Raw genomic sequence first — 55,982 nt, forward strand, 5'->3', positions numbered from 1 at the left:
ACCGAGCGGCCGACGAAGGTCTGGATCTCGCTGTGCTCGCCGCGGTGAGCCATGCCCAGCTCCATCACGCCGGCGATCTCCTGGCCGAAGCGCACGCAGCGGGTGCAGTGGATGCAGCGGCTCATCTCTTCCATCGAGACCAGCGGGCCGACGTTCTTGTGGAAGACGACGCGCTTCTCTTCGGAGTAGCGGCTCTTGCCGCTGCCGTAGCCGACGGCCAGATCCTGCAGCTGGCATTCGCCACCCTGGTCGCAGATCGGGCAGTCCAGCGGGTGATTGATCAGCAGGAATTCCATGACGCCCTGCTGGGCCTTGACCGCCTTGTCGCTCTTGGTGCGGACGATCATGCCCTGCGTCACCGGCGTGGCGCAGGCCGGCATCGGCTTGGGCGCCTTCTCCACGTCCACCAGGCACATGCGGCAGTTGGCGGCGATGGAGAGCTTCTTGTGATAGCAGAAGTGCGGAATGTAGGCACCGGCCTTTTCGGCCGCATGCATCACCATGCTGCCCTCCAGGACCTCTACCTTCTGACCGTCGAGTTCGATTTCAACCATGTTTTGTTTTCCGATCAGGCCGCGGCTTTGCTGTTGGCCGAGGCTTCCTCGATCATCTTGACGAACTCCGGCTTGAAGTTCTTGATCATGGCGCGCACCGGCATCGCGGCGGCGTCGCCGAGCGCACAGATCGTGCGGCCCTGGATGTTGTCGGCCACGGAGTTCAGCAGGTCCAGGTCCGAGGCGCGGCCCTTGCCGTGGTAGATGCGCTCGATCACGCGGTGCATCCAGCCCGTGCCTTCGCGGCAAGGCGTGCACTGACCGCAGCTCTCGTGGGCGTAGAAGTAGGCCAGGCGCAGCAGGCTCTCGACCATGCAGCGCGAGTCGTTCATCACGATCACCGCACCCGAGCCCAGCATCGAACCGGCCTTGGCGATGGAGTCATAGTCCATCGTGCAGTTCATCATCGTCTCGGCCGTCAGCACCGGGGCGGACGAGCCACCCGGGATCACGGCCTTCAGCGTGCGGCCTTCGCTCGCGCCCTTCACGCCGCCGGCGAGTTCCAGCAGCTTGCTGAACGGCGTGCCCAGCGGGATCTCGTAGTTGCCCGGACGCTCGACGTCACCCGACACCGAGAAGATCTTCGTGCCGCCGTTGTTGGGCTTGCCGATCTCCAGGTAGGGCTGCGCGCCGTTGCGGATGATCCAGGGCACCGCGGCGAAGGTCTCGGTGTTGTTGATCGTCGTGGGCTTGCCGTAGACGCCGAAGCTGGCCGGGAACGGCGGCTTGAAGCGCGGCTGGCCCTTCTTGCCTTCCAGCGATTCCAGCAGCGCGGTTTCCTCGCCGCAGATGTAGGCGCCGAAGCCATGGTGCGCATGCAGCTGGAAGCTGAAGCCGCTGCCCATGATCTTGTCGCCGAGGAAGCCGGCGGCGCGGGCTTCTTCCAGGGCCGCTTCGAAGCGCTCGTAGACCTCGAAGATCTCGCCGTGGATGTAGTTGTAGCCCACCTGGATGCCCATCGCGAAGGCGGCAATGGCCATGCCTTCGATGACGATGTGCGGGTTGTACATCAGGATGTCGCGGTCCTTGCAGGTACCCGGCTCGCCTTCGTCCGAGTTGCAGACGAGGTACTTCGCACCGGGGAACTGGCGGGGCATGAAGCTCCACTTCAGACCCGTGGGGAAGCCGGCGCCGCCACGGCCGCGCAGGCCCGAGGCCTTGACCTCGGCGATCACTTGGTCGGACGTCAGCGGCGTGCCGTCGGCCGTACCCTCGCCCGTCAGGATCTTGCGCAGGGCGGCATAGCCCCCACGTGCGACGTAGTCCTTCAGGCTCCAGTTGTCACCGTTCAGGCCGTCATAGATCTGCGCGCCGATGTGGCGGTCGTGGAAGCAGGTCTCGACGCCCTTGGCTTGGAATTTGGAAAGATCGAGCATGCCGTCCTCAGTTGGTCTTGGCATTGGCCCGCAGCACATCGACGAGTTCGTCGAGGCGCTGATGGCTCATGAAGCTGCACATCTGGCGGTCGTTCACCAGCATCACCGGCGCGTCGGCGCAGGCGCCCAGGCACTCGCTCTGCTGCACCGTGAAGACGCCGTCGGCCGTCGTGCCGCCCATCTCCACGCCGAGCTTCGTGCACAGGTGCTCCAGCGCCTTCTGGCCGTCGCGCAGCTGGCAGGGCAGGTTCGTGCAGACGTTCAGCTTGAACTGGCCGAGCGGCTTCTGGTTGTACATGTTGTAGAAGGTCGTGACCTCGTACACCGCGATGGCCGGCATGCCCAGGTAGGCAGCGATGGCGTCCTCGCTGGCACGCGAGACGTAGCCCTGCTCATGCTGCACGATGGCCAGGCAGGCCATCACCGCCGACTGCTTCTGCTCGGCCGGGTACTTCGCCACTTCACGGGCGAAGCGCGCGGCCGTGGCCTCGCTCAAAACGTATTGTTCGCTCATCGGTCAATCTCACCGAAAACAATGTCCATCGTGCCGATCACGGCCACGGCGTCGGCAATCATGTGGCCCTTGGCCATCTCGTCGAGCGCCGCCAGATGCGGGAAGCCCGGCGCGCGGATCTTCAGACGATACGGCTTGTTGGCGCCGTCGCTGACGATGTAGATGCCGAACTCGCCCTTCGGGTGCTCGACGCCCGCATAGGCCTCGCCGGCCGGGACTCGGAAACCTTCGGTGAAGAGCTTGAAGTGGTGGATCAGCTCTTCCATGTTGGTCTTCATGCCCACGCGGTGCGGGGGAGCGACCTTGTGGTTGTCGGTGATGACCGGACCCGGATTGGCGCGCAGCCACTTCACGCACTGTTCGACGATGCGGCAGCTCTGGCGCATCTCTTCGACGCGGACCACGTAGCGGTCGTAGGTGTCGCCGTTGGTGCCGAGCGGGATGTCGAAGTCCATGTTGGCATAGACGTCGTAGGGCTGCTTCTTGCGCAGGTCCCAGGCGATGCCCGAGCCGCGCAGCATCGGGCCCGAGAAGCCCAGGTTCAGCGCGCGCTCCGGCGAGACGACGCCGATGCCGACCGTGCGCTGCTTCCAGATACGGTTGTCGGTCAGCAGCGTCTCGTAGTCGTCGACGTTCTTCGGGAAGCGCTTGCAGAAGTCTTCGATGAAGTCCAGCAGCGAGCCGCTGCGGTTCTCGTTGAGCTTGGCGATCGCCTTGGCGTTGCGGATCTTGCTGGCCTGGTACTGCGGCATCGTGTCCGGCAGGTCGCGGTAGACGCCGCCCGGACGGAAGTAGGCCGCGTGCATCCGGGCGCCGGAGACCGCTTCGTACATGTCGAAGATGTCTTCACGCTCGCGGAAGCAGTAGATCAGGATGTTCATCGCGCCGCAGTCCAGACCGTGCGCGCCCAGCCACAGCAGGTGGTTCAGGATGCGGGTCAGCTCGGCGAACATCACGCGGATGTACTGCGCGCGCATCGGCACGTCCACGCCCAGCATCTTCTCGATGGCCAGGCAGTAGGCGTGCTCGTTGGCCATCATCGACACGTAGTCGAGACGGTCCATGTAAGGCAGCGACTGGATGAAGGTCTTGCTCTCGGCCAGCTTCTCGGTGGCGCGATGCAGCAGGCCGATGTGCGGGTCGGCGCGCTGGATGATTTCGCCGTCGAGTTCCAGCACGAGACGCAGCACGCCGTGGGCGGCCGGGTGCTGGGGACCGAAGTTCAGCGTGTAGTTCTTGATTTCTGCCATGACTTACAGGCCACCGTAGTTGTCTTCGCGAATCACTCGCGGCGTGATCTCGCGCGGCTCGATCGTCACCGGCTGGTAGATCACGCGCTTGGCATCGGCGTCGTAGCGCATCTCGACGGTGCCCGAGGTCGGGAAGTCCTTGCGCATCGGGTGGCCGATGAAGCCGTAGTCCGTCAGGATGCGGCGCAGGTCTTCGTGGCCGTCGAAGATGATGCCGTACAGGTCGAAGGCCTCGCGCTCGAACCAGTTGGCCGAGTTCCACAGCGCGTTGACCGAAGCGACCACCGGCAGTTCGTCGTCCGGCGCGAACACCTTCAGGCGCACGCGCTGGTTCCTGCTGACCGACAGCAGGTGCGAGACGGCCGCGAAGCGCGGGCCTTCATAGCCGCCCATGCCGTAGTCGGAGTAGTCCACGCCGCAGAGGTCGATCAATTGCTCGAAGCGCAGGTCGGCGTGGTCGCGCAGCGTCTGGGCGGCGGCGTAGTAGCTGCCGGGCTTGACGGTGACGGTGATCTCGCCGAACTCGTTCTTGATGCTCTGAATCTGCTCGCCGAGGGCGCTTTCGATCGCGCCCTTCAGGGTGTCGAGGGAGGTGCTCATCTTGTGTCGGGTCCTCGCTCAGCGCGCGATGGTGTTTTCGCGGCGGATCTTGGCCTGCAGCTGCAGGATGCCGTACAGCAGCGCCTCGGCGGTCGGCGGACAGCCCGGCACATAAACGTCGACCGGAACGATGCGGTCGCAGCCGCGCACGACCGAGTAGCTGTAGTGGTAGTAGCCGCCGCCGTTGGCGCACGAGCCCATCGACAGCACCCAGCGCGGCTCGGCCATCTGGTCATAGACCTTGCGCAGCGCCGGCGCCATCTTGTTGCACAGCGTGCCGGCCACGATCATCAGGTCCGACTGGCGCGGGCTCGGGCGGAACAGCATGCCGAAGCGGTCGATGTCATAACGCGCAGCGCCCGCGTGCATCATCTCGACGGCACAGCAGGCAAGACCGAAGGTCATCGGCCAGAGGGAACCGGTCTTCGACCAGTTGATCAGCTTGTCGACCGAGGTGGTGACAAAGCCTTCTTTCATGACGCCTTCAATACCCATTGCAAGCTTTCTTTCGGTTCAAGCCGGCAGCAGCGTGCGCCGGCTGACAAGAGGCTGTGAGCCCCTCCTCATTCCCAATCCAGGGCGCCCTTCTTCCACATGTAGACGAAGCCCAGCACGAGGATCGTGAGGAAGCTCATCATCGACCAGAAGCCGACCTGACCGATTTCCTTGAGCACGACAGCCCACGGAAACAGGAAGGCGATCTCCAGATCGAACAGGATGAAGAGGATGGCGATCAGGTAGTAGCGGACGTCGAACTTCATCCGCGCGTCTTCGAAGGCTTCGAAGCCGCATTCGTACGGGGAGTTCTTGGCTTTGTCGGGCCTGTTCGGGCCCAGCAGGAAGCCGAGGACCTGGGGCGCAATGCCGACACCGGCGCCGACCAGGATGAAGAGGATGACGGGGAGGTACTGATCCAAGTTCATAAGGTGACGCTGCTCGTTTTCGCCGCCCGCGGGCTCCAGCCCGCTCGCGGCAATGATTTTTCGATCCAACAAAAGCAAAGGGCGCGCCGTTCGCGATCTCTGATCGCGCACGGACCGCGCCCGCCTTGTCTCCCTGCCTCGGAGGTTTTTATTCCACCGATGGGCCAGGGCGCTCCGGCCAACATATTCGGATTTAACAAACCCGAGGATGCTACCCGTAAATCCTTGGTGCGGTCGGCGAGACTCGAACTCGCACAGCTTTCGCCACTACCCCCTCAAGATAGCGTGTCTACCAATTTCACCACGACCGCACGTCGTTTTCTTTGTTCTGACTCGCTTGAGGATTGCTCGTCTGAACAGCCTCAGATTCTATACCGATTTTTCGATGCCCCGAGGAAACGAGCATCAAAAGCAACGGCCTGCGCACATGGGCAAGCCGTCGATGCGGCGCCTCAGTTCGAAGCGGCCGCCGAGGCCGGAGCCACCACCGCCGGCGCAGCGCCCGGAATGGCTGCGGCGCCCGATGCCGGCACGGCCGGAGCGACGATCGGCGCCGTACGCTGGATCGGGCCGCTGTCGGCCGGGGCGAGACCGCCGCGATGGTTGGACAGATAGGCCAGGCCCAGCGTGCAGCAGAAGAAGATCGTCGCGGCCACAGCGGTGCTGCGCGACAGGAAGTTGGCGCTGCCGGTGGCGCCGAACAGGCTGCCCGAAGCGCCGCTGCCGAAGGACGCGCCCATGTCAGCGCCCTTGCCGTGTTGCACCAGCACCAGGCCAATGATCGCCAGCGCGCTGAGCAGCTGCAAAACCAGAATCAGATTCGACACAAATTGCATTTGGGAAAACTCCAGAGAAACTGTTCTATATCTTTTAAATAATTTACCCGGCGGCTCGGCAAATGGCGCCGAAATCCGTCGCTTTCAAGCTCGCGCCGCCGATCAGGCCACCATCGATATCCGGTTGGGCCAGCAGCGCGGCAGCGTTGTCGGCCTTCATGCTGCCGCCGTAGAGCAGGCGCATCGCGTCGGACTTCTGCGTTGCCGCATGCAACTGCGTCCGCAGCACCGCATGCACAGCCTGCGCCTGCTCCGGCGTGGCCGTGAGGCCCGTGCCGATGGCCCAGACCGGCTCATACGCGAGCACGATCTCACCGATGCAATGCGTCAGCGTATGGATCACCGCGGCGAGTTGGCGCTTGACGACCTGCTCGGTCTGCCCCGCCTCGCGCTCGGCCAAGGTCTCGCCGACGCAGACGATCGGCGTGATGCCGTGCGCCAGCGCCGCTTTGGCCTTGTCGGCAACGAGCTGGTCGCTTTCCTGGTGGTACGCGCGCCGCTCCGAATGGCCGACGATCGCATAGCGGCAACCCAGGTCGGCCAGCATCGCCGACGAAACCTCGCCGGTATAGGCGCCCTGCTCGTGGGCCGAGCAATCCTGCGCGCCGAAGCCGACGGCCGTGCCGGTCAGCGCCAGCGCGGTTTCGGTGATGTACGGGAACGGCACGCAGACGGCGACGTCCGCCGTCCACGGACCGGCTTCCCGCAGGCCGGCGAGCAGCACCGCGTTGGCGGCACGGCTGCCGTTCATCTTCCAATTGCCGACGACCAGTTTCTTGCGCATCGTTATTACTCGCTTCGCATTCACCAGGACAGCACGATCTTGCCGACGTGCTCACCCGACTCCATCAGCGCATGCGCCTCGGCCGCCTGCGCGGCCTTCAGCTCGCGATAGATTACCGGCGCGATGCGACGGGACTCCAGCAGCGGCCAGACGCGCTGCTTCAACGCCTGCGCGATTGCCGTCTTGAACGCCAGCGGCCGCGGCCGCAAGGTCGAGCCGACGATCGTCAGCCGCTTGCGCAGCAGCAGGCCCGCGTCGAACTTCGCCTCGATGCCGCCCTGCACGGCGATGACCGCCGAGCGGCCGTCCTCGGCCAGCGCCTGGACATTGCGCTCGACATAACCGCCGGCCACCATGTCCAGGATCACGTCGACGCCGCGCCCGCCGGTGGCGGTCTTGACCTCGGCAACGAAGTCCTGTTCCTTGTAGTTGATCGCCACATCGGCGCCCAGCTTCAGGCAGGCTTCGGCCTTGGCCGCATTGCCGACGGTGACGATCACCTGGCTCGCGTCGAAGGCCTTCGCAAGCTGGATCGCCGTGACGCCAATGCCGCTCGTGCCACCATGGATCAGGATCGACTCGCCCGGTTGCAGGCGGGCGCGGTCGAACACGTTGGACCAGACGGTGAAGAAGGTCTCCGGCAGGCTCGCCGCCTCGACCATCGACCAGCCATTGGGCACTGGCAGGCACTGGCCGATCGGCGCCACGCAGAGTTCCGCGTAGCCACCGCCCGCCACCAGTGCGCAGACCGCATCGCCCACTTTCAGCCCGGCCGCACCCAGCTCCGCCGGATCGCCGGCGACGATGCGTCCAGCCACTTCCAGGCCGGGCAGATCGCTGGCGCCCTTCGGCGGCGGGTAGTGCCCCTTGCGCTGCAGCACGTCCGGCCGATTGATGCCGTAGGCCTCAACCGCGATCAGGCACTCGCCCGCCCCGGCGACGGGGTCAGGCCTTGCCTCGAGCTGCAGCACCTCCGGCTTGCCGGGCTGGGTGATGGCGATGGCTTTCATCGTCGCGGGCGGATCAGTTCGCCTCGTCAGCCGGCGCGGCAGGAGCCGGGGCCGGAGCGGCGTCGCGATCGATCAGCGCCTTCATCGACAGCTTGATGCGGCCCTTCTCGTCCGTTTCCAGCACCTTGACCTTGACGATCTGGCCTTCGGACAGGTAGTCCGTGACCTTCTCGACGCGCTGGTGGGCGATCTGGCTGATATGCAGCAGGCCGTCCTTGCCGGGCAGCAGGTTGACCAGGGCACCGAAGTCCAGGATCTTGGTGATCGGGCCTTCGTAGACCTTGCCGATTTCCACTTCAGCGGTGATCTCTTCGATGCGCTTCTTGGCGTGGGCCGCCTTGTCGGCGTCCGTCGAAGCGATCGTGATCGTGCCGTCTTCACCGATGTCGATCGTCGTGCCGGTCTCTTCGGTCAGCGCGCGGATGGTGGCGCCACCCTTGCCGATCACATCACGGATCTTCTCCGGATTGATCTTCATCGTGTACAGGCGCGGAGCGAACTGCGAGACCTCGGTGTTGGCCGTGCCCATCGCCTCGACCATCTTGCCGAGGATGTGCAGACGGGCTTCCTTGGCCTGAGCCAGCGCGACCTGCATGATTTCCTTGGTGATGCCCTGGATCTTGATGTCCATCTGCAGGGCGGTGATGCCGTTGGTCGTGCCGGCCACCTTGAAGTCCATGTCGCCGAGGTGGTCCTCGTCACCGAGGATGTCGGTCAGCACGGCGAAGCGGTTGGCGTCCTTGATCAGGCCCATCGCGATACCGGCCACGTGGGCCTTCATCGGCACGCCGGCATCCATCAGCGCCAGGCAGCCGCCGCAGACGGAAGCCATCGACGAGGAACCGTTCGACTCGGTGATTTCCGAGACCACGCGCATCGTGTACGGGAAATCTTCCTTGTTCGGCAGCATCGCGGCCAGCGCGCGCTTGGCCAGGCGGCCGTGGCCGATTTCGCGGCGCTTCGGCGAACCCACGCGACCCGTTTCGCCGGTGGCGAACGGAGGCATGTTGTAGTGCAGCATGAAGCGGTCTTCGAACTCGCCAGCCAGCGCATCGATGCGCTGCGCGTCGCGGTCGGTGCCCAGCGTGGCGACGGCCAGTGCCTGCGTTTCGCCGCGGGTGAACAGCGACGAACCGTGGGTGCGCGGCAGCACGCTGTTGCGGATCTCGATCGCGCGGACGGTGCGGGTGTCGCGGCCGTCGATGCGCGGTTCGCCAGCCAGGATCTGGCCGCGCACGATGCGGGCTTCGATCTCGAACAGCAGGCCTTCCACTTCAACCTTGTCGAAGGCAACACCTTCGTCGCTCAGCGCGGCGAACACGTTGGAAGCGGCCATGCGGCAAGCCTGCGTGCGGGCTTGCTTGGAACGGATCTGGTAAGCCTCGCGCAGCGGGCCTTCGGCCAGTGCGTTGATCTTGGCGATGAAGGCCTCGTCCTTGGCGGGCGCCTTCCAGTCCCAGACCGGCTTGCCGCCGTCGCGGACCAGTTCGTGGATCGCGTTGATCGCGATCTTGCCCTGGTCGTGGCCGTAGACGACCGCGCCCAGCATGATTTCCTCGGACAGCGCATCGGCTTCCGACTCGACCATCAGCACGGCAGCTTCGGTACCGGCGACGACCAGGTCCATCTTCGAATTGGCCAGCTCGGTCTTGCCGGGGTTCAGCACGTACTCGCCGTTGACATAGCCGACGCGGGCGGCACCGATCGGGCCGGCGAACGGGATGCCGGAGACGGCCAGCGCGGCCGACGAGGCGATCATCGCGGCGATGTCGGCCTGCACTTCGGGGTTCAGCGACAGGACGTGGATGACGACCTGCACTTCGTTGAAGAAGCCTTCGGGGAACAGCGGACGGATCGGGCGGTCGATCAGGCGGCTGGTCAGCGTTTCGAGTTCGCTCGGGCGACCTTCACGCTTGAAGAAGCTGCCAGGGATCTTGCCGGCGGCGTAGGTCTTCTCGATGTAGTCGACGGTCAGCGGGAAGAAGTCCTGGCCGGCCTTGGCTTCGGACTTGGCGACCACGGTGGCCAGCACCACGGTGCCTTCGATATCGACGACGACGGCGCCGCTGGATTGGCGGGCGATCTCGCCCGTTTCCATCACGACCTGATGCGGACCCCATTGGAAGGTCTTGGTGATCTTGTTGAACATGCTCATTGCGTGTCTCCTTGCTTGCGTTAAGGAGGAGTAGTCTGGGTTTGACGCAATGCCATTCCACCGGCTCTGCAGGGCGCAGAACCCGTGGAATGACACAGCAGCGTCACGTCAGCCCAACTCCGGTTTTGATGATTGCGAAAAGACAAAAAGCCTGTACTGGCAGACGTTCCAGACAGGCTCCTTGTCATCGCGGGCGAATTACTTGCGCAGGCCCAGCTTCTGGATCAGCGCGACGTAACGGTCGGCGTCCTTGCGCTTCAGGTAGGCCAGCAGGCTCTTGCGCGCGTTGACCATCTTCAGCAGACCGCGACGGCCGTGGTGGTCCTTGGCGTGGGTCTTGAAGTGCGGGGTCAGCGTGTTGATGCGCGCGGTCAGCAGAGCGACCTGGACTTCCGGCGAACCGGTGTCATTGGCGGCGCGGGCGTTGGCTTGAACGATTTCAGCCTTGTTGATCGACATGATGTGTTCCATTTCTGGTGCGGAAGAGCCGCTGGAACACGCAGTTATCACTGCGACGATCACAGACGGTTTCCAGGTTTGACTTGCGGTTGGGAGTGAAACCGACCCCCACCGTGCTTACTTCGTTCTACTTTGAAAAGCAGAACCGGCGGATTATAGACCGAGAAACGAACGCAGCCGAGCCACCCCGTCCACGAGCCGCTGCGGGTCGCGCGACGCGAAGCACCAACGCAGCCAGCCTTCCCCCTCGTCGCCGAAGGCAGCACCCGGCGCCAAACCCAGCCCGGCCTCGGTCACCAGTCGCTTCGCCAGCGTCAGCGAATCGTCGCCCTGCCCCTCCAGCCGGAAGAAGGCATACATGCCGCCCAGCGGGCTGGCAACGCTGACGCCGGGCAGCGCCTGCAGCAGCGGCAGCAGTGTGTTGCGGCAGGTCTTCATCCGCGCGGCCAGTTCCGGTACGAAGTCATTCGCCATGCCCGCCGCCACCATGCCGCCGCGCTGCACGAATACCGGCGCGCAGGAGGTGTTGAACTCGATCAGCTTGGCCACGCCGTCCAGCAGCGCCGGCGGCAGCACCATCCAGCCCAGGCGCCAGCCGGTCATCAGGAAGCTCTTCGAGAAGCTGTGGATCACGACCACGCGATCCTCGGGCGCCGCCAGGTCCAGGAAGCTCGGCGCGGCCTTCGCGCCGTAGGCGTAGTACAGCCGTTCGTAGACCTCGTCGGCAACGATCCAGGTTCCGGTCTTGCGGCAGTGGTCCAGCAGCACCTGCTGCTCGGCGCGGGTGAGCGTCCAGCCGGTCGGGTTGTTCGGCGCATTGACGAGCAGTACCTTCGTCGCCGGCGTGATCGCATCGAGCAGCGCCTGCAGGTCCAACCCCCACGCGCCCGCCTGCGGCGTCAGCGAGACCCGCTTGACCCGCGCACCCATGATCGCCGCCTGCGCCACCAGGTTCGGCCACAAAGGCACCACGGCCACGACCTCGTCGCCCGGCGACACCAGCGCCTGCGTCGCGATCATCAGTGCGCTGACGCCCGACGAAGTCACGGCGATCCGCTCGACGCCGACCGGCCGGTGCAGTGCGCTCGTATAGCCGGCCAGCGCCTCGCGCAGTTCGAGCAGGCCCAGGTTGTGCGCGTAGAAGGTTTCGCCGCGCCGCAGCGATTCGGCCGCCGCCTCGCGCACCGGCTCCGGCGTCACTTCATCGCTTTCGCCGAACCAGAAGGCCAGCACGTCGTCGCGGCCGATGCCGGCATTGGCGACCAGTCGAATCTTGGAAGTCGGCAGTTCGGAGATCAGGTCGCGCATGCTGGCTTTGCCCGTGGTCAGTTCGTCGTTGCTCCATTCTGCACGGGCCGCCGCATGCGGCAGGTGCTGGGCGGCTCGGTCGGCGGGATGTAGCGCAAGGTGCGGAAGCCGTAGCCGGAGCCTTCATTGTCGAAGCGCGCGCCGTCCGTGCCGGCGCGCTTCATCATCGTCACATACAGCGGCTGGATGAACTGGTGGTCGGCTGCACGCATCGTGCCCTGGTGCGGGATGCCCTTCGCGCGGCCATCGAAGGCCATGCCTTCCATCGCGCGCGCCACCGCCGTGGCCTCGGTCGAACCCGCCTTCTCGATCGCCTGCGTCAGCACCTCCACCATCGCCTGCATGCGTGCATGCAGGTAGTCGTCCTCGGGTCGCGGGAAGCGACGGCGGAAGGCCTGATAGAAGGCATCGGAGCTGGGCGTACCGACGTTGGGATGCCACTCGGCAACAGCCAGCACGCGGTCGATGCCGGCATCGCCGAGTGCCGCGGGCACGCCCAGCGCATTGCCGTAGAAGGTGTAGAACTTCGCGTCCAGGCCGATGTCGCGCGCGGCCTTGATCAGCAAGGTCAGGTCGTTGCCCCAGTTGCCGGTCAGCACCGCCTGCGCCCCGCTGGCCTTGATCTTGGCGACATAGGGCAGGAAGTCCTTCACGCGGCCGATCGGGTGCAGGTCTTCGCCGACGATGCGGATGTCCGGCCGCTTGGCCGCGATCATCTCGCGGCCGCGCCGGAGCACCTGCTGGCCGAAGCTGTAGTCCTGCCCGATCAGGTAGAGCCGCTTCACCGAGGCGTCGTCGCGGAGCTGGTCGGTCAGTGCGTCAAGGCGCATGTCCGCGTGCGCATCGAAGCGGAAGTGCCAGAAGCTGCAGCGCTCGTTCGTCAGCGCAGGCTCGACGGCGGCGTAGTTCAGCAGCAGCGCGCGATGCTGCGGATCCCGTTCGTTGTGCCGATCCAGCGCGTCGATCAGAGCAGCCGCTGTGGCGGAACTGTTGCCCTGCAGGATGAAGTGCGCATCACGCTCGATGGCAGAGCGCATCAGCGCCAGCGCCTCCTCGGTGCTGCCCTTGTTGTCCAGCCGCAGCACCTGCAGCGGCCGATTCCCGCCGGGCAGCTTCACGCCGCCCCGTGCGTTGACCCGCTCGGTGGCCCAGACGAGGTTGCGGAACACCGCCTCGCCGGCATTGCCGAAGGGGCCGGACAGCCCCTCGACCAGTGCAAGCGTGATCGGCTCACCCGCCTGCGCCGCAGCGCCGCACGAGAGCGCCGCCAAAACGAAAAGCCGCGTCAGATAGTGGCGTCCGTTGCGCTTCCAAGAGGCTTCGAACTGAATTTTTCGCGGCCCTTGAAAGGCTTGCAGGCAGGCCAAGATTCGGAGCCATGGGGGCTGCGCCCTGGCAAACCACTCAGCAGCGAACCGTATCAACACTTCGATATTTCCTGGAGTCAGACATGTTTGTTTTCCCCGTTGCCCGCACCCGCTACAACCCCGAACTGTCGCGCCGCATCGAGCGCCTGTTCGACGTCAACGACAAGGCCGTCACGCTGCGCAGCCCGGCGCTGGACGTCAGCGAGACCGACGCCGCCTACACCCTGCAGCTCGACCTGCCGGGCATCGCCAAGGAAGCCGTCAAGGTCCGCATCGAAGGCCGCAAGGTCAGCATCGATGCCGAGCAGGCTGCGGCCGCCGCCACGCCCGAGGGCACCCGCGTCGTCTACAGCGAGCGCTCGGTCACACGCTTCTCGCGCACGCTGACCCTGCCGGTCGAAGTCAGCAAGGCCGACTCGGTTGCCAAGATCGAGAACGGCGTGCTGACCTTGACCCTGGTCAAGCGCCAGCCCGACAACGCGGGCGAGCTGACCGTCAACTAAGCCGCATTCAGGCCGCACCCAGCGGCCAGCGCGGGCGCACCTCGAAGCTGCCCCGCGCCGCGTCATGCAGGGTGGCCATGCCACGCTGCAGGCGCATCGCGGCGGCCATGGCGATCATGGCGCCGTTGTCGGTGCACAGGCTCAGCTCCGGGTAGTGGACGCGCACCTGCCGCTTCGCGCAGGCCGCGTTCAACTGCCGCCGAAGCTCGGCGTTAGCGCCGACACCACCAGCCACGACCAGGCGCTTCAGCCCCGTTTCCTTCAGCGCCAGCAGCGATTTCTTCACCAGCACTTCGACGATCGCCGCCTGCGTGGCAGCGGCCAAGTCGGCGCGTTGCTGGTCGGTCGGCGCATCGCCGAGCTTCTTCACCTGCGTCAGCACCGCTGTCTTCAGGCCGGCGAAGCTGAAGTCCGGCTTGCCGCTGTGAAGCAGCGGCCGCGGCAGCTCGAAAGCGCTCGCATCGCCCTGCTCCGCCAGCCGCGCGAGGTGCGGCCCGCCGGGATACGGCAGGCCCAGGAGCTTGGCACTTTTGTCGAAAGCCTCGCCGGCGGCGTCGTCGATCGTCTCGCCGAGGATCTCGTACTGGCCGACGTCGTCCACGCGCATCAGTTGCGTGTGGCCGCCGGACACAAGCAGCGCGATGAAGGGGAACTCGGGGGGATCGTTCGACAGGAAGGGCGACAGCAGATGCCCTTCCAGGTGATGCACACCCAAGGTCGGCTTGCCCAGCGCCGCGGCCAGCGAAACGGCCACGCCAGCACCGACCAGCAGCGCGCCGGCCAGGCCGGGCCCCTGCGTGTAGGCGACGACGTCCACGTCCTTCAGCTCGGCACCGGCCTCGGCCAACACCTCACGCGTCAGCGGAAGCACACGGCGGATGTGGTCGCGCGAGGCCAACTCGGGCACGACGCCGCCGTAGGCCTGGTGCATGACGATCTGGCTGTGCAGTGCCTGGGCCAGCAACTGAGGCGCTCCGCCGCCCTGCTCCGGCACCTCGACCAGCGCTACGCCGGTCTCGTCGCAGGAGGACTCGAAGCCCAGGACCTTCACTTGCCCTCTTTGGCGTGATTGATCGAGTACTTGGGGATCTCGACCGTGATGTCCTGCTGGCCGAGGATCGCCTGGCAGGACAGCCGCGAATCGGGCTCCAGGCCCCAGGCGCGGTCCAGCATGTCCTCCTCGCCCTCGTCCATCTCGGACAGCGAACGGGCGCCCTCGCGAACGATCACGTGACAGGTGGTGCAGGCGCAGACCTGGTCGCAGGCGTGCTCGATCTCGATGTCGTTGTCCAGCAGCGCCTCGCAGATCGAGGTGCCGGGCGGCGCCGTGACGGTGGCGCCCTGCGGGCAGTATTCGGCGTGGGGAAGAATCTTGATGATGGGCATGGCGTTGGGCTTGCTCTGGCTCAGATCTGTTCGATGTTGCGGCCGGTCAGCGCCTGCTGGATGCCGCGGTTCATGCGCTCGGCGGCGAAGGCCTCGGTGCCCTTGGCCAGCGTTTCGACGGCGGCGTCGATCGCGTCGGCATCGTCGCCTTGCGCGGTCTCGTTCAGCGCGCGCAGCAGTTCGTCGATCGCCTGGGTTTGTACGGCGTCCAGCAGATCGCCATCTGCGGCCAGTGCCGAGCGCGTGGCCAAGGTCATCCGCTCGGCCTCGACACGGGCCTCGCGCAGCTTGCGCGCGTGCATGTCGCTGTCGGCACTGGCGAAGCCGTCCTTCAGCATGCCGGCGATCTGGTCGTCGGACAGGCCGTAGCTGGGCTTGACCTGTACGGCCGCTTCCACACCGGATCCCAGTTCCTTGGCCGACACGCTGAGCAGGCCGTCCGCATCGACCTGGAAGCTCACGCGGATGCGCGCGGCGCCCGCCACCATCGGCGGAATGCCGCGCAGTTCGAAGCGCGCCAGCGAGCGGCACTCGCTGACCAGCTCACGCTCACCCTGCAGCACATGGACGGCCATCGCGGTCTGGCCATCCTTGAAGGTGGTGAAGTCCTGCGCCTGGGCGACCGGGATGGTCGCGTTGCGCTCGATGACGCGCTCGACCAGGCCGCCCATCGTCTCCAGGCCTAGCGACAGTGGGATCACGTCCAGCAGCAACAGTTCGCCGTCGGCGGCATTGCCGGCCAGCTGGTTCGCCTGGATCGCTGCGCCGAGGGCGACGACTTCGTCCGGATTCAGGTTGGTCAGCACCTCGCGGCCGAACAGCTTGCCGACCGCCTCGCGCACACAGGGCATGCGCGTGGAGCCGCCGACCATCACCGTGCCCTGCACCTCGTCCGGCTTGACCTTCGCGTCGCGCAGCACGCGTCGCACGCTGGCCAGCGTCTTGGAAACCAGCGGCTCGACCAGTTGCTCGAACTGCGTGCGGGTGACGGGCACCTCGATCGCGCCGGCGTCCAGGGCGGCAGTCAGCACGACCGCGTCGGCCGAGGACAGCGCCTCCTTGGCAGCACGGGCGGCCACCAGCACGGCGCGCTTGTCGTGCGCACTGCTTGCGTTCACCTTCGCCTGGGCCAACGCCCAGTCGGCCAGCAGGTGGTCGAAATCGTCGCCGCCCAGCGCAGCATCGCCGCCCGTGGCCACGACCTCGAACACGCCTTTGGTCAGGCGCAGCAGCGAGATGTCGAAAGTACCGCCGCCGAGGTCGTAGACGGCGTAGAGGCCTTCGCTGGCGTTGTCCAGGCCGTAGGCGATCGCGGCCGCGGTCGGCTCATTGATCAGGCGCAGCACGTTCAGGCCGGCGAGTTGCGCGGCGTCCTTGGTCGCCTGGCGCTGTGCGTCGTCAAAGTAAGCCGGAACGGTGATCACCGCACCGAAGACGTCGTCGGCAAAGCTGTCCTCGGCACGGAAACGCAGGGTGGCGAGCACCTCGGCCGAGGCCTGGACCGGCGACACGTTGCCGTGACGCGTCTTCACCGACAGCATGCCGGCCGAGTCCTCGAACGAATACGGCAGCTTCTCGCGGCCGGTGATATCCGCCAGCGCCCGACCCATGAAGCGCTTGAAGGACACCAGCGTGTTCTCCGGGTCCTCGGCCTGGGCTTCGAGCGCGGCGGCGCCGATTTGGCGGCGGCCCTCGTCCAGATAACGCACGGCCGAAGGCAGGATCACGCGGCCCTGCTCGTCGGGCAGGCATTCGGCCACACCGTGACGGACGGCCGCCACGAGAGAATGGGTCGTGCCCAGGTCGATGCCGACCGCAATGCGGCGTTCGTGCGGATTGGGCGAAGCACCCGGTTCGGAGATTTGCAGCAGGGCCATCGTCGTTATTGGTTTTCCAGCGCCTCCAGGCGCTTGTCGATATCGGAGCGGAACTTGGCGATGAACATCAGCGCGCGCACTTGCGCGGCGGCAGCCGGCGCGTCGTCAGCCTCGTCCAGCAGTTGCCCGACCTCGGCCAGCAAGGCGGTCTCGCGCGCGGCCACCTGGTCGTCGATCGACTGGACCTCGGCCAGCGTCGCCGCTTCGTCCAGCCCCTCGCGCCAGGCCATCTGCTCCATCAGGAAGCTGGCGGGCATGCGGGTGTTCTCGTTGGCCAGCAGCGGTACGCCGCGCAGCTCGCACAGGTAGGCGGCGCGCTTGAGCGGGTCGCGCAGGCGCTGGTGCGCCTCGTTGACGCGCAGGGCCCACTGCATCGCCTGGCGCTGCGACGCCGCGCCTTCGGCGCTGAACTTGTCCGGATGGACCTTCGCCTGCAGCGCCTTCCAGCGCGCATCGATCTCGGCACGCTGCTGCGCCTGCTGCCGGGGCAGGCCGAACAGGCTGAAATCGTCGTCGTCGAGTCGCATGCGTGGGTCGTGAACTTGCCAAGAAAAAGGCGCGGCTGGTGGCCGCGCCTCGTGTTGCTGATGGCCGAGGATTTTAGTCGGCGAATCAGATGCGGAACGATTCACCACACCCGCAGCGGTCTTTCTCGCGCGGGTTGCGGAACTTGAAGCCTTCATTGAGGCCCTCGCGGACAAAGTCCAGCTCGGTGCCGTCGATATAGGGCAGGCTTTTGGGGTCGACGAGGATCTTGACGCCGTGACCTTCGAAGACGACGTCTTCCGCGGTCACTTCGTCGGCGTACTCGAGCTTGTAGGCCAGGCCCGAGCAGCCAGTCGTCTTGACGCCCAGGCGCACGCCGACGCCACGACCGCGCTTGCTCAGGTAGCGCGTCACGTGGCGGGCAGCCGCCTCGGTCATGGTCACGGAAGAAGACATCCGCGGCGCTCCCGGCTCAGTTCGCCGCGCGCTTGGCGCGGTAGTCGTCGACGGCGGCCTTGATCGCGTCTTCGGCCAGGATCGAGCAGTGGATCTTGACCGGCGGCAGCGCCAGTTCCTCGGCGATCTGCGTGTTCTTGATCGACAGCGCCTCGTCCAGGCTCTTGCCCTTGACCCATTCGGTGACCAGCGAGCTCGACGCGATCGCGGAGCCGCAACCGTAGGTCTTGAACTTGGCGTCCTCGATCAGGCCGGTGGCGGGGTTCACCTTGATCTGCAGCTTCATCACATCGCCGCAGGCCGGTGCGCCGACCATGCCGGTGCCGATGGAGTCGTCGCCCTTCTCAAAGGCGCCGACGTTGCGGGGGTTCTCGTAGTGGTCAACGACCTTTTCGCTGTAAGCCATGATTCGTTCTCCTTCTGCTGTCTTGTTCGGGGCTGCCTCAGTGGGCGGTCCACTGGATGGTGCTGAGGTCGATGCCGTCCTTGTACATGTCCCACAGCGGCGACAGTTCGCGCAGCTTGGCGACACGGTCCTTCAGCACCGACACCGCGTAATCGATCTCTTCGACGGTCGTGAAGCGGCCGATCGTCATGCGCAGCGAGCTGTGCGCCAGCTCATCGCTGCGGCCCAGCGCGCGCAGCACGTAGCTGGGCTCCAGGCTGGCCGAGGTGCAGGCCGAGCCCGACGAGACGGCCAGGCCCTTCACGCCCATGATCAGCGACTCGCCTTCCACGTAGTTGAACGAGATGTTCAGGTTGTGGGGCACGCGGTGCTCGAGGTCACCGTTGACGAAAACCTGCTCGATGCCGGTCAGACCATCCAGCAGGCGCTTGTGCAGCATGCGGATGCGCTCACCCTCTTCAGCCATTTCCTTGCCGGCGATCTCGTACGCCAGGCCCATGCCGACGATCTGGTGCGTGGCCAGCGTGCCGGAGCGCATGCCGCGCTCGTGACCACCGCCGTGCATCTGCGCTTCCAGGCGCACGCGCGGCTTGCGGCGCACGAACAGCGCGCCGATGCCCTTGGGGCCATAGGTCTTGTGCGAGGCCAGGCTCATCAGGTCGATCGGCAGCTTGGCCATGTCGATCTCGATCTTGCCGGTCGCCTGCGCACCGTCGACGTGGAAGATGATGCCCTTCTCACGGCAGATGTTGCCGATGGCGGTCACGTCCTGGATCACGCCGATCTCGTTGTTCACGAACAGGATCGAAACCAGGATCGTGTCCGGCCGCAGCGCGGCCTTGAAGACTTCCAGATCCAGCAGGCCGTTCTCCTGCACATCCAGCAAGGTCACGTCGAAGCCCTGGCGCTCCAACTCGCGGCAGGTGTCCAGCGTCGCCTTGTGCTCGGTCTTCAGCGTGATGATGTGCTTGCCGCGGCTCTTGTAGAACTGGGCGGCACCCTTCAGCGCGAGATTGATCGACTCGGTGGCGCCGGATGTCCAGACGATCTCGCGCGGGTCCGCGTGGATCAAGGCGGCGACCTGCTCGCGCGCCTTCTCGACGGCGGCTTCAGCCTCCCAGCCCCAGGCGTGGCTGCGCGATGCCGGGTTGCCGAAGTGCTCGCGCAGCCAGGGGATCATCGCCTCGACGACGCGCGGGTCCACCGGCGTCGTCGCGCCGTAATCCATGTAGATCGGGAAATGCGGGGTCATGTCCATAACAGAAGGTCTGTTTTCTTATTTGAGGAAGGCGTTGCCCAGGGCAAAGACCGAATTCGGGGCGGTGATGCGGATGGGCTTGACCACCGGCTGGCTCGAGATGGCGCGCTTGATCGGCGCCTCCTCGATCGTCACGCCCTTGGCGAGCTGGTCTTCCACCAGCTTGCGCAGCGAGATCGAATCGAGGTACTCGATCATCTTGGCGTTCAGGCTCGTCCACAGCTCGTGCGTGATGCAGCGGCCGGTGTCCTCGCCCATGCAGTTTTCCTTGCCGCCGCAGCCGGTAGCGTCGATCGGCTCGTCCACGGCGACGATGATGTCGGCCACCGTGATTTCGCTGGACTTGCGACCCAGCGAATAACCCCCACCCGGACCGCGGGTACTCTCCACCAATTCATGGCGGCGCAGCTTGCCGAACAGCTGTTCCAGGTAAGACAGGGAAATCTGCTGACGCTGGCTGATCGCCGCGAGCGCGACCGGGCCGCTGTTCTCGCGAAGTGCCAGATCGATCATCGCCGTGACGGCAAAACGGCCTTTGGTGGTGAGACGCATGACTACTTCTCCTTCGGTCCTGAGGTCCCGAGAGGGTTAACCCTCGGGAATTTCCGACCATTTTACTCAATTACTCGCGTCTTTGCTTGCCGCGCCTGAGCCGGCCACCGCGAGGCCGTTAGACCTGGGTGCCTGGGACGTTGTCGTGCACCGCCGCGCCAAAGGCCTGCTCCCGCAGTTGCGCCAATTGGTCGCGCACGCGCGCCGCTTTCTCGAACTCGAGGTTGCGGGCGTGTTCCATCATCTGTTTCTCCAGCAGTGCGATGCGCTTGCCGAGATCCTTCTCGGACAGTTCTTCGACGGCGGCCGCCTGCAGCAGCTTCTGGTCGTCGCGTCCGGGCTTCTCGGAGTAGACGCCGTCGATCAGGTCCTTGATCCGCTTGCTGACGCCGCGCGGGACGATGCCGTTGGCTTCGTTGAAGGCCAGTTGCTTGGTCCGGCGACGTTCGGTCTCGCCCATCGCCTTGCGCATCGAATCGGTGATCCGGTCCGCATAGAGGATGGCCTTGCCGTTCAGGTTGCGCGCGGCCCGGCCGATGGTCTGGATCAGGCTGCGCTCGGCACGCAGGAAGCCTTCCTTGTCGGCATCGAGGATCGCCACCAGCGACACCTCGGGAATGTCCAAGCCCTCCCGCAGCAGGTTGATGCCGACCAGCACGTCGAACACACCGAGCCGCAGGTCGCGCAGGATCTCGACGCGCTCGACCGTATCCACATCCGAGTGCAGGTAGCGGACCTTGACGCCGTTGTCGCTCAGGTAGTCGGTCAGTTGCTCGGCCATCCGCTTGGTCAGCGTCGTAATCAGCACCCGTTCCTGGATTTCGACGCGGTCGCGGATTTCCTGCAGCACGTCGTCCACCTGATGGGTGGCCGGCCGTACCTCAACGATCGGGTCGACCAGGCCCGTGGGCCGCACCACCTGCTCGACGACCCGGCCGGCGTTCTGCTTCTCGTAGTCCGCCGGCGTGGCGGAGACGAAGACCGCCTGGCGCATCTTGCGCTCGAACTCGGCGAACTTCAGTGGCCGGTTGTCCAGCGCCGAGGGCAGCCGGAAGCCGTACTCCACCAGCGTCGTCTTGCGCGCCCGGTCGCCGTTGTACATGCCGCCGAACTGGCCGATCAGCACGTGGCTCTCGTCCAGGAACATCAGCGCGTCGCCGGGCAGGTAGTCCACCAGCGTCGGCGGCGGATCGCCCGGCTCGGCGCCGGACAGGTGCCGGGTGTAGTTCTCGATGCCCTTGCAGTGGCCGACTTCCTGCAGCATCTCCAGGTCGAAGCGGGTGCGCTGCTCCAGGCGCTGCGCCTCGACCAGCTTGCCCTCCTTGACGAAGAAATCCAGCCGCTCGCGCAACTCGGCCTTGATCGTCTCGATCGCCGCGACCACCCGGTCGCGCGGCGTCACGTAGTGGCTGCTCGGATAGACCGTGAAACGGGCGATCTTGTGGCGGACACGGCCGGTCAGCGGGTCGAAGAGCTGCAAGGTCTCGACCTCGTCGTCGAACAACTCGATGCGCAGCGCCAGCTCGGAGTGTTCAGCCGGGAAGACGTCGATCGTGTCGCCGCGCACGCGGAATGTGCCGCGGCTGAACTCCATCTCGTTGCGGGTGTACTGCATGCGGATCAGGTGGGCGATGATGTCCCGCTGACCCAGCTTGTCGCCCGCGCGGACGGTCATCACCATCTGGTGGTAATCGCTCGGGTTGCCGATGCCGTAGATCGCCGACACCGAGGCCACGATGATCACGTCGCGCCGCTCCAGCAGGCTCTTCGTGCAGGACAGGCGCAACTGTTCGATCTGCTCGTTGATCGCACTGTCCTTCTCGATAAACAGGTCGCGCTGCGGCACATAGGCCTCGGGCTGGTAGTAGTCGTAGTAGGAGACGAAATACTCCACCGCGTTGTTCGGGAAGAAGTCGCGGAACTCGCCGTAGAGCTGGGCGGCCAGCGTCTTGTTCGGCGCGAACACGATGGCCGGCCGGCCGAGGCGCGCGATCACGTTGGCCATCGTGAAGGTCTTGCCGGAGCCGGTCACGCCCAGCAGGGTCTGGAAGCTCAGGCCGTCGGAGATGCCCTCGCAGAGCTCCGCAATCGCCGCCGGCTGGTCGCCGGCGGGCGGAAAGGGCTGGAATAGCTGGAACGGCGAACCTTCGAAAGAGACGAACTCGCCCTTCGGCGCAGCGTCGTCAACGGCGGCTGCATCGGTGGCGTTGGGGGTGTCGTGCATCGGGTAATCCCTGGATCGTGGCGTCAAGGCGCCTAGAATTCAGCGCTCGCGCAATCCGACAGGGTAGCGCAGGCCAGATGCCCGTGCTAACCCGCGCTTTCAGCGCAGCCTCCTCCAATTGCCACCGTCCTGTCAGGAACGATCACCATGTCCTTGTTTGCCGCCGTCGAAATGGCCCCCCGCGACCCGATCCTGGGTCTGAATGAGCAGTTCAATGCCGACACGAACCCCGGCAAGGTGAACCTGGGTGTGGGCGTCTACTACGACGAGAACGGCAAGCTGCCGCTGCTGAAGTGCGTGGCCCAGGCCGAAGCCGCCCTGCAGGCCGACCCCAAGGCCCGCGGCTATCTGCCGATCGACGGCATCGCTGCCTACGACAAGGCCGTCCAGGGCCTGGTCTTCGGCGCCGACAGCGCGATCCTCGCCGCCAAGCGCGTCGCTACCGTGCAGGCGATCGGCGGCACCGGCGGCCTGAAGATCGGCGCCGACTTCCTGAAGCGCCTGAACCCGAACGCGCTGGTGCTGATCTCCGACCCGAGCTGGGAGAACCACCGCGCACTGTTCACCAATGCCGGCTTCAAGGTTGACGCCTATCCTTACTATGACGCCGCCAAGCGAGGTATCAACTTCGACGGCATGCTGACGGCGCTGAACGCCGCCCAGGCCGGCACGATCGTCGTGCTGCACGCCTGCTGCCACAACCCGACCGGCTACGACCTGACGCCCGCCCAGTGGGACCAGATCGTCGCCACCGTCAAGGCCCGCGGCCTCGTGCCCTTCCTCGACATGGCCTACCAGGGCTTCGGCGAGGGCATTGCGCAGGACGGCGCGGTGATCCAGCAGTTCGTCGCCTCGGGCCTGGACTTCTTCGTTTCCACCAGCTTCTCGAAGAGCTTCTCGCTGTACGGCGAGCGCGTCGGTGGCCTGAGCGTCGTCTGCGCCACGGCCGAGGAAACCGCCAAGGTGCTGAGCCAGCTGAAGATCGTCATCCGCACGAACTACTCCAACCCGCCGACTCACGGCGCCCAGGTCGTCGCCAACGTGCTGTCCACGCCCGCGCTGCGCGCGCTGTGGGAAGAAGAATTGGCCGGCATGCGCCTGCGCATCCGCGCGATGCGCGTGGCACTGGTCGAGGCACTGCAGAAGGCCGGCGTCACGCAGGATCTTTCGTTCGTGACGCGCCAGAAGGGCATGTTCAGCTACTCCGGTCTCTCCGCCGAGCAGATGCAGCGCCTTCGCAGCGAATTCGGCGTCTACGGCGTCGATTCCGGCCGCATCTGCGTTGCTGCCCTGAACGAGAAGAACCTGCCGGTGGTGGCCGCCGCGATGGCGGCCGTCATGAAATAACGGGCACCCCTGTGCATGAATGGCGGGTTTGCCCGTAAGCAAACCCGCTTACTGCTGCACTGCACAAGTTCTGGCAGTATCGTTGGATATCGTCAGACTACTTCGAGTTCAAGCCCATGCTGTACCAGTTGTTCGAAACCCAGCGCGCGCTGATGAGTCCCTTCGCGGAATTCGCCAGCGCTGCGGCGAAGCTCTACAGCAACCCGCTGTCTCCCTTTGCCATGTCGCCGCTGTCGCAGCGTGTCTCGGCTGGCCTGGACCTGATGCACCGGCTGGCCAAGGACTACGAGAAGCCGGAATTCGACATCCGCGGCGTCGAGGTCGACGGCGTCGAAGTGGCCGTCCAGGAACTGGTGCCGCTGACCAAGCCCTTCTGCCGGCTGCTGCGCTTCAAGCGCTACACCGACGATCTCGCCGTGCTCGGCAAGATGAAGGATCAGCCGACGGTGCTCGTCGTGGCACCGCTGTCCGGCCATCACAGCACGCTGCTGCGCGACACCGTCCGCCAACTGCTGAAAGATCACAAGGTCTATATCACCGACTGGACCGACGCCCGCATGGTGCCCGCCGAAGTCGGCCCCTTCCATCTGGACGACTACATCGGCTACGTGCAGGAGTTCATCCGCCACATCGGCGCGCGCGAGTGCCACGTAATGTCGGTCTGCCAGCCGACGGTGCCGGTGCTGGCCGCGATCTCGCTGATGGTTTCCAACGGCGAAGCCACGCCGCTGTCGATGACGATGATGGGTGGCCCGATCGATGCCCGCAAGAGCCCGACGGCCGTCAACAACCTGGCGATGAACCGCAGCTACGAGTGGTTCGAGAACAATGTGATCCACCGCGTGCCGACGAACTTCCCCGGTGCCGGCCGCGAGGTCTACCCGGGCTTCCTGCAGCACACCGGCTTCGTGGCGATGAATCCGGACCGCCACCTGTCCTCGCACTACGACTACTTCCTCGACCTAGTCCGCGGCGACGACGACAGCGCCGAGTCGCACCGTCAGTTCTACGACGAGTACAACGCCGTGCTGGACATGCCGGCCGAGTACTACCTCGACACGATCAAGACGGTGTTCCAGGACTTCGCGCTGGTCAACGGCACCTGGGAAGTGGACGGCCAGCTGGTACGCCCGCAGGACATCCACGACACTGCGCTGCTGACGATCGAAGGCGAGCTGGACGACATCTCCGGCGCCGGCCAGACCCGCGCCGCGCATGATCTCTGCTCGGGTATCGCCGCCCGGAACCAGGCGCACTACGACGTCGAGGGTGCCGGCCACTACGGCATCTTCTCGGGCCGCCGCTGGCGCGACAAGGTCTACCCGGAAGTGCGCGCCTTCATCGCCAAGTACGACAAGCCGGCCTCCGCACCGAGCAAGGCCCCGCGCAGCAAGAAGAGCACTTGACGCCCGTTCACTCCCTTGCCGACCTGACGCGCCGCATCGACGCCGCCCTGCCGCAAACGCAGTGCACGCGCTGCGGCTACCCTGATTGCAACGCCTACGCCGCTGCCATTGCTGCGGGCGAGGCCGAGACCAACCAGTGCCCGCCCGGCGGCGCGGAAGGCGTCGCCCGCCTGGCTGCCCTCACCGGCCGCGCCGCCCTGCCGCTGAGCGCCGAGCACGGCGTCGAGGCGCCGCGCACGCTGGCCGTCATCGACGAAGCCTGGTGCATCGGCTGCACGCTGTGCATCAAGGCCTGCCCGGTCGACGCTATCGCCGGCATGGCCAAGCAGATGCACGTCGTCATCGATGCGCAATGCACCGGCTGCGAGCTGTGTGTGCCCGTCTGTCCGGTCGACTGCATCTCGCTGGTCGAGGTCAGCGGCGATGCCACGGGCTGGACTGCCTGGAGCACCTCGCAGGCCCGCGAGGCAGCGGAACGCTATGCCTTCCACAGGTTCCGCCGCATGCGCGAGAAGCAAGAGAACGATGCGCGCTTGCAGGCCAAGGCCGAATCGAAGCTGGCCGACCTGGCCGGCGCTTCGAAGATCACCGAGGCTCCGGAACTGGACCGCAAGCGGGCGATGATCGAGGCTGCGCTGGCGCGTGCCCGCGCCCGCCAACCGTCCAAGCCCTGAGCGATGAACAAGCAAGATATCGAGACCTTCTTCGCGACCCTGAAAGCGGCCAATCCGTCGCCGCAGACCGAGCTGGAATATTCCAGCGTGTTCGAGTTGCTGGCCGCGGTGCTGCTGTCGGCGCAGGCCACCGACGTCGGCGTCAACAAGGCCACCCGCAAGCTGTACCCGGTGGCCAACACGCCCGAGAAGATCCTGGCACTTGGCGTCGATGGTCTCTCCGAATACATCCGCACGATCGGCCTGTACCGCACGAAGGCACAGAACCTGATCAAGACCTGCCAGATCCTGATCGAGCGCCACGGCGGCAAGGTGCCCGGCACGCGTGAGGAACTCGAAGCCCTGCCCGGCGTCGGCCGCAAGACGGCCAACGTCGTGCTGAACGTCGCCTTCGGCCAGCCGACGATGGCGGTGGACACGCACATCTTCCGCGTCAGCAACCGTACCGGCCTGGCGCCCGGCAAGACGCCACTGGCTGTCGAACTGGGCCTGCTGAAGCGAGTGCCGGCCCAGTACGCGGTGGATTCCCATCACTGGCTGATCCTGCACGGCCGCTATGTCTGCCAGGCGCGGCGTCCCCAATGCGAGGTATGCGCCGTGCGGGCCCAGTGCGACCATGGGCGCCGCCTACAATGAACGCCCTATACCGAAGACCCGAGACGGGACGCCATGCCTAGCTTCACCGACCTGACCGAGCGCGTCGAAAGACTGCTGCTGCGCCACGAGGAACTGCAGCGCACCAATGCGCTGCTGCAGGAGCAGGTGCAGACGCTGGGCCAGGAACGCGACAGCCTGCGCTCCCGACTGAACGCCGCACGCGCACGCATCGATGCGCTGCTGGCACGGCTGCCCGTCGAAACCGGCAACAGCAGCCCCGACGACAGCGGAAAGAACCCATGAAGCAGATGGAAGTAACGATCATGGGCCAGAGCTACCTCCTCGGCTGCCCCGATGGCGGCGAGGCGGCACTGAGCAAGGCCGTCGCCCAGGTCGACAAGGAAATGAGCGCGATCCGGGATGCCGGCAAGGTCAAGGCGCGCGAGCGCATCGCGGTCCTGGCCGCGCTGAACCTGGCCTACCAGTTGGCTGAAGGCCAGGCACCGACGGCGGCGAAGACTGCAGTAGCCGCGGCAGCGCAGCCCGCGGCTGATGTCCCGGCCGATATCGACGGCCTCATACGCCGTCTGGATGAAGCGTTAGGCCAGGACGGTCAACTGCTCTGAACTAGCACCCGCACGGCGTTGCGGACATCGCCCGGAATGCTTCTTCATCGAGGCATCGCGCCGTAGAATGGTCGGGTCCATCGCAGCCTCGCGGGCTTTATATTTCCTGTTCCGATGCTCATATGAGCCTGGGCCTGGAACATCGCCCCGCTGGTGTGATCGTCTCGCGTCAGATGAACCCGAAGTGGGGCTGACCTCGCCCACCTGAATCCCTGGATTCAGGAATGCGGCCCGCCCGGCAAGCGATGGACACCTTGTTGATTTATAAGGGTTTTTTCAAATAAATCAACGACCTAGCTTGGGGACGGGGGTGCGCGCAATCCCCAATTTCCCCGAAATCACCCGGATTTGACAGAATTGGTGTCCCCAAGACCTGTCCCCAAGGTGATGCAATGGCTTCCTATGAGCCACGCGGTAACTCAATCCGCGTCGTAGTCCGGCTACCCGGCGGCGGCAAGAAAACAGCGACCTTTGATACACAACTCGAGGCAGAAGCCTGGGCCAAAGAGGTCAGTAGGAAGCTGAAGGAACAGGCGGTCACGGGTCTGGCCCTGATTGGCCAAAAAAACGAACGAAAAAACAACCGCCGGCTGTTCGACATCTACCTGGATGCCGTGGCAATGCAGCAGGATTCGAAGGGTCCGCAGTCCGTTCTCAAAGCCCTTTGCGAAGACCCAATCGCTGATCTAATGACGGCGGCGACGACGACCCACAACATCAATCAGTGGATCGCACGCAGTCTGACGCGAATCCGCAAGAAGGGCGGAAAGCCAGCCACCTCCAGCACCGTCAACCGAGAGTTGATCGTCCTGAGCAGTGCCTTCACCTATGCCGTAAAGGCGCTGAGGTGGATCGCGGTTAATCCGTGCCATGGGGCCAACGCTGTTCCCACCAGCCGCCCCCGAGCTCGCCCACTATTGACGCCTGAAGAAATCAAGGCAGTCATCACGACATCGGGCTACGAACGGCGCCCTGAACTGGACACACACCGTGCCCGGACCGGGGCGGCGTTCCTATTGGCTTTGGAAACCGGCATGCGCGCCGGCGAGATCCTGCGGCTTCGACCCAAGGACTACTTCCGAAGTGCCAGCTACCTTCACGTGGCTGCGCTGGAACGTGGTGGCCGCAAGGGCTCCAAGGGTGGAAAGATCGTTGATGCGAGCCGCGAAGTACCCCTTACTGGGCGTGCCATGGAGTTGCTGGATCAGTTGATCGCCACGATGCCCAAGAACCAAAAGTTTGAAGCCAAACATGCCCTGAGCATGCCGCCGTACATCATGGGGATTACCGATAGCCAGCGAAACGTGGCTTGGCGCGAGATCTCGGAGCTTTCCGGCGTCGAGGACTTGCACTTCCACGACGCGAAGCACGAAGCTGCCACCCGCCTGTCCAGGTACATCGACGTAATCGCCCTAAGCCATGCGATTGGAACCAAGAGCATCAAGCTGTTACGCGACACGTACTACAACAACGACCCGACCCGCATCGCATCGCTGTTGCCTGCTCAACTGAGCGCAAGTACCAAAGAGCTGATTCCAGAGAAACTCTGATTTCGCCAGGACAAAGGCAGGTTCGGAGCGCAGAAGGCCTCATTGAGCCAGCTGCTTCGTCGCGAGTTCACGATGCCTTCTTCCAGATTGCAATGAAGTCCGGGGTGCCGTTGACCGCACGCGAATACAGCCAGTCGGGTGTCAGTAGTTCGTGCGGACGCGCCAGGAGGGGCTTGCTCCGATGCACGTGCTTGTTGCCAACAAAGATGTACTCGTCGCAGTGCTCCAGCAACTGCGCTTCGTCGATTCCGGTGACACTCCCTTCAGCCTCAGGCCGAGCCGGGTCGTACTTGTGTGTCACCCAGCAAGCCACTACTACGCTTGGCTTGAATTTCGCGACAGCGGCTGCGGCGTCGAGCTTCTCAACGTTGTCCCCATACTGAACCGTCTGCTGGCGCAGCGCCTCGTAGTGTGCCCTGATCGCAGGATCCTCCTGCTGTCGGTTGTCGGTCGCAGCAATACCGAGAGCCCTCGCGAGTACCCCATTGCCCGAGCCAATTTCAATGGCAGACCGGCCAGCTATTCGCTCCTTTAAGAAGCGGACCAATTCATCTGTGGGGAAACCGTAGTGTCCGTGGGCCACGCCGAACAGGAGGCGTTCCTGCGGAGTCGTCTGCTCCAGGCTGGACGCAGGTACGACGCGCAACTTTCCAGCGGCGTCCAGAAGCAGCGGCGAGATGTCGCGAACCTCGGTCGGGATCAAGCGGTAGGTGTCCATTGCCACGGCATTTTCCCCCGTCACGCCATCGGGTCGAACGTCGCGGCACGGCGCTTGCCATAGCAGCGTAGGGCAAGCCGCCCAGACCCGATGCAGGGAGCCTCACCACGACGCCCAACCGAACCGTCCGACGACCACCGCAGCCGCGCGCGGCTGCTGATCTGAACATCCCCACGGAGACCACCACCATGAGCACAAGCACCATCGGCAGCACCATTTCCTCTTCCAAGGTCGAAGGCACCGCCGTCTATAACCTGCAGGGCGACAAGCTCGGCTCGATCGACGACCTAGTCATCGACAAGCGTTCGGGCCAAGTCCGCTACGCGGCCCTCGAGTTCGGCGGCTTCCTCGGCATGGGCACGGATCGCTATCCGTTGCCTTGGGACCAATTGCGCTACGACACCGAGAAGGATGGCTACCTGATCAACCTCGACAAGTCCGTGCTGGAAGGCGCGCCGCGCTACACCGAAGATGACGAGCCCGACTACGACGACGACTACGGCCGCAAGGTCTACAACTACTACGGCAGCACCTGGCCGTCGATCTAACGGCACTCCCTGCCGTATTTACGCAGTACCTGTCCGGCGCAACTCAAGATCCCTCGCATCGAAGTCCGCGAGGGTCAGGCGCCGGTATCGCTGAGCCGGACGGAGTTCGGCCAGCGCTTCGGTCTGCGCGGGGATCCCGCCCTCTTTGGTTCCCCACAGCTGGACTGGAGCAGCTTGCCTGGCTGACGCAGGACGGTCGAAGGGCATCAGCCTTGCGAAATGAGGAGCCAGGCGTGGCCAATCGGCAATACCAGGCCTCGGCCGAGTGGCTTCAGACGCGTATTCGGCTGGTCGCCCCGCTAACTAAGGAAGTTCAAGCCCATCCGTTGGCGTCTGAAGGCGGCCCTCCGAGTTCGGTAGAACCCGAAATGGCGTCACCCGTGGTGGGATGTCCGAGACCTGGCCGCTGACGCAGCTTGCCGGGCGGATCCTGCGCGGCCCGCGTTGATACGTCGCCGTACTGGACCTGAGCTCGTCGCTTCGGAGTTCGTGCGAGTGATCTGTCCTAGCAAGGGATGCGTCGGGGACTGTCACTTCGCAATATCACTGTCCCTGCATCGGCCTCTGCGTCTGCTTGTCCAAGCATGTGCGCGTAGCGCATGTGGACTTGTACCTGTGCAAGCCCTGCCCTGCGTGATCCTGACAAGACCAAGGGCGTGCGGCATGTCCGCTCGCGTGGCAATCACCCGGCGATCGCACGTCCCTAGCCAAGCTCGTTCCGCCACTGACGAACCCTACTTGTCCTCAAACAGGTTCTTCTCCAAGAACACGACTCGCTGGGCCCCTTTCCAGATGTCCTCGTCAGGCAGCTGAGGCAGCATGCCCCGCCGCGGCACGATCGGTCCCTGCGATGGGACAGGTTGTGACGGTGGCAACACCGCCGTCGATCCTCGCTCAGGCACAGCCAGAGCGCGCCAGATTTGTGTTCCTTCAGGCGCGGGAACCACTGACGTGACGCGTGCAAGCCGCTTCGGCTGCCTGCAGCGTTCTGAACTATCGATGCTCATATCAAGGCTCCTCGACCTGGCATTGGCGGCAGAGAGTGGGCAATCGCAAGCCGCGCTCTCCAACGATGAAAATTACTTGGGGTCACATACTGCGACGCCTCGGCGCGGGCGCCTCGCGGCAAGGGCATCAGCCTATCGAAGTGAACGGCTTGGATATCCGGCCGCACCGATCGGTTCAAGCCTGAGGCGAACAGACTTACTTCACTGGAATCTCATCGGCCTGCCGCGCAAATACGATCTCCACTCGGCGATTCATCTGGCGACCTGCTGGCGTGTCATTGGTGCTCGTCGGCATCTCTTCGCCATGCGCCTTCGTGCTCAGATGGCCGGCGTTGACGCCGAGACCTACCAATACGGCTTTTACTGCATCGGCGCGTCGCTGGGACAGGTCTCTATTGGAACTGCTGCTGCCGACACTGTCGGTGTAGCCCTCGATGCTGGCTGTGTTGTCCGGATTGCGGTTGAAGAAGTCCGCCAGCTTGGCCATATTGCGCGACCCATCGGGGAGCAACTGCGCCTTCCCGCTGTCGAACAGCACGTCGCCCAAGGTCAGGATCATGCCGCGATCGGTCTTCTTGGCATTGAGCGCCTCGAGTTGCATTTCAAGGTCAGCCACGTGGGCATCGCGGCGATGGATGCGTTCCGCGCTACGAGCCTTGTCCTGCTGCGAAGCCGCGTCGGCTGCGGCGAGATCGGCTGTCTTTATCGCATTGTCACGCTCCGACATTGCCAGCTTGCGCTGGGCCTGGTCAGCCTCGTCGGTACGCTGCGCCAGCCGAAGCTTGTCGCGTTCGGCACCGGCTCCCGCGAGCAGTTGCTGGTCGGCTCTACTGGAAGCGGCGTCTCGCGCGATCGTCACCCGCTGGGAGGTGAGGTAGGCCAGGTGATCAACGCGACTCAGCGTGGCGCCCTCCCCCCATGCCTGTTCGGCCCTGTGCAGAGAGTCGCCCGCAACTCTGAGCTCGTCCGGTGCCAGCACAGCGACCTGCTGATCGCCGCTGGCGTCGTTGAAACGATTGCGAGCCTGGTCGAGGGCGGCACTGCGATTGGGAACGGTGCCACAGGCGGTCATGACCAACGCCACGGCGGCGAGCAACGAAATTCTGGAAGTGTTCATATCGAGCTCTCAGTTGCCTGGCTTTGCATTTCGGCGGAGCTCTTCGCTCAGCACGCGGGCTGCGTCTTGCGAGTCCTTGGCGGCCTTGCGCGACTGCGTCGACTGTGCATGCATGTCCGCCGCCTGAGCATCGACCTGCGCCTCCTCAGCCAACCACTTGGCACGCTCGTAATCCTTGTCCGCCTCGGCTTGGCGGGCGAGGGCCAGCTTGGACACCGCCAACTGCAGCTCAGCCGGCGCGTTGGCGCTGTTGGTGCTGGTGCTGGCGTTTTTCACAGCGGCATCGGCGACGATCAGTTCGGTCGTGGGCATCGGCGTCGTGGCGCAGCCAGCCAACCAGACGGTGCTCGTCAATGCCAGGACCGCCGCTGCTGCAGCGGGCAGTGTTCTATTCATGATCATGGAGTTCCTTGACTTCCTAACGACAGGATCGAGACCCGGGAGCATCCCGGGCGAGCGATTCCTGAACTGCCAACAGTAGGCCGACTTGCCGATTCGGTCTGTGCGTTGGCAGACGTTCAGATGATCAGTCGTGCATGGTTGGTGGCGCGGCCCGAGCGTTGCGCCTCACTCCGCCTCCGCTGGCGGAGACGTGCCGAACACGTGGTCCCAAAGGCCGCTACTGACGCCGTAGCAGACAGGTCCCGAACGGCCGTGATGCCAGGCGTGCCAGCGCTTGCGCTGCCTCGCCCAGGCGAAGCGGCCCAGGCGCCAGTGGTGGGTCGCATGGTGAATCAGGCTGTAGCCGAAGTAGCCGGCCAGCACGCCCAGTGTCAGTGCCTGGGCTCGCCAGGCGCCCAGCAGCACGAGCGCTGGCAAGAAGACGAACAGGCAGATCAGGCTCGCGCTGAGCCAGGTCGGCGCGCAGATCAGGGCGCGTGGTCGCCGATGATGGGCGGCGTGCCAGAGGGTGAATGGCCACAGTCCGTGCAACACGAAACGGTGCAGCAAGTATTCGAGCAAGGTCCAGCAGATGAGGCCCAGCAGGACCAAGAGCACGAGCTCAAATGGATGAGCCCGCGGCGCCATCAGCAGCAGGTGCCCTCCCAGCAGCAGCACCGCTGCGCCGTACAGGATCAGATCGGCACGATAGGCCACTCGGCCGTGCTCCATCGACAGGAAACTCATGCAAGCCCTCATGAACAGGAATGAAGGCGCGCCTCATGGCTTGACCATGACCACACCCTAGCCGCAGAGGTGACCTCGATCTGTGCGATGCCGAACATAGCGAAGTGGCACGCGCGCCTATAGTCGAGTCATCGAAGTTCCGGGAGCCCGGCTTGAACGCGACGGAGGATCCCCTCAGCAACCGTCTGCTGGCTCAGTTGTCAGGCGACGAGCGCGCGCGCTGGCTCCCCCTGATGGAAGCGGTAGACCTGCCGCTGGGCCAGGTGCTATACGAATCCGGTCGGCCACAAAGCCATGTCTACTTCCCGGGCACGGCAATCGTTTCGCTGCTGTACGTCTTGGAGAACGGCGCCTCGGCCGAGATCGCCGTCGTCGGCAACGAGGGCCTGGTTGGGATCTCCTTGTTCATGGGCGGTGAAACCACGCCCAGCCGGGCGGTTGTGCAAAGCGCCGGTCGGGGATTTCGGCTTCGGGCACAGGCAGTGAAGGACGAATTCAATCGTGCAGGACCGGTGATGCATCTACTCCTGCGCTACACGCAGGCACTGATTACGCAGATGGCCCAGACGGCCGTCTGCAACCGCCACCATTCCCTGGACCAGCAGCTTTGCCGCTGGCTGCTGCTGAGCCTGGACCGGCTGCTGGGCAACGAGTTGGTGATGACCCAGGAGCTGATTGCCAACATGCTGGGCGTACGGCGCGAGGGCGTGACCGAAAGCGCCCTGAAGTTGCAGGCAAGCGGGCTGATCCGCTACGCCCGCGGGCATATCACGGTGCTGGACCGCCTTGGGCTGGAAGCTCGAACCTGCGAATGCTATGCGGTGGTGCGCGACGAGTACGCGCGCCTGCTGCCCCGGACCGAGCCGGGCTGAACTCGCGGGCTTCTCTGTACGCTAGGAAACAGAGACCGAGGCGCAGGCGGCGCAGACTGCGTCACGACGCCCATCTGGAGCCTGCGTGCCACCCAACAAGAACTATCTGATCGAGTTGCTGCCAAGTGCGGACAGGCAGCGGCTGCTCGCCGCCTGTGAGCAAGTGGAATTACGCCGCTCGCTGGCGCTATACGTACCCGGTCAGAGCATCGGTCACGCCTACTTTCCCATCGATGGCGCCATCTCCCTGCTGACACAGTTGGATGGGCATCCCCCGATGCAAGTCGACATGGTGGGGCGCGAAGGCATGCTCGGTATCCAACTCGCACTGGGGGTGAGGCAAGTGCCCGTACATGCGCTGGTCCTCGGTGACGGCATGGCGTGGCGCCTGGACGCTGCAGCCATGCGCCGGGAACTGGCGCATGGCGCTGGACTGCGGCACTGCCTCAACCGCTACATCTCAGTGTGCCTCAGCGAGTTCGCGACGGCCGCCGGCTGCCAGCGTTTTCATGCGTTGGCGCCACGCTTGGCCCGCTGGCTGCTGATGAGTCTGGATCGGCTGGGGAGCATCGAACTGGAGATGACTCATGAGCTGATAGCGAACGTGCTGGGCGTGCGACGGGAAGGCGTGACGGAGAGTGCTCTGAAGTTCCAGGCTGACGGATTGATCCGATACGCACGGGGTCGCGTCACCGTGCTGAATCGCGACGGCCTCGAGACGCGGTCCTGCACCTGCTATGCAGCGTCCAAGCGCGAGTACGGACGGCTGCTGCCACCTATGCCATCTACCTGAACCGTGTTGTGCTCGCTGCAATAGGCAAAGGCGCAGTCGGTAGCTGGCAGTTGGCGCCTGGCGGTGTGCTCGGAGATCGGCATGTCGCCTCGGGGCCTTTGCCGCGATCACCCGGCCGGCCCTGGAGATTCCGTCGACTCCGTGGGTTGGCGCACCGACGTGCCCCCTTCATGCGCCGAGCATCGGGATAGGACCATGACCAGGATCCATCGATGAAGGTTCTCACACTGATTGCCGCGGCGGTACTTGCCTCTCTAGGAGCGCTGCTGATTACCTTGCACTACATTGGCTGGGGCCTGGCGCTCTGGGTTGGTGCGGCGGTGCTGTCCCAGTCCTTCATCATGGCCGCAGTTTGGCGCGACCTGTCCGAACGCCGGCCCGATGGAGCTTGGTCCGCACTAACGCCTTCTGCGCTGATTGCCAGCATCCGTCACGTGCTGACGAATCGCCTGTGACCGTCCGGAGATGATCCGATGCCCAGCCATTCCTCACATAGAGTTCGCTAGCGATTGCTCGCTGCGCAGTCCCAATCTCCGATGCTTGTCCTTGAGGAATCAATGTGATGGCCGTTTCGCGCTGACTTGGCAAGGCTCGCTTGGCAAGGCTCGCAGATCGTTGCGGTACCGGCTCGCACCGCCCATCTCGCGAGTGCTCGGCGAGACTACGATTGGCATGCGGCATGGCTTCAAGACTGCGAGCAGCATGATCCGGATCTCGAGCGCATTGCCGCCACGCGTTGGGTCAGGCAAGCTCTTTGGACAGCACCTGCAAGATATTCTCGCCAACCGTCGTCAGGCGAAGGCTCCCACCCCGCCATTCCAGCCAATCCAGGGCAACGTACTCGTCGATGTAGCCGGCCGGTATATCGCAAGCTCGCCTGCGACCTAGCATGGCCACGCTGGTGGGAAGAGCCTCACGAAGCACCGTTCGTCGAGAGGTCGCCGATACATCCATGATCACTCCTTGCCACCCATTGACGGCGGCTGCGCTGAACCCACGTCATCTCGCGTTCATACACGTGACAACTTGGTCATCTTGGTTGTGTCCGCCCCCGGCGTCCGTGCGACACCGCACACAAGCGTCGAGCGCTACGAATCAGCGGATGGACTGTCTGGTGCCTCAGACTCGCGAACAAGGAGTTCGACAGGGAAGTATTTGGTTTGGACGGAACTGGAGGTATCGACCCAAGTGCAGAGCGCGTGCTCTCGGCCGTCAAACTCGCGTATTTCCATGACGGACATCAGCGGTCCACCGGATTTGAGGCTGACGATTTCTCCACGACCGTTCATCCCTGATCTCACAGTTGCTCGGCAAAAGAATAATCCCGCGACCTGAGAGCGGCCTGTAGGACCGCGTCTCGATCGATACGTGCGATCGTCAATGTACAAGCACTGATCGGCTGAGCAATGTCAACAGAAGGGCCTAAAGGCGCTCCCTCCCAAGTCGCGCCGAGCGGCGTAGCATGCGGACCACCCCTGCCGGCTTTAGCTGCGTGCCTGAAGCCACACCCTGCAGCCTGGACAGAGCACCGTTTGAGGAGTGCCCATGAGCGCTGTCAGTGAACTGTTTCTGCTCTGGCGGGAAGCGGAGAACGAATTCCATTGGGCGAGCGCCGACTTGTACCGTGTGGCTATGAACACGAAGGACGGCCCGACCGATGCGCAATTCGACTACACCCAGCATTTAGGCGACATAGCGAAAAACCGCCATAGCGCGTATACCGCTGCCATTCGATCGCATGGCCTGCGCTCCGAGGCACAACCGCGCTGAGGGCCAATCTCTGCGTCCAAGGTGACCGGCTTTCTTGGATCTTCGCGCCGCGTGAGCTTGACTGTGTCTGCCAGATCTGGCCGGAAGATGTTGAGGTCTCACCTGATTTCATACCCAGTCGACCGCAGGCTCAAGAACACCGACCTCAACTGCACTGGCCGCTTTCGCTGGCGCAGCGCCTTGTGCCTTTCACCAAAGAGCAACCCAAGAAAGTTAAGTAACTATTGGACGAATTGAACGACAAGGCATGACGCTTGCCTTGGCCCTTATGGACAAGACGTCCTTCAACCCATCCAAGGAGTTATCTCATGAAGTTCACCCGCAACCACCTGGCGACGACTGCCGCCGCCGTTTCCCTGCTGATCGCCACCGGCCTCGGCATTGCACAGTCCAACAACACCCCGGCAACCAACGCCGACACCACGTCGAACGGACGCATCGCCAATGGCCAGAGCAACCAGAATCCGAACGACGCCAATGGCACGGCCAACAGCAACAAGATGAACAACGCGGCCAGCAACGCGGCAAACACCCGGGCCAGCGGCAACGCGATGAACAATGGCAACGGGACCCAGACCGACACGGACAGCACCGCAAACACGAGCGGCACGGACAGCACCATGTCCAACAACCGCGCGCCGCGTCCGGATCGCAACTGATCAAGCGGCGGGGTGGCCGCGCTGCAGCGTCCTCAGGGCCTGCGCAAAGTCCGGCACCTCGCTCCGCATTCCGTTGGCAGGCTCAACCTGCCACAGCCCACTTTCGTGCCAGCGCCCGAAGTCGTTCCAATCCGGCCGATCCACCAGCGGATACAGGCACAGGCCGAGCAGGGGTAGGCCCGCCTCATCATGCACGCGGCGCGCTTCCGCTGCCACCTCACACAGCCACTTTGCCCGCCCGCTGCCCACGTGGCCCGTCTCGGCAATAAACATCGGCCGGCGATAGCGCTGCCACGCTTCTTCGATCAGCGTACCTAGCGGCAGCCGACGCGGATCGCCCAGGTGCCAGGCCAACGGCGCCGCGGTCACAAGCTCCCACTGGCTGTTGTGATAGTGGTTCACGCCCACCAGATCCAGCGCCGAGGCGCTGCCGCCCAGGGCCGGCTCCGCGAGGCCCCCGAGCATGTCCCAGGCCTGCCACTGCCAACTGCGCACATTGGCCGCGGTCTCGTCCAGTTCAGGTCGGCCCGCCGGCGCAACGACGTGGCACAGCGGCTCCACATGCAGGAAGCGGGCGCGGGGGTCGACCTTGCGGATCGCATCCACCGCGGCCAGTGCCGCACGCACGAGACGCCGCTTGACCTCGTAGCCGCGTAAAAGCTTGTCCTCCATCGACACCTCGTGGTGGGTGTTGTCGGGCGGGAACAAGAGCCCGGGCTGTGTGGAGGCCCAGGCCAGATAGCCAATCTCGTTGACGGGCGTGTAGACAGGTGGCTGGTCCGCCATCGGCCCGAGGCGGCGGGCCACCTCGGCGGCGAAGCGCGCGAAGCGTTCGATCAACCGATCGTCGTGCAGGCACAGGTCCGGCGGCAGGCCATAGTGCCACAGCGTCCAGAGGATCTGCAGGCCGTAGCGCTGCGCGCAGCGGGCCATTCGCTCGGCGCGGCGAAGGTCGATGGCGCCGCCGCTGCCTTCGCTGAGCCGCCAGCCGATGCTCTCACGCACGCTGCGCAAGCCCATGTCGGCGGCGCGGCTGAAATCCTCGTCAAGGCGCTCCAGATGGCCGCTCGCGGCGTGCATGTCCACCGCCTGCCCGGCCGCATTGACGTGGTCGGCGCCCTCGAAGCCTCCACCCCAGAACGAGGCGATCGGCGACGGACGTGCCTGCACAGGCGCACTCACGCGACGAAGTCCGCTGCCACCGGGCGGCGCAGCGGCGTCACCGCCATGGACGTCTCGCTGCCGGCGAGCCGCACCAGCAGTTGCTGGACCTGCGCCGTGCACCTGTCCAGGTTGAAGTGCTTCAGCACCCGCTGCCGCGCATGCGCGCCGAATTGTGCGCGCAGCGCCGCGTCGGCAAGTAAACCGGCGCAGCGCCCACCGATGTCGTCGCAATCGCCGGGTGCAACCAGCCAGCCGTCATAGCCGTGCGCGACGATGTCCGGCACCCCGCCGACCCGCGTCGCCACCACCGGCACGCCGCTCGCCATCGCCTCCATCACGTTCAGCGGCATCGCCTCGGAATGCGACGTGTTGGCCAGCAGGTCGATCTCGCCGTAAAAGCCCGCCATGTCCTCCACGAGTCCGACGAAGTGAACCCGCTTGTGCAGGCGCAGTTGCCCAATCTCGCGCTCGAGCCCCGCGCGCATCGGACCGTCGCCCGCGATCACTGCATGTGCCTGTTTGAGGCGCGCCAGCAGCGGCCAGATCGAGCGCACGAAGACCTCCGGCCCTTTCTCCGGGGAGAGTCGGCCGGCAAAGCCCAGCAGCGGCACGTCCGGCGCCAGGCCGAGCCGGGTACGCAGGAGGCCCGACCGCTGTGTGCGCGACCTCGGCTGGAACACCGCGCAGTCCACGCCATTCGGATCAAAGCTCAGCAACGAGGGCTGCACACCCAGGCCCAGCGCGTGGAAATACGTCTGCCGGCACACCGCGCTCAAGTGGCTGCCGGCGCTGCGGTGCAGTTCCAGGTCAGCCAGCGTCAACTGCCTCCCGTGTACCGTCGCCAGCACCGGCCGTCCGGCGAGTCGCCCGGCCAGCGCGGCGAGTACGTGCGCATTGGGCAAATGCGCATGCAGCAGGTGGACACCCGCATGGCGCACCAGCGAGGCGGCCAGCTGGATCGAGTCCCAGCTCGGGTCTGATGGCATCGGCGTGGCCACAACGTTGGTGCCCAATGCACGCAGGCGCTCGGCGAACGGCCCTTCGCAAGGCACCAACGCGGAGACGACGAATCGCTCCGGCGGCAGCCGTTCGATCAGCCGTTCGACCCAGCGTTCCATGCCACCGACGATGGCATTGCCGATCACCTCCAGCACATGGACACGATCGTCGCGCGGCGGCAGCGAGAGTTGTGCATGCATTGGCATTCCTTCCTCCTTCGTCTCTCAGCAGCACAGGGGCCGCATCCTCGTGCAGCGGCTCAGCCGTGCCGGACGCGATGCGGCCCTCGTGCAAGCGCCGCGCCCGATACTGCTCGCTGCCTCGCCCAGCCAGGTGGCAGCCGTGTCGCTCCAGATCTGCGCGCGGGCACCTACATCGACCTCTAGCTGATCCAGCAGGTCCCCCAGCCATCCGCGCCGCTGCGCGATCTCCGTGCCGGGACAGGGCAAAAAGCAGTCGCTGCCGAACTGCAGCGACTCGGGTCCCAGCACCTCCAGTGCCCGGCGTAAGACTTCGAGCCGGTATGGCGGCGGCGGGCCGAATGAAAGGTCGAAGCGGAACAGCGCGTCGGCACCGCTGCGGCCGTGGATGCGGTCGATCAGGCCGACCGCGATCGCTTCGTCGGTCCAGGGCCAGGACAGGTGCGCCAGCGTCACGCGCACGCCCGGGTGGTCCCGAAGCGCCTCGAAGAAACTCGGCCGGCAGAAGCGGCCCGAGCGGCCGTCGATGAAGATGCCGCTGTGGAACAGCAGCGGCAGCCGCAACTCGGCAGCCACGGCGAAGGTAGGCTGCACGCGCTCGTCGTACGGATACCAGCCGCTGGGTACCATCTTGCAGCCCGACAGACCCGTATCGATCGCCGCCCGCAGGTCGTCGGCGGCCGAACGATCAGAGGGGTTCACCACAGCCAGCCCCGTCAACCGGTCGCGGTGTCCCGCCACGATCCGCGCCAAGTGAGCGTTGGCGCGCCGCAGGGAGGCCGGATCGTCCAGCGCGTAGCCCTCCGACAGGAAGGGAGCGAGGAGTACGCCGTGATCGATGCCGGCGTCGTCCAGCGTTTGCAGCACGTCGTCGACGGTCTCGCGGCCAGTGCAGTGCAGATGGGCATCGATGATCATTCCGCGCCGACGCTGATCGCGGCTTGCAGGTCGCCGGCGTCGATGTCGAGGACACGGCCCCCCAGCGCCTGCTCGATCGTCGCGACGATCTTCGCCGCGCTGCGATCCCAGGAGTTCGCCGCCACCAGTGCCGCCGCCTTCGCCCGATGGTGGCGCTGCTGGTCGGCGCCTCGGCTCAGCTCCGCAGCGCAGGCTTGCACGAAGTCCTTGCCGCCGCCCGCAACATGCACCGCCTCGCCGTACAGCACCGAGACATCGCGGATCGCCGTACTGACGACCGGCTTGCCCGCGGCCAGGTATTCGAGGGTCTTCGTCGGGCTGATGAAGCGGGTCGCCTCGTTGAGCGCGAAGGGCAGCAGGCACAGGTCCCAATCCCTCAGCAGCGCGGGCAGCACCTGGTAGTCCTGCATGCCCAGCCAATGGACGTTGGCGCGCCGCGGCAGCGCGGCTGGGTCGATCTTGACGACCGGCCCGACCATCACGAGCTGCCAGTCCGGCCGCGCATCAGCGAGTTGGGTCAGCAGCACGATGTCCAGCCGTTCGTCGATGACGCCGAAGAAACCTAGCCGCGGATACGGCAGATGTCGCTGTAAGGCTTGCGCCGCGTCCTTGGCTTCCGGCGAGCCGCCGCGGGCGAAGTGAGTCGCATCGACGGCACTCGGCACGCACGACACACGCGGATGCAGGTGGCGCTTGGCTTCGTACAGCGAGGGGCCGCCGGTGAAGACAAGGTCAGCGCTGCGCAACAGCGCCGTCTCGCGCTGGCGCAGCTGGCGTGGCGCAGCGAGGAAGGCGGAGAGCTCGTCCATGCAGTCGTAGATCAGCAGGCGCGGCCGCACCAGCTTCACCAGTGGCAGCGCCATCGGCGTGTACAGCCAGACCAGCGCCTCGCTGATCTGCTCAACCTGCAGCCAGTCGGCGAGCTGCGCCTGCAGCGCGGGAAGCTGGTCGTCATGGAAGCCGCCGGCTTCAACGCTGGTGTGGGGCACGAGCAGCGTGACGGCGTCTCCGACCTGACGCTCCTCCAGCCGCTCGGCACCCGGTGCGACGCGCACCGGCTCCTCGACGTAGATGACGCGCCAGTGGCGCGCCAGGCGGGTCAGCAGGTGCTGGGGCCGCTGGTGCACGAAGCCCCAGCGCAGATGGGAGAAAACGAGCAACGGTGGCAGGGCTTTCATGATCGGGGCTTCAGTGGTTGAGGCCCCTCCAAGGCAAGCGCGATGCCGCTGCTGGATGCCTGCAACTATTCGCCTCGCTTCGGGCCGTTGTCCCCGGCGTAGGCCTTCAGGCGGCTGTACAAGGTCTTGATGCTGATACCGAGCGCCGCGGCAGCGCGCTCCTTGTGGTGCTGGAAATGGCGCAAGGTCATCACCACAAGCGCCCGCTCGGCTTCGGCGACCGAGCAGCCGGGCCGCAGCACGATGCTGTCCGCGTGCACCGTTAGCGGTTCAGGCGCCAGCGGCGCCGGCGCGCGGGTGGCCGCCGGCACGATCCAGAGCGTATCGATGACCGGCCCGCTGCACATCACGTAGGAGCGCTGCACGACGTTGCGCAATTCCCGCACATTGCCGCGCCACTGCCCGCTGCCCAACTGGTGCAGCGCCTTGGGGCCGAACTGCTTGGCCCCGCCCTCCCCGGCGCCCATCAGCGCGAGGAAATGTCGGGCCAGCGGCAGCACGTCGTCCATGCGGTCGCGCAGCGGTGGCAGCTCCAGCGGGAAGACGTTCAATCGGTAGAACAGGTCCTCGCGCAGCCGCCCCTCGGCCACGGCCTGCGCCGGCACGCGGTTGGAGGCGGCGATCACGCGCACGTCGGCCTCAAGCGCCTGGGTGGAGCCCACGCGCATGTAGCGGCCCGTCTCCAGCACCTGCAGCAGCTTGACCTGCAGCTCGACCGGCATCTCAGTTACTTCGTCGAGGAACAGCGTGCCGCCACTGGCCTGCTCGAAAAATCCGCGATGCTGGCGGTCTGCGCCGGTGAAGCTGCCCTTCTCGTGGCCGAAGATCTCACTCTCCATCAGGTTCGGCGAGATGCCGCCGCAATTGACCGCCAGAAAAGGCTGGGTGCTGCGACGGCTCAGGTCGTGCACTGTCTGGGCCACCATCTCCTTACCGGTGCCGCTCTCGCCAGTGACGAAGACGGTAACGCCGGTCTGCGCCACCCGCGCGATCTGCCGGTAGATCAGCCGCATCGCGGAAGACTTGCCCTGCAGCCTGCCGAAGCGACCTTCCTCGTCGAGGATGCGGGCCATCTCGGCTGCGTTGTCATTGCCCGCGGGGCGGCGGATGGCGATGAGTCGGTCCAGCGCCGCGAGCAGTGGCTCCCGCGCGATCGGCTTGACCAGACAGTCGACCGCGCCCAAGCGCAACGCGCGCACGGAGGTGTCGATGCTGGCGTAGCCGGTAATCAGTGCGACGCGGCAGCCATCTGGCAACTCGGCATCGGCAATCAGGTCCAGGCCATCGCCATCGGGCAGTTGCAGATCCAGCAGCACCACGTCGGGTTTCTGCAGGCGGATCTGGCGGCGCGCCTCCGCCAGCGAGCCGGCAATGGCGACGCTGAAGTGTTCGGCAGCAAGCAGCGCAGCCAGCGCCTCGGCCGTCAAGGCCTCGTCGTCGACGATCAGTACGTGCGCTTGAATGGCGGGGGGCGGCGGCATTCGGCTGTCTCGGCGCTTAGAGACCGTCTGGATCGGCAAGGTACATGCGCGACGCGGCCCGGCGCCCTGCGGCTGGAAGCACCATGGCCACGGCCGTGCCCACACCCGGCGTGCCTCGTAGCAACACGCGCCCGCCCGTCCGCAAGCAGAAGGCGCGCAGGCCGGCGAATCCATCCGGCCCCTCGACCTCCAGCAGCGCGACACCCTGCTCTTCGCTGATGCCGGCGCCGTCGTCGCTGAGGCAGATCGTCGCGAAATCCGTGCCCACCAGGCCTTCGCTCTCATCTGGCCAGGCGCGGCGGGCGTGCAGATGAACCTCGCCTTGCCGGCCCGAGCCATGGCCGGAACTGCGAGTGATCGAGCGGCGCGCATTGGCGGCGGCATCTGCCAGCGCGAGCAGCCAGGCACCGCGTTGCACCTCAATGCTGCCGGCATCTGGCGCGAGGTCCACGCGCAGCAGGATGCGCGGCCCGAGGAGGGCCTCAAGCAGCACGGCGCACGCCGGCAGTTCATCCAACAGTTCGATGGCCTGTGCCGGTCCGTCGATCAGCGACATCTCCAACCACTGCCGCGTCAGCAGGCCGGCCCTCGTGGCCGAGCGAACGATCGGCGCAACGAGCGAAGGCAGTATCTCCGGGGCAGACACGGACAGGGGCTCACGCCGCCCCAGCCGGTCGATCAGCTCGGCATTTGCGAGAATGGCACCGAGCAGGTTATTCAGCTCGTGCGAGACGGGCGCACTCATGCGGCCGATCGCCAGCGCACGGCTCGTCGCGCTCGCGCGGGCGCCATTCTTCTTCATCGGTCGGCGCAGTCCACCTCGTGGCTGCCGCGGTCAGGACTCGGCGCCGGCGGCCAGCTCGTCCAGGATCTCCTCCTTGCGCGCCGTGATCTCCGCGCCCAGGGCTGCCAAATCGAGCTTGGCCTTCTTGACCTTGGGGAACATCTCGCCTTCTTCCTCCTTGACGTGATGCTCGATGTACTCGCCCAGCACCTTGACCTTGGCGTCGAAGAGCTCCTCGTCGGGCGACGACGCTTCGATCTGCGCGATCAGGTCCTTGGCACTGGCGTGCTCGACGGTGGCCTCGTCTATCAGGTCCTCATCATCGCCCAGGGCATCGCGCGCGGCGGGATAGAAGATCTCCTCCTCCGCCATCGCATGGGCGGTGAGCATCGTGCAGATCTGCTGTGCGATCGACTGCTTCTCGTCGTCCTCCGCTTCGTCTTCGACGAGCTTGTCGTACTGCTTGAACAGGGCTTGCACTTCCCTGTGGTCTTGCGTCAGCAACGCAATGGCGTCCAAGGTCGGTGCGCTGGGCTTGCGTGGCTGGGACTTTGCGGCGGGGGACTTCTTTGCGGGGTCTTTCGAGCTGGCCATGGGTTACTCCTGGGCTGGGTGGGTTGGAATCAACGTGCCTTGCGAGAACTCCGAAGGCAAGCAGCGGTCCCGCGCGGCGTACACGTTCGGCACGACCCTTGCCATGCCCGCAGACGGCAAGACGTTCCGCGCTGCGGACGCTTCGCCGTCAACGAGCGGACCTCCTCCCATGCCCAAGCCCACCTCCACCAGATCCTCCAGCAGCCAAGCGGACTCCCGGTCGTCGACCGCCTCCAAAGCCGCCGCGCGCAATACCGACAGCGGCCCGGCGAACCCGCCCGTTTTGACCGACGATCTCGCCGTAGAAAAGATGGGCCAGACCGGCGATTTGTCGGCCGCCATGCCGTTCAACGCGAACAAGGCGGGCGAGTACGGCTTTGCCAACGGACAGAATTCGCAGCCAGGCGAAACCGTCGAAGCGCCGTCGCGCCTGCCAGCCGGCAGCACGCTGTCCGAAGCCAATGTCTCCTCGAAGACCGGCTCGGTGGCGCCCGAGGGCGTGAATGCCGCGATCGGTCCGCTTGATCGCGTGAGGGTCGACTCCGCCGGACAGCGCCTGACGACCAACCAGGGCGTGGCCGTCGCCGACAACCAGAACTCGCTGAAGTACGGCGTGCGCGGACCCGCGTTGCTGGAAGACTTCATCCTGCGGGAGAAGATCACCCACTTCGACCATGAGCGCATTCCCGAACGGATCGTTCACGCGCGCGGATCTGCGGCACACGGCTACTTCGAGTGCTTCGAGCCGCTGACGCAGTTCACCAAGGCGGCACCTTTCAAGGAAGCCGGCAAGCGCACCCCGGTCTTCGCGCGCTTCTCCACCGTGGCCGGCGAGCGCGGCTCGAAGGACACCGCTCGCGACGTGCGCGGCTTCGCCGTCAAGTTCTACACCGACGAAGGCAACTGGGACCTGGTCGGCAACAACATGCCGGTGTTCTTCATCCAGGATGCGATGAAGTTCCCCGACCTGGTCCATGCGGTCAAGCCGGAGCCGCATCACCAGATGCCGCAGGCAGCCAGTGCGCACGACACCTTCTGGGACTTCGTGTCGTTGATGCCCGAGTCCACCCACATGCTGATGTGGCTGATGAGCGATCGCGCGATCCCGCGCAGCTATGCCACGATGCAGGGATTCGGCGTGCACTCGTTCCGGCTGGTGAACGACGCGGGCCAGTCCGTGTTCGTCAAGTTCCACTGGAATCCGAAGTTCGGCACCCACTCGCTGTGCTGGGATGAAGCGGTGAAGATCTCTGGCGCCGATCCGGACTACCACAGGCGCGACCTCTGGGAGCGCATCGAATCGGGTGTCTACCCCGAGTGGGAACTCGGCGTGCAGATCTTCACCGAGGAAGAGGCCGAGCAGTTCAGCTTCGACATCCTGGACGCCACCAAGATCGTGCCGGAGGAACTGGTTCCCGTCCGTCCGGTCGGCCGCATGGTGCTTGACCGCAATCCGGACAACTTCTTCGCCGAGACGGAGCAGGTGGCCTTCTGCACGGCGCACATCATCCCCGGCATCGACTTCTCCAACGACCCGCTGCTCGCCGGCCGCATCCATTCCTACGTTGACACGCAGATCACCCGGCTGGGCGGACCGAACTTCCACGAGATCCCGATCAACGCGCCGATTGCGCAGGTCCACAACAACCAGCGGGACGGCATGCACCGCCAAGCCATCCCGCGCGGACGGGTGGCCTACGAGCCGAATTCGCTCGCGGGCGGGTGCCCCTTCCAGGCCGGTGCGGCACAAGGCTTCACCTCGGTCGCCGCGAGCCTGCGCTCACGTGCGGAGCAGGGAAAGATTCGCGCCAAGCCGGAGTTGTTCGCCGAGCACTACCACCAGGCCCGCCTGTTCTTCGACAGCCAGACGGCACCCGAGCGGGCGCACATCGTCGCGGCCTTCCGTTTCGAACTGAGCAAGGTCACCGTGCCGGCGATCCGCCAACGCGTCGTCTCGATGCTGCGCAATGCGTCCGAGGACCTGGCGGCGCAGGTCGCTGAGGGTCTCAACATGTCGCCGCTGCCGGATGCGATGCCTCTTGCGCTGGAAATCGATGTTGCACCCGAGGTCATCCGATCTCCTGCGCTGTCGCTGACTGCCCGTCCGGGAGACGGCTCCATCAAGGGTCGGAAGATCGCCATCCTGGTCGCGGACGGAGCCAAAGGACAAAGTGCAACCGACATCCACACGGCGCTGTTCGCCGCGGGCGCGGTGCCGCGCTTCGTGGCCCCTCGCATCGGGGCCGTCGCAACCGAGGACCGGGTCGCCGTCGAAGCCGATGCGTCGCTGGAGAACGAACCGGGCTTCCTGTTCGATGCGATTGTGCTGCCCGATGGGGCCGGTGCGGTCGTTTCATTGGCGGCCGATGGCCATACCTTCGAAGCCATCCGCGATCAGTACCGGCATTGCAAGACGATGTTGGCGCTCGGCACGGGTGTGGATCTGTTCGAACTCGCCGGCATTCCCGCGACATTGCCGGATGGCGGCGACGACCCCGGCGTCATCCTGTCCGACGGCTCCCCATCCGCAACCGCGGCCTTCATCGAGCAGGTGGCACGCCATCGGCACCCGGCGCGTGAAACGGATCCGCCCGCAGTGTGAGCCTGCAATGAACAGTCAAGTCACCCCATTGATCACGCGAGCCGCAAACCGTGCCAGCAAAAGATCTCCCGACGACAGCTTCGACTATCTGATCGTTGGCGCCGGCTTCGCAGGGAGCGTTCTGGCCGAGCGACTGGCGTCGCAACTGAACGCGCGAATCCTTTTGGTGGAGCGGCGCTCCCACATTGGCGGCAATGCACATGACCGCTTCGACGACGAGGGTGTGCTGATCCACCCCTATGGGCCTCACATCTTCCATACCAACTCCTCCGACATCTTCGACTATCTGGGCCAGTTCACTCGATGGCGCCCCTATCAGCATCGCGTGCTTGCCAGCGTTGACGGGCAGTTGCTGCCGATGCCAATCAACCTGAACACCTTGAACGGGCTTTACGGTCTCGGTCTGAACGCATTCGACATGGAGAAGTTTCTGGACGGGGTGGCCGAGAAGAAGGACGACATCCGCACCTCGGAAGACGTCGTCGTGAACAGGGTGGGCCGCGACCTCTACAACAAGTTTTTTCGTGGCTATACCCGCAAGCAATGGGGCCTGGACCCCTCAGAACTGGACGCCAGCGTCACAGCTCGGGTGCCGACGCGGACCAACCGGGACGATCGCTACTTCAACGACACCTATCAGGCCATGCCCCTGCATGGCTACACACGGATGTTCGAGAACATGCTCCGGCATCCGAATATCCGCCTGATGCTCAACACGGACTACAAGGACATCGAATGGGTGGTGCCGTGGAAGCACATGATCTATACGGGTCCCGTGGATGCGTTCTTCGATTTCAGGTTTGGCAAGCTACCCTACCGAAGCCTGAAGTTCGAGCATGTGACGCGCCAGCAGGAGTGGGTCCAGAGCGTCGGAACGATCAACCATCCCAACGACTACGGCTACACGCGCGTCAGCGAGTTCAAGCACCTGACCGGCCAACGTCATCCCTGTACCTCCCTGGTCTATGAGTACCCCATGGCCGACGGGAACCCGTACTACCCCATCCCCCGGCCCGAGAACACCGAGCTCTATCGGCGCTATGAACGCGAGGCCGAGGCGCTGAACGAGGTCAGCTTCGTCGGGCGCCTCGCGACCTACAAGTACTACAACATGGACCAGGTCGTCGGGCAGGCCCTGAGCCTGTTCAAACGGCTGAAGGACCGTCGCGATGCAGAAGTCCACAATTCATGACTTTCCGTACCGGCCTGAGGTGCGTGCGGAAGTTCCGTTCGATTGCGTGGTCATCGGCGCCGGTCCCGCCGGCCTGACCGCCGCCATCTATCTCCAACGCTTTCACAGGCGCACGCTGCTGGTGGATGCGGGCAGAAGCCGGGCGCTGAAGATCAGCCGCTCGCGCAATTGCCCGGGCTATCCCGAGGGCATTTCGGGCTCGGGCCTGCTGGAGCGCCTGCGAGAGCAGCTAGGAAACTTCGGCGGCCGGCTATTGAACGACGAAGTGACCGCCCTTCGCGCCGTTGATGACGACACCTTTGAAATCATCCTGAGGGGCCAGCGCGATTGCCTGCGGACGCACACGGTGCTCCTGTGCACCGGCGTGGAAGACCGGCTTCCGCGGCTCCCAGGCACACAGCAGGTCTGCGAAGCCGACCTGCTGCGCCACTGCCCGATCTGCGATGGCTACGAACACGCAGGCCAGTCCGTCGGCATCCTTGGCAGTTCAGATCATGCGGTACGCGAAGCCGACTTTCTGCGAGGACTCGGCGCGCTCGTCACCGTGGTTCCGCTGGAGCACGGCGGCGGCGCACCGGTGGCACAAGCCCTGGCTTTGGGCAGATCGGGCATCGAGGTGGCGATGTCGGATCGAGAGGTCGCGCGGTTCGACGTCCTCTACACCGCACTGGGCGTGGCACCGCGCTCAGCTCTCGCTGAGACGCTCGGCGTCAGGCTCGACGAACAGCGCAATATCCGCGTGGACGCGCATTGCAAGACCAGCGTCGATGGCGTCTACGCTGCAGGCGACGTCGTTGTGGGACTCGATCAGTTGGCCGTTGCCTTCGGACACGGCGCCATCGCCGCCACGGCCATTCACAACGCCCTGCGTGCCAGGGGGTTGTCGGCACATTCGCCCGGAGCAGCGCCTCGTGAGCTTCAACTACCCCTGTCGCGGTCGGAGCGCTGAATGTTCGAAGAAGAAGCGCAACATCTCGGCACTGGCGTCAGGGCCGCTGCAATCGGCGTGGCTGCCTTTTGGACTGCCGCCAGACCAGGCATGCGCGGCGCCATGGACCAGCCAATGTTCCCCGTAGACCCGGCCTTGTCCGTCCTGGTAGACCGTGCGGGTGAAGCTGCGGCCGTTCGCGCGGAGCCCCTGCTGAACGCCGGGCTCCGCGCCCCGTGGCGCGCCATCGCCCGACAGACTTGCAGCCATCACCTGCAGGCCATTGGCGGGGACCACGGTGCGGTCTTGGTCCCCGTGGAAAACGATCGTCGGCACGCCAATGTTTCGAACGTCGCGTGTCGCCTTGGACATCGCCATCGGCGGTGTGCCATTCATGGCGCTCATCGCCTCCCCGACGTTGCCCGCCACGCCAGGCGCCAGCCCAGAATGGACGCCAATGGCGGCATAGAGATCGGGGTAGGCAGCGCCGAGAATCCCCGCCATCGCACCACCGGCCGATAGGCCCGCAACGAACACGCGGCTGGGGTCGATACCGTACTCCACCATCACTGCTCGAGTCAGCGATGCGATGAGCGCCGGCTCGCCGCGACCACGTTGCTGATGGTTGTGCTTGAACCAGTTCCAGCAGCCCGAGCTGTTCCCCTTCCGCGTCTGGGCCGGATAAAGCACGAAGAAGCCTCGCGCACGCGCATGCTCATTCATTGCGGTACCGGCTGCGAAGTCGTCGGGATCCTGCGTACAGCCATGCAGCATCACAACCAGGGCGAGACCCGGCCTCGCGTCTGGCGGGACATAGAGCTTGTATGGCCGGGTCAGTCCAGCGGCGGTATGAGCACCCGACAGAAAGTTTTCGCGAGTGGGCTCTCGTGTGACCTCGGGGGATGAAACTTCAGGGCCCCGCACCCCGGATTCGAGGTCCAGGGCTTCGACCGTCGACAGCGACGGCTCGTCCACTTCAAACACACAACCTTCCAGCACCTCGCCCGACGCCGTCCCGGCCGTGTTGGAGGCCCGTTCCCGTGATGGGACGCCGCCGCCCGCAATCCATTGCTGCAGCAGCGCCGTCGCCCGCTTCAGGTCACCATTGCGGGTGAGCCGCGTGGCGTCGTGCATCAGCGCATCGAGCTTGTCATTCATGGAATCCTTGGAAGCTGGTGGAAGTGAATGGGAGCGCACGGGGTGGTGTCAGGGCTCAGGGGCCAACGACATACGAGGTCGTTCCAACTACTCGAAGCTGCAGCGTCCCTCCCGCACCGCCAACGTCGCGACCTCAACATGGATCCGCGACGATGAGATGCCTGGGACCCGGCACTGATGGCCTGCCGTCTGAAGGCAATCGCCATGGGATCGGGTCCTATCGGTTGCTGTAGAACTATCACGGGGCCAGCAATCCGACATGTTCCGCATCTACGCAGCCGAAGTTGCAGGAGATACCGTCGGTGTCCAGCCGCGGGTCAGCGGTTTCGCCACAGCTACAGACAAGGGCATTTCACCCATGTCCACCTATGTGGCTGTTCTGAGGATGGATTCAAGAGTGATTGCACGATTTCTCGCGCATCTCAAATCTCGGACCGGCTCCGGCGAACCTGGCTCAATCAGTCCGTCGCGACGCCGGCTCCCGCCGTGCGGCAAGCGATGCGATCAGCGATCGCAGTTCCTCGAGCTCAACGGGTTTGATCAGGTGAGCATCAAAACGTTCCGCCTCGCTCCTGTTCCGGTCCAAGGTGCTGCCGTATCCGCTCAAGGCCACGAAAGACATCTCAAGCTCGGGATGCAAGCGCCTGATCTTCTGGGCCAATTGGTAGCCATCCATTTCAGGCAAGCCGATATCGAGAATGATGATCTGCGGCTGGGCTTGAGCTATCAACGGAAATGCAGCCTGAGGGTGGGTCGCCGTCCAGACCCGATGCCCTTCGAGACCAAGCACGGCCGCCAGACTCTCTGCGGCGTCCTGGTTGTCATCCACGATCACGATGCGCTGGTGATGTGCTGGAGCCAGCTTCCTCCGCACGGGCTTTGCCGGTGCAAGGGCGGGCACCCCTTGTATCGCGGGAACCCGCAGTGTGAATTCGCTGCCCTGGCCCAGCCCGGCACTGAAACCCTCGACAGTGCCGCCCTGCAGCTCGATGAGGCTGCGCACGAGCGCAAGTCCGATGCCGAGGCCACCGATGGCTTCAGTACCCAAGCCCTGCGTCTGATAGAAGAACTCGAAGATCTGCGCCATCTGCACTTCGCTGATGCCGCGACCGTTGTCCTTGACCCGAATCACTACCTGCTGATCCTCGAGCCCAGCCCACAGCTCAATTCTTCCCCCTCTGGCCGTGTAGCGCGCAGCATTGATGAGCAGATTCGACACACACTGAGCGAGCCGGACCGGATCACCCCGGCACATCAGGGAAGGATCGCAGGGTGCGTAGAGCAGATCGTGCCCCTGCAAATCGACCTGCGGCCTTGCCAAGGCAATAGCCTGTGAGAGCATGGCGTCGATCCGCACCAGCTCGATACTCAGCAGGACCTTTCCGGAACTCAGCTTGGAAACGTCCAGAAGATCGTCCATCAGCCGCACCATGTGGGTCACATGGCGTCGGATCATCTGGAGTTCCTTGCTCTCGCTACCACCGCTGCGCAAACGCAACGCGTCCAGCGTCGAGACGATCGGCGCCAGCGGATTGCGCAACTCGTGGCTCAGCACGGCCAGGAACTGGTCCTTGGCGCGCGACTTTCGCTCCATGTCGTCGAAAGACGCCGAGTAGGCGGCGTTCTCAATCTCCAGCGCCATCGAGCTGAGCACCAGTTGCTCGTTGGTATTGCGCAGCACGGCCCCGCGTTCCTCCCGCTCCGCTTTCGCCATCGATACCGGATCGTCGCTCACCTCGCCGACCAGGTCGCCAGACAATACAAAGCGGTTGCCGCCCATCCGCTTGGCACGGAACATGGCGACGTCGGCGGCCTCGATCAGCTTGTCGAGCGTCTCTCCGTCGTCAGGATACAGGCTGACGCCAACGCTGGCCGATACAACAACCGGCTGGCCGGCCGCTTCCTCGATCGAGCCGATTGCCGACAGCACCTTGCCGACCACCTGGGAAGGGTCGCCGCGCTGCGGGACATCCACGAGCAGCACCACGAATTCGTCGCCACCAAGGCGGCACACTGTGTCCACCTCGCGCACCGAACTCACCATCTTCTGACCGACGGCGATCAGAATCTGGTCGCCGGCCGCATGGCCGAGGCGATCGTTGTGGCTCTTGAAATCGTCCAGGTCTACGAACAGCAGGGCAACGCGGCTTTCGTACCGTCGGGCATGGGCAATGGCCTGAGCGCAGCGGTCAATCAACACGCTCCGGTTGGGGAGGCCGGTGAGCGCGTCTTGTTCGCTCGTGCGGCGCGCGGATTCGAGCGCAAACGCGGAGTTCTCGGCATCTCGGCGCAGGCGCATGGCGTCCAGCACCAGGTTCTCGTTTGCCTCCAGCAATTGCATCATCTGGTGTCCGCCGACCCGGGCCTGCAGCTCACGAAGGTCGGCCAGCGTGTGCGCCAGTTCCGCCTCGGCCTGCGTTATCTCGGATTTCAGGCGCGCCAGCAGCAGCTTCGCAGCCTTGATGTTCGGCGGGCCTGATTCGGGCTCAGTCATGTGAGGTGGCGCTCGGGCTCATGTTTGCACGTCAGGATCGGCGTGGCCGGGACGAGCCGGATCGTCGAGCGGCGGCTTGCGCGTCGGGTGGCCGCCGAGCAGCCCCTCCTCGTTCAGCAACCGCGTGCCGATCAAGAGCCCGTTGTCCCCGATCTCATATTCGCGCAACTCGTCCGAGTGCGCACTGTCGCGCACCTTGACGACAGCCGTCATCCGCCGCAGCCGGCTGTCCACCTCGATATAGCGCTGCAGGATGATCGCGTCGGTCAGGAAGGCGGTACCGTAAGGGCTGAAGCGCAAGTCGCCGTAGCGGTCCTCCAACTCCGAGGTCATCAGCACGCTCATGCCCATACTCGTCAGCGTCGTCACCAGGCGCAGCAGCGATTCCCGGAAGTCTTCACGAAACGATGGCCCCAAGGTCAGTTCGAAGCCGGATAAGGAATCGATGACCACGCGCGTCGCGCCAAGCCGCTGGATCTCATGGACCAGCAGCAGGATGACCTCGTCCATCGAGACGTCGGTCGCGTAGCCGGCGATCAGGCCAACCTGGCCGCCGTTGATCAGCGCAGCCAGCCGTGCATTGCTGGAGTGGCTGGGTCGACGTTCGAATGCCGCGATGACACCCTTCTCGCCCACGCGAGCACCTTCGGACAGGAAAGCTGCCGCCAGGATGCTCTTGCCCGAGCCGGACGGCCCCGCCACGAGCAGCGAGTAGCCGCGCGGCAAACCGCCGCCCATCATGTCGTCGAGCGCCGGGACGCCAAGCCCGAGGCGCGGCACGGTGCAGTCTCCCGGGCCATTCGCCTGATTGGCGCCCGGCGGTACGAAGACCTGCAGGCCCTTGCGCGTGATCCGGAACGAATACAGCCCCGGCAAGGACGGGTGTCCGCGCATCTTCAGGATCTCCATCTTGCGCACCATGGCGTTGCGCTGCACGCTCTGGCGCAGCCAGATCAGCCCGTCGGCCACGGTGAAAACCGGGTTGGCATCGGTATCGGTGAAGTACTCGCCGATCAGGAAGCTGGTGGCCTGCCAGGAGGTCATCAGCATGCCGAGCTGCTGCATGAACTGCTGCAGCTGGTTGTGGGAATCGCCGTTGACCTGAGACGCCAATACGACGGAGCGGAAGGAGTCGACGAAGACCAGCGCCGGCTCGTGCGTTCGCACCTCATCAGCGATGCGCGCCAGCACGCGGTTCAGATCGCCGGCCATCGCCTCTTCGGACAGGTTGACGAAGCGCACTGTATGGTTGATGGCCGTGTCGTCAAAGAAGTCGAACTGCTGCTGGTAGCGCAGCATCTTCAATGGCGGCTCCCCCAGCACGTTGAAGTACAGGGCCGACCGCTCCTCGGTGGCCAGCGAGAACATGATCTGGTGGGCCAACGTTGTCTTGCCGCAGCCGGGCTGACCGGCGATCAGGTTGAACGAGAACTCGGGCAGCCCTCCGCCCAGGAGCTCGTCCAGCCCGGGGACGCCGGTCGCCAAGCTCTTGATCTTCACTTTGCTGGTCATCGAGGGAAGTCCTGCGCGGACGGACCGCTGGTAGGAGAAGACCACACGGATTGAAGCAGGCGCTCCGTGAGACCGGCGCCGATCAGTGTGGACAGCAATTCGCGAAAAGAGTTCAGTAGCAGCGAGCCACCATCCAGGGCGGTATCGGCTGTCTGGCTGCAAAACACGCTAACCAGTTCGTCGCGAGCGACCAGATCCATTTCGCCTTCGGCCAGGATGGCCAGAAAGGCGCACTGCGGCGCACTGACATGGGCACTGCGCCTGAACAACGCCGTGAGACCGCGCCGGCCGAGGATGGGGTGCAGGGAGGCTTCGATCTCGCCCCAAATCTCCGCAAAGGCTTGCGCGACAGTCAGGCTGTCGCTGTTCCCCCCCACGCGCCGCGCGAGGGGCGTAGTCGAACGACTGCGCTCTCGATCAGTCATGGCGGCAATGGTGGTTGGATTCACACTGACACCGTGTAGTCGTCGATACGTATGAATAGTGGGCGAACCAATCGACGCTCGGAGGTCCACCAGAGAGAGCGCTTGCCAGTCGCTTTTACTGGACATACACCCCTCACCTTCGAGGCGCCGCGCGTCTGCGTCTGTACGGCAGCACACAGAGAGCCTCGAAAAATTCAACAAAGTGCGCTCCGTCTGCGCTGTCGATGGGTGGGCCGCGTGAGATGAGATCTCTTGACCTATCAGTCATGGTTCGGCCTGCCGGCTTACGTCGAACGGCCGAAGGTCTGACGCCTTGGCGCCAAAAATGCGGCCATGATCGAGCTGCAGCGCCTGCTGCGCCAACACCGCACCGTTCGGTGTAGGTCTTCTGGTCCCAAAAGACAACCGCCTCCGGCCACGGTATGGCCCCGACGTGCGAGCACATCATGGCCAACCTATGGCTTAAGAAGAACCCCTTGATGAGCATGTGGCTCAGTGCCGCTCATTCCGTGATCAACACGGCACGCGGTCGTATTACGACTAGTGCTAGACGTCAAACCAATGCGGCAGTCGCGAACGCGGCCCGAGAGGCGGTCGGCTTCTGGACCCGCGCACCTCACAAAAGACCCAAGCCCAGCACCAGCCGCAAATCGATGAGGTAGGTGGGCCTCCAGGGCCTGCACTGGGTCCACCAACACAACCATTTTCAAGTACAGCAAACGGAGAACATCATGTCTAAAGGTCAGCGTGGCAACAAGGAACTGAAGAAGCCTAAAAAGGCGAAGCTACCTACCGAACCCACGGTCCCAACGACGTTGGTGCCGGGGATCGCGACCCCGAGCAAGATCGGCGGGCGCAAGAGATAGGATCCGCACGCTTTGCACGGCTTGGTGGCAATTGTTTGCTTCCAGGCGCAGCGAAAAACATGGCCTTGGCGATGCACAAGGTAAACACCATTCGCACCGTCAAAGGTGTCGTTAAAGATGCCCGCGGCGGCGTACCCGTTTGTGTGGGGTCAGTCTGTCGACCACGTAGAGTGGCCGAGGCCGGCTCGCCAGTTCGCCGAGGCAATATGTGGCCCACCGCGGCAGCGCGGAGCGTTTCGCGTCGCGCCGTCTAGCAAACGGTCCGGCAGGAAGCGATCCATCGAATAAAAAAGACGGCCCCACTCGTGAGCGGAGCCGTGCAAAGCCTTAACGCTGTCATCACGCTAAGGCTCCTGCTCAGGGAGGAAAAGCAGGGCCCGAAGGGCAAGAC

Annotated in this window: 56 protein-coding genes and 1 tRNA gene (1 of these 57 running past the window's edge); 17 read left to right on the plus strand and 40 right to left on the minus strand. The window is 64.9% G+C overall.

Translation table 11 applies throughout. The features are described 5' to 3' along the window. From nuoG to SNE35_RS23625, 15 genes are all read right to left on the minus strand, one after another. Positions 1-554 carry the 5' end (the start) of an NADH-quinone oxidoreductase subunit NuoG gene (nuoG, locus tag SNE35_RS23555; protein ID WP_320425470.1) on the minus strand. The gene continues 1,780 nt to the left of window position 1, outside the view, so 554 of the gene's 2,334 nt are visible here — the first part of the coding sequence; it begins with the start codon at positions 552-554; its stop codon lies beyond the left edge, outside the window. 14 nt (positions 555-568) lie between these two features. Beyond that, the gene (nuoF, locus tag SNE35_RS23560) at positions 569-1,930 is read right to left on the minus strand and encodes an NADH-quinone oxidoreductase subunit NuoF (RefSeq protein ID WP_320425471.1); all 1,362 of its coding nucleotides are present in this window, start codon (positions 1,928-1,930) and stop codon (positions 569-571) included. A gap of 7 nt (positions 1,931-1,937) precedes the next feature. Next, on the minus strand, positions 1,938-2,444 hold the full coding sequence (locus tag SNE35_RS23565) for an NADH-quinone oxidoreductase subunit NuoE family protein (RefSeq protein ID WP_320425472.1): 507 nt from the start codon (positions 2,442-2,444) through the stop codon (positions 1,938-1,940). Further along, the gene (locus SNE35_RS23570; RefSeq protein WP_320425473.1) at positions 2,441-3,694 is read right to left on the minus strand and encodes an NADH-quinone oxidoreductase subunit D; all 1,254 of its coding nucleotides are present in this window, start codon (positions 3,692-3,694) and stop codon (positions 2,441-2,443) included. The genes SNE35_RS23565 and SNE35_RS23570 overlap by 4 nt, the downstream gene beginning before the upstream one ends. Positions 3,695-3,697: 3 nt before the next feature. Continuing rightward, positions 3,698-4,294: an NADH-quinone oxidoreductase subunit C gene (locus tag SNE35_RS23575; RefSeq protein WP_320425474.1), complete on the minus strand. Its 597-nt coding sequence runs from the start codon at positions 4,292-4,294 to the stop codon at positions 3,698-3,700. Between the two features lie 18 nt (positions 4,295-4,312). Further along, positions 4,313-4,789 (minus strand): NuoB/complex I 20 kDa subunit family protein, encoded by a 477-nt coding sequence (locus tag SNE35_RS23580; protein ID WP_077035036.1) that lies wholly within the window; start codon positions 4,787-4,789, stop codon positions 4,313-4,315. A 68-nt stretch (positions 4,790-4,857) separates the two neighbouring features. Beyond that, positions 4,858-5,217, minus strand: coding sequence for an NADH-quinone oxidoreductase subunit A (locus SNE35_RS23585; protein WP_320425747.1), 360 nt, complete (start codon positions 5,215-5,217; stop codon positions 4,858-4,860). A gap of 226 nt (positions 5,218-5,443) precedes the next feature. Further along, positions 5,444-5,528 (minus strand) — tRNA-Leu (locus SNE35_RS23590). Positions 5,529-5,669: 141 nt separating this feature from the next. Further along, the gene (gene secG / locus SNE35_RS23595; protein WP_320425475.1) at positions 5,670-6,053 is read right to left on the minus strand and encodes a preprotein translocase subunit SecG; all 384 of its coding nucleotides are present in this window, start codon (positions 6,051-6,053) and stop codon (positions 5,670-5,672) included. Positions 6,054-6,096: 43 nt separating this feature from the next. Then, on the minus strand, positions 6,097-6,837 hold the full coding sequence (tpiA, locus tag SNE35_RS23600; protein ID WP_320425748.1) for a triose-phosphate isomerase: 741 nt from the start codon (positions 6,835-6,837) through the stop codon (positions 6,097-6,099). Positions 6,838-6,857: 20 nt separating this feature from the next. After that, positions 6,858-7,847 (minus strand): NAD(P)H-quinone oxidoreductase, encoded by a 990-nt coding sequence (locus SNE35_RS23605; RefSeq protein ID WP_320425476.1) that lies wholly within the window; start codon positions 7,845-7,847, stop codon positions 6,858-6,860. Between the two features lie 13 nt (positions 7,848-7,860). Beyond that, positions 7,861-10,002: a polyribonucleotide nucleotidyltransferase gene (pnp, locus tag SNE35_RS23610; RefSeq protein ID WP_320425477.1), complete on the minus strand. Its 2,142-nt coding sequence runs from the start codon at positions 10,000-10,002 to the stop codon at positions 7,861-7,863. A gap of 198 nt (positions 10,003-10,200) precedes the next feature. Then, positions 10,201-10,473, minus strand: a complete 273-nt coding sequence (gene rpsO / locus SNE35_RS23615) for a 30S ribosomal protein S15 (RefSeq protein WP_431312780.1) — start codon at positions 10,471-10,473, stop codon at positions 10,201-10,203. A 141-nt stretch (positions 10,474-10,614) separates the two neighbouring features. Continuing rightward, positions 10,615-11,769, minus strand: a complete 1,155-nt coding sequence (locus tag SNE35_RS23620; RefSeq protein ID WP_320425479.1) for a pyridoxal phosphate-dependent aminotransferase — start codon at positions 11,767-11,769, stop codon at positions 10,615-10,617. 17 nt (positions 11,770-11,786) lie between these two features. Beyond that, positions 11,787-13,040, minus strand: a complete 1,254-nt coding sequence (locus tag SNE35_RS23625; protein WP_320425480.1) for a branched-chain amino acid ABC transporter substrate-binding protein — start codon at positions 13,038-13,040, stop codon at positions 11,787-11,789. A gap of 179 nt (positions 13,041-13,219) precedes the next feature. On the opposite strand from SNE35_RS23625, the gene SNE35_RS23630 reads away from it, so the two are divergent. Then, a complete protein-coding gene (locus SNE35_RS23630; RefSeq protein WP_320425481.1) occupies positions 13,220-13,639 on the plus strand; it encodes an Hsp20/alpha crystallin family protein in 420 nt (139 codons plus the stop codon). A gap of 7 nt (positions 13,640-13,646) precedes the next feature. Here SNE35_RS23630 and tsaD read toward each other — a convergent pair whose 3' ends face one another. From tsaD to uvrB, 9 genes are all read right to left on the minus strand, one after another. Further along, entirely contained in the window at positions 13,647-14,690 is a 1,044-nt protein-coding gene (gene tsaD / locus SNE35_RS23635) for a tRNA (adenosine(37)-N6)-threonylcarbamoyltransferase complex transferase subunit TsaD (protein WP_320425482.1), read from the minus strand. Next, entirely contained in the window at positions 14,687-15,025 is a 339-nt protein-coding gene (gene fdx, locus SNE35_RS23640; protein WP_320425483.1) for an ISC system 2Fe-2S type ferredoxin, read from the minus strand. Before fdx ends, tsaD begins: the two co-directional genes overlap by 4 nt. 20 nt (positions 15,026-15,045) lie before the next feature. Next, the gene (gene hscA / locus SNE35_RS23645; RefSeq protein WP_320425484.1) at positions 15,046-16,902 is read right to left on the minus strand and encodes a Fe-S protein assembly chaperone HscA; all 1,857 of its coding nucleotides are present in this window, start codon (positions 16,900-16,902) and stop codon (positions 15,046-15,048) included. Positions 16,903-16,907: 5 nt separating this feature from the next. Continuing rightward, a complete protein-coding gene (gene hscB / locus SNE35_RS23650; protein WP_320425485.1) occupies positions 16,908-17,429 on the minus strand; it encodes a Fe-S protein assembly co-chaperone HscB in 522 nt (173 codons plus the stop codon). 85 nt (positions 17,430-17,514) lie between these two features. Next, positions 17,515-17,844, minus strand: a complete 330-nt coding sequence (gene iscA / locus SNE35_RS23655) for an iron-sulfur cluster assembly protein IscA (RefSeq protein ID WP_320425486.1) — start codon at positions 17,842-17,844, stop codon at positions 17,515-17,517. Positions 17,845-17,860: 16 nt separating this feature from the next. Continuing rightward, a complete protein-coding gene (iscU, locus tag SNE35_RS23660) occupies positions 17,861-18,250 on the minus strand; it encodes a Fe-S cluster assembly scaffold IscU (RefSeq protein WP_320425487.1) in 390 nt (129 codons plus the stop codon). A 37-nt stretch (positions 18,251-18,287) separates the two neighbouring features. Next, positions 18,288-19,508: an IscS subfamily cysteine desulfurase gene (locus SNE35_RS23665; RefSeq protein WP_320425488.1), complete on the minus strand. Its 1,221-nt coding sequence runs from the start codon at positions 19,506-19,508 to the stop codon at positions 18,288-18,290. Positions 19,509-19,526: 18 nt separating this feature from the next. Continuing rightward, the gene (gene iscR / locus SNE35_RS23670; RefSeq protein WP_320425489.1) at positions 19,527-20,060 is read right to left on the minus strand and encodes a Fe-S cluster assembly transcriptional regulator IscR; all 534 of its coding nucleotides are present in this window, start codon (positions 20,058-20,060) and stop codon (positions 19,527-19,529) included. A 118-nt stretch (positions 20,061-20,178) separates the two neighbouring features. Then, entirely contained in the window at positions 20,179-22,284 is a 2,106-nt protein-coding gene (uvrB, locus tag SNE35_RS23675) for an excinuclease ABC subunit UvrB (RefSeq protein WP_320425490.1), read from the minus strand. Positions 22,285-22,431: 147 nt separating this feature from the next. Between uvrB and SNE35_RS23680 the strand changes: the two genes are divergently transcribed. The 7 genes from SNE35_RS23680 (at position 22,432) to SNE35_RS23710 (ending at position 28,484) form a co-directional block, all read left to right on the plus strand. Then, complete coding sequence (locus tag SNE35_RS23680) at positions 22,432-23,631, plus strand: amino acid aminotransferase (protein ID WP_320425491.1); 1,200 nt, start codon at positions 22,432-22,434, stop codon at positions 23,629-23,631. 116 nt (positions 23,632-23,747) lie between these two features. Beyond that, entirely contained in the window at positions 23,748-25,037 is a 1,290-nt protein-coding gene (locus tag SNE35_RS23685) for a polyhydroxyalkanoate depolymerase (protein WP_320425492.1), read from the plus strand. After that, positions 25,034-25,711, plus strand: coding sequence for an electron transport complex subunit RsxB (gene rsxB, locus SNE35_RS23690; RefSeq protein ID WP_320425493.1), 678 nt, complete (start codon positions 25,034-25,036; stop codon positions 25,709-25,711). The genes SNE35_RS23685 and rsxB overlap by 4 nt, the downstream gene beginning before the upstream one ends. Before the next feature lie 3 nt (positions 25,712-25,714). Further along, positions 25,715-26,347 carry an endonuclease III gene (nth, locus tag SNE35_RS23695; RefSeq protein WP_320425494.1) on the plus strand — a complete coding sequence of 211 codons (633 nt, stop codon included), beginning with the start codon at positions 25,715-25,717 and terminating at the stop codon, positions 26,345-26,347. Between the two features lie 33 nt (positions 26,348-26,380). Further along, positions 26,381-26,611: a cell division protein ZapB gene (locus SNE35_RS23700; protein ID WP_320425495.1), complete on the plus strand. Its 231-nt coding sequence runs from the start codon at positions 26,381-26,383 to the stop codon at positions 26,609-26,611. After that, positions 26,608-26,934 (plus strand): cell division protein ZapA, encoded by a 327-nt coding sequence (locus SNE35_RS23705; RefSeq protein ID WP_320425496.1) that lies wholly within the window; start codon positions 26,608-26,610, stop codon positions 26,932-26,934. Before SNE35_RS23700 ends, SNE35_RS23705 begins: the two co-directional genes overlap by 4 nt. Positions 26,935-27,326: 392 nt before the next feature. Continuing rightward, entirely contained in the window at positions 27,327-28,484 is a 1,158-nt protein-coding gene (locus SNE35_RS23710; protein WP_320425497.1) for a tyrosine-type recombinase/integrase, read from the plus strand. Between the two features lie 67 nt (positions 28,485-28,551). Here SNE35_RS23710 and SNE35_RS23715 read toward each other — a convergent pair whose 3' ends face one another. Beyond that, complete coding sequence (locus tag SNE35_RS23715; RefSeq protein WP_320425498.1) at positions 28,552-29,202, minus strand: hypothetical protein; 651 nt, start codon at positions 29,200-29,202, stop codon at positions 28,552-28,554. A gap of 188 nt (positions 29,203-29,390) precedes the next feature. Here SNE35_RS23715 and SNE35_RS23720 point away from each other — a divergent pair, with 188 nt between their 5' ends. Then, positions 29,391-29,750 (plus strand): PRC-barrel domain-containing protein, encoded by a 360-nt coding sequence (locus SNE35_RS23720; RefSeq protein WP_320425499.1) that lies wholly within the window; start codon positions 29,391-29,393, stop codon positions 29,748-29,750. 1,203 nt (positions 29,751-30,953) lie between these two features. Here the strand turns inward: SNE35_RS23720 and SNE35_RS23725 are convergent. From SNE35_RS23725 to SNE35_RS23735, 3 genes are all read right to left on the minus strand, one after another. Next, positions 30,954-31,874 carry an OmpA family protein gene (locus SNE35_RS23725; protein ID WP_320425500.1) on the minus strand — a complete coding sequence of 307 codons (921 nt, stop codon included), beginning with the start codon at positions 31,872-31,874 and terminating at the stop codon, positions 30,954-30,956. A gap of 9 nt (positions 31,875-31,883) precedes the next feature. Further along, positions 31,884-32,270 carry a DUF4398 domain-containing protein gene (locus SNE35_RS23730; protein WP_320425501.1) on the minus strand — a complete coding sequence of 129 codons (387 nt, stop codon included), beginning with the start codon at positions 32,268-32,270 and terminating at the stop codon, positions 31,884-31,886. Between the two features lie 171 nt (positions 32,271-32,441). Continuing rightward, positions 32,442-33,002, minus strand: a complete 561-nt coding sequence (locus tag SNE35_RS23735; RefSeq protein ID WP_320425502.1) for a sterol desaturase family protein — start codon at positions 33,000-33,002, stop codon at positions 32,442-32,444. 152 nt (positions 33,003-33,154) lie between these two features. Between SNE35_RS23735 and SNE35_RS23740 the strand changes: the two genes are divergently transcribed. The 3 genes from SNE35_RS23740 to SNE35_RS23750 all read left to right on the plus strand — a co-directional run bounded on the left by SNE35_RS23740 (position 33,155) and on the right by SNE35_RS23750 (position 35,122). Continuing rightward, on the plus strand, positions 33,155-33,874 hold the full coding sequence (locus tag SNE35_RS23740) for a Crp/Fnr family transcriptional regulator (RefSeq protein ID WP_320425503.1): 720 nt from the start codon (positions 33,155-33,157) through the stop codon (positions 33,872-33,874). An 85-nt stretch (positions 33,875-33,959) separates the two neighbouring features. Next, positions 33,960-34,667, plus strand: a complete 708-nt coding sequence (locus SNE35_RS23745; protein WP_320425504.1) for a Crp/Fnr family transcriptional regulator — start codon at positions 33,960-33,962, stop codon at positions 34,665-34,667. Positions 34,668-34,879: 212 nt separating this feature from the next. Further along, a complete protein-coding gene (locus SNE35_RS23750; protein ID WP_320425505.1) occupies positions 34,880-35,122 on the plus strand; it encodes a hypothetical protein in 243 nt (80 codons plus the stop codon). Between the two features lie 633 nt (positions 35,123-35,755). On the opposite strand, the gene SNE35_RS32115 is transcribed toward SNE35_RS23750, so the two are convergent. Next, positions 35,756-35,956: a DUF2158 domain-containing protein gene (locus SNE35_RS32115; RefSeq protein WP_431312781.1), complete on the minus strand. Its 201-nt coding sequence runs from the start codon at positions 35,954-35,956 to the stop codon at positions 35,756-35,758. 256 nt (positions 35,957-36,212) lie between these two features. On the opposite strand from SNE35_RS32115, the gene SNE35_RS23755 reads away from it, so the two are divergent. Together SNE35_RS23755 and SNE35_RS23760 are read left to right on the plus strand one after the other, a co-directional pair. Next, positions 36,213-36,437, plus strand: coding sequence for a hypothetical protein (locus tag SNE35_RS23755; protein ID WP_320425506.1), 225 nt, complete (start codon positions 36,213-36,215; stop codon positions 36,435-36,437). Positions 36,438-36,745: 308 nt separating this feature from the next. Next, the gene (locus tag SNE35_RS23760; protein WP_320425507.1) at positions 36,746-37,096 is read left to right on the plus strand and encodes a hypothetical protein; all 351 of its coding nucleotides are present in this window, start codon (positions 36,746-36,748) and stop codon (positions 37,094-37,096) included. On the opposite strand, the gene SNE35_RS23765 is transcribed toward SNE35_RS23760, so the two are convergent. The 7 genes from SNE35_RS23765 to SNE35_RS23795 all read right to left on the minus strand — a co-directional run bounded on the left by SNE35_RS23765 (position 37,097) and on the right by SNE35_RS23795 (position 44,339). Beyond that, the gene (locus SNE35_RS23765; RefSeq protein ID WP_320425508.1) at positions 37,097-38,278 is read right to left on the minus strand and encodes a family 1 glycosylhydrolase; all 1,182 of its coding nucleotides are present in this window, start codon (positions 38,276-38,278) and stop codon (positions 37,097-37,099) included. Next, a complete protein-coding gene (locus SNE35_RS23770) occupies positions 38,275-39,459 on the minus strand; it encodes a glycosyltransferase family 4 protein (RefSeq protein WP_320425509.1) in 1,185 nt (394 codons plus the stop codon). Before SNE35_RS23770 ends, SNE35_RS23765 begins: the two co-directional genes overlap by 4 nt. A gap of 24 nt (positions 39,460-39,483) precedes the next feature. Then, on the minus strand, positions 39,484-40,377 hold the full coding sequence (locus tag SNE35_RS23775; protein WP_320425510.1) for an amidohydrolase family protein: 894 nt from the start codon (positions 40,375-40,377) through the stop codon (positions 39,484-39,486). After that, the gene (locus tag SNE35_RS23780) at positions 40,374-41,555 is read right to left on the minus strand and encodes a glycosyltransferase (protein WP_320425511.1); all 1,182 of its coding nucleotides are present in this window, start codon (positions 41,553-41,555) and stop codon (positions 40,374-40,376) included. The genes SNE35_RS23775 and SNE35_RS23780 overlap by 4 nt, the downstream gene beginning before the upstream one ends. Before the next feature lie 65 nt (positions 41,556-41,620). Next, on the minus strand, positions 41,621-43,036 hold the full coding sequence (locus SNE35_RS23785; RefSeq protein ID WP_320425512.1) for a sigma-54-dependent transcriptional regulator: 1,416 nt from the start codon (positions 43,034-43,036) through the stop codon (positions 41,621-41,623). Positions 43,037-43,052: 16 nt separating this feature from the next. After that, positions 43,053-43,838 carry a histidine kinase dimerization/phospho-acceptor domain-containing protein gene (locus SNE35_RS23790; RefSeq protein ID WP_320425513.1) on the minus strand — a complete coding sequence of 262 codons (786 nt, stop codon included), beginning with the start codon at positions 43,836-43,838 and terminating at the stop codon, positions 43,053-43,055. Positions 43,839-43,871: 33 nt separating this feature from the next. Next, on the minus strand, positions 43,872-44,339 hold the full coding sequence (locus SNE35_RS23795) for a hemerythrin domain-containing protein (protein ID WP_320425514.1): 468 nt from the start codon (positions 44,337-44,339) through the stop codon (positions 43,872-43,874). Between the two features lie 244 nt (positions 44,340-44,583). Here SNE35_RS23795 and SNE35_RS23800 point away from each other — a divergent pair, with 244 nt between their 5' ends. The 3 genes from SNE35_RS23800 to SNE35_RS23810 are packed head-to-tail and all read left to right on the plus strand — an operon-like array spanning position 44,584 to position 49,157. Then, positions 44,584-47,016: a catalase gene (locus tag SNE35_RS23800; protein ID WP_320425749.1), complete on the plus strand. Its 2,433-nt coding sequence runs from the start codon at positions 44,584-44,586 to the stop codon at positions 47,014-47,016. 7 nt (positions 47,017-47,023) lie between these two features. Then, positions 47,024-48,208 carry a UDP-galactopyranose mutase gene (gene glf, locus SNE35_RS23805; protein ID WP_320425515.1) on the plus strand — a complete coding sequence of 395 codons (1,185 nt, stop codon included), beginning with the start codon at positions 47,024-47,026 and terminating at the stop codon, positions 48,206-48,208. After that, the gene (locus SNE35_RS23810; protein WP_320425516.1) at positions 48,186-49,157 is read left to right on the plus strand and encodes an NAD(P)/FAD-dependent oxidoreductase; all 972 of its coding nucleotides are present in this window, start codon (positions 48,186-48,188) and stop codon (positions 49,155-49,157) included. The genes glf and SNE35_RS23810 overlap by 23 nt, the downstream gene beginning before the upstream one ends. On the opposite strand, the gene SNE35_RS23815 is transcribed toward SNE35_RS23810, so the two are convergent. From SNE35_RS23815 to SNE35_RS23830, 4 genes are all read right to left on the minus strand, one after another. Next, complete coding sequence (locus SNE35_RS23815) at positions 49,131-50,294, minus strand: extracellular catalytic domain type 1 short-chain-length polyhydroxyalkanoate depolymerase (protein ID WP_320425517.1); 1,164 nt, start codon at positions 50,292-50,294, stop codon at positions 49,131-49,133. The two genes, SNE35_RS23810 and SNE35_RS23815, sit on opposite strands and share 27 nt — an antisense overlap. Positions 50,295-50,748: 454 nt before the next feature. After that, positions 50,749-52,788, minus strand: a complete 2,040-nt coding sequence (locus SNE35_RS23820; RefSeq protein ID WP_320425518.1) for a diguanylate cyclase domain-containing protein — start codon at positions 52,786-52,788, stop codon at positions 50,749-50,751. Between the two features lie 18 nt (positions 52,789-52,806). After that, entirely contained in the window at positions 52,807-54,300 is a 1,494-nt protein-coding gene (locus SNE35_RS23825; RefSeq protein ID WP_320425519.1) for an ATPase domain-containing protein, read from the minus strand. Further along, entirely contained in the window at positions 54,297-54,749 is a 453-nt protein-coding gene (locus SNE35_RS23830; protein ID WP_320425520.1) for a hypothetical protein, read from the minus strand. The genes SNE35_RS23825 and SNE35_RS23830 overlap by 4 nt, the downstream gene beginning before the upstream one ends. Positions 54,750-55,982 lie beyond the last annotated feature (1,233 nt).

The sequence above is a fragment of the Roseateles agri genome (assembly GCF_034043675.1).
Taxonomy (GTDB): Bacteria; Pseudomonadota; Gammaproteobacteria; order Burkholderiales; family Burkholderiaceae_C; genus KK5.

Excerpts from the sequence above, each read along its gene's own strand:
- nuoF (WP_320425471.1), bottom strand. The coding sequence starts at position 1,930 with ATGCTCGATCTTTCCAAATTCCAAGCCAAGGGCGTCGAGACCTGCTTC.
- SNE35_RS23565 (WP_320425472.1), bottom strand. The coding sequence starts at position 2,444 with ATGAGCGAACAATACGTTTTGAGCGAGGCCACGGCCGCGCGCTTCGCC.
- SNE35_RS23570 (WP_320425473.1), bottom strand. The coding sequence starts at position 3,694 with ATGGCAGAAATCAAGAACTACACGCTGAACTTCGGTCCCCAGCACCCG.
- SNE35_RS23575 (WP_320425474.1), bottom strand. The coding sequence starts at position 4,294 with ATGAGCACCTCCCTCGACACCCTGAAGGGCGCGATCGAAAGCGCCCTC.
- SNE35_RS23580 (WP_077035036.1), bottom strand. The coding sequence starts at position 4,789 with ATGGGTATTGAAGGCGTCATGAAAGAAGGCTTTGTCACCACCTCGGTC.
- SNE35_RS23585 (WP_320425747.1), bottom strand. The coding sequence starts at position 5,217 with ATGAACTTGGATCAGTACCTCCCCGTCATCCTCTTCATCCTGGTCGGC.
- secG (WP_320425475.1), bottom strand. The coding sequence starts at position 6,053 with ATGCAATTTGTGTCGAATCTGATTCTGGTTTTGCAGCTGCTCAGCGCG.
- tpiA (WP_320425748.1), bottom strand. The coding sequence starts at position 6,837 with ATGCGCAAGAAACTGGTCGTCGGCAATTGGAAGATGAACGGCAGCCGT.
- SNE35_RS23605 (WP_320425476.1), bottom strand. The coding sequence starts at position 7,847 with ATGAAAGCCATCGCCATCACCCAGCCCGGCAAGCCGGAGGTGCTGCAG.
- pnp (WP_320425477.1), bottom strand. The coding sequence starts at position 10,002 with ATGAGCATGTTCAACAAGATCACCAAGACCTTCCAATGGGGTCCGCAT.
- rpsO (WP_431312780.1), bottom strand. The coding sequence starts at position 10,473 with ATGGAACACATCATGTCGATCAACAAGGCTGAAATCGTTCAAGCCAAC.
- SNE35_RS23620 (WP_320425479.1), bottom strand. The coding sequence starts at position 11,769 with ATGCGCGACCTGATCTCCGAACTGCCGACTTCCAAGATTCGACTGGTC.
- SNE35_RS23630 (WP_320425481.1), top strand. The coding sequence starts at position 13,220 with ATGTTTGTTTTCCCCGTTGCCCGCACCCGCTACAACCCCGAACTGTCG.
- fdx (WP_320425483.1), bottom strand. The coding sequence starts at position 15,025 with ATGCCCATCATCAAGATTCTTCCCCACGCCGAATACTGCCCGCAGGGC.
- hscA (WP_320425484.1), bottom strand. The coding sequence starts at position 16,902 with ATGGCCCTGCTGCAAATCTCCGAACCGGGTGCTTCGCCCAATCCGCAC.
- hscB (WP_320425485.1), bottom strand. The coding sequence starts at position 17,429 with ATGCGACTCGACGACGACGATTTCAGCCTGTTCGGCCTGCCCCGGCAG.
- iscA (WP_320425486.1), bottom strand. The coding sequence starts at position 17,844 with ATGTCTTCTTCCGTGACCATGACCGAGGCGGCTGCCCGCCACGTGACG.
- iscU (WP_320425487.1), bottom strand. The coding sequence starts at position 18,250 with ATGGCTTACAGCGAAAAGGTCGTTGACCACTACGAGAACCCCCGCAAC.
- SNE35_RS23665 (WP_320425488.1), bottom strand. The coding sequence starts at position 19,508 with ATGGACATGACCCCGCATTTCCCGATCTACATGGATTACGGCGCGACG.
- iscR (WP_320425489.1), bottom strand. The coding sequence starts at position 20,060 with ATGCGTCTCACCACCAAAGGCCGTTTTGCCGTCACGGCGATGATCGAT.
- uvrB (WP_320425490.1), bottom strand. The coding sequence starts at position 22,284 with ATGCACGACACCCCCAACGCCACCGATGCAGCCGCCGTTGACGACGCT.
- SNE35_RS23680 (WP_320425491.1), top strand. The coding sequence starts at position 22,432 with ATGTCCTTGTTTGCCGCCGTCGAAATGGCCCCCCGCGACCCGATCCTG.
- SNE35_RS23685 (WP_320425492.1), top strand. The coding sequence starts at position 23,748 with ATGCTGTACCAGTTGTTCGAAACCCAGCGCGCGCTGATGAGTCCCTTC.
- nth (WP_320425494.1), top strand. The coding sequence starts at position 25,715 with ATGAACAAGCAAGATATCGAGACCTTCTTCGCGACCCTGAAAGCGGCC.
- SNE35_RS23700 (WP_320425495.1), top strand. The coding sequence starts at position 26,381 with ATGCCTAGCTTCACCGACCTGACCGAGCGCGTCGAAAGACTGCTGCTG.
- SNE35_RS23705 (WP_320425496.1), top strand. The coding sequence starts at position 26,608 with ATGAAGCAGATGGAAGTAACGATCATGGGCCAGAGCTACCTCCTCGGC.
- SNE35_RS23710 (WP_320425497.1), top strand. The coding sequence starts at position 27,327 with ATGGCTTCCTATGAGCCACGCGGTAACTCAATCCGCGTCGTAGTCCGG.
- SNE35_RS23715 (WP_320425498.1), bottom strand. The coding sequence starts at position 29,202 with ATGGACACCTACCGCTTGATCCCGACCGAGGTTCGCGACATCTCGCCG.
- SNE35_RS23720 (WP_320425499.1), top strand. The coding sequence starts at position 29,391 with ATGAGCACAAGCACCATCGGCAGCACCATTTCCTCTTCCAAGGTCGAA.
- SNE35_RS23725 (WP_320425500.1), bottom strand. The coding sequence starts at position 31,874 with ATGAACACTTCCAGAATTTCGTTGCTCGCCGCCGTGGCGTTGGTCATG.
- SNE35_RS23730 (WP_320425501.1), bottom strand. The coding sequence starts at position 32,270 with ATGAATAGAACACTGCCCGCTGCAGCAGCGGCGGTCCTGGCATTGACG.
- SNE35_RS23735 (WP_320425502.1), bottom strand. The coding sequence starts at position 33,002 with ATGAGTTTCCTGTCGATGGAGCACGGCCGAGTGGCCTATCGTGCCGAT.
- SNE35_RS23750 (WP_320425505.1), top strand. The coding sequence starts at position 34,880 with ATGAAGGTTCTCACACTGATTGCCGCGGCGGTACTTGCCTCTCTAGGA.
- SNE35_RS32115 (WP_431312781.1), bottom strand. The coding sequence starts at position 35,956 with ATGAACGGTCGTGGAGAAATCGTCAGCCTCAAATCCGGTGGACCGCTG.
- SNE35_RS23755 (WP_320425506.1), top strand. The coding sequence starts at position 36,213 with ATGAGCGCTGTCAGTGAACTGTTTCTGCTCTGGCGGGAAGCGGAGAAC.
- SNE35_RS23760 (WP_320425507.1), top strand. The coding sequence starts at position 36,746 with ATGAAGTTCACCCGCAACCACCTGGCGACGACTGCCGCCGCCGTTTCC.
- SNE35_RS23770 (WP_320425509.1), bottom strand. The coding sequence starts at position 39,459 with ATGCATGCACAACTCTCGCTGCCGCCGCGCGACGATCGTGTCCATGTG.
- SNE35_RS23775 (WP_320425510.1), bottom strand. The coding sequence starts at position 40,377 with ATGATCATCGATGCCCATCTGCACTGCACTGGCCGCGAGACCGTCGAC.
- SNE35_RS23780 (WP_320425511.1), bottom strand. The coding sequence starts at position 41,555 with ATGAAAGCCCTGCCACCGTTGCTCGTTTTCTCCCATCTGCGCTGGGGC.
- SNE35_RS23785 (WP_320425512.1), bottom strand. The coding sequence starts at position 43,036 with ATGCCGCCGCCCCCCGCCATTCAAGCGCACGTACTGATCGTCGACGAC.
- SNE35_RS23790 (WP_320425513.1), bottom strand. The coding sequence starts at position 43,838 with ATGAAGAAGAATGGCGCCCGCGCGAGCGCGACGAGCCGTGCGCTGGCG.
- SNE35_RS23800 (WP_320425749.1), top strand. The coding sequence starts at position 44,584 with ATGCCCAAGCCCACCTCCACCAGATCCTCCAGCAGCCAAGCGGACTCC.
- glf (WP_320425515.1), top strand. The coding sequence starts at position 47,024 with ATGAACAGTCAAGTCACCCCATTGATCACGCGAGCCGCAAACCGTGCC.
- SNE35_RS23810 (WP_320425516.1), top strand. The coding sequence starts at position 48,186 with ATGCAGAAGTCCACAATTCATGACTTTCCGTACCGGCCTGAGGTGCGT.
- SNE35_RS23815 (WP_320425517.1), bottom strand. The coding sequence starts at position 50,294 with ATGAATGACAAGCTCGATGCGCTGATGCACGACGCCACGCGGCTCACC.
- SNE35_RS23820 (WP_320425518.1), bottom strand. The coding sequence starts at position 52,788 with ATGACTGAGCCCGAATCAGGCCCGCCGAACATCAAGGCTGCGAAGCTG.
- SNE35_RS23825 (WP_320425519.1), bottom strand. The coding sequence starts at position 54,300 with ATGACCAGCAAAGTGAAGATCAAGAGCTTGGCGACCGGCGTCCCCGGG.